The 57,547-nt window shown below is 66.2% G+C and carries 49 protein-coding genes, 1 tRNA gene and 4 pseudogenes (2 of these 54 cut by a window edge); 39 read left to right on the top strand and 15 right to left on the bottom strand.

Annotated elements, in window-relative coordinates:
• Positions 1-370 carry the start of a DeoR/GlpR family DNA-binding transcription regulator gene (locus M3M28_RS07985; protein WP_249385960.1) on the bottom strand. It extends 401 nt beyond the left edge of the window, so only the first 370 of its 771 coding nucleotides appear in the window; its start codon is at positions 368-370; its stop codon lies off the left edge, out of view.
• 131 nt (positions 371-501) lie between these two features.
• On the opposite strand from M3M28_RS07985, the gene M3M28_RS07980 reads away from it, so the two are divergent.
• A tRNA-Pro gene (locus M3M28_RS07980) sits at positions 502-575 on the top strand.
• Positions 576-1,117: 542 nt separating this feature from the next.
• Here the strand turns inward: M3M28_RS07980 and M3M28_RS07975 are convergent.
• Entirely contained in the window at positions 1,118-1,348 is a 231-nt protein-coding gene (locus tag M3M28_RS07975; protein WP_131491329.1) for a hypothetical protein, read from the bottom strand.
• A 64-nt stretch (positions 1,349-1,412) separates the two neighbouring features.
• On the opposite strand from M3M28_RS07975, the gene M3M28_RS07970 reads away from it, so the two are divergent.
• The 3 genes from M3M28_RS07970 to M3M28_RS07960 all read left to right on the top strand — a co-directional run bounded on the left by M3M28_RS07970 (position 1,413) and on the right by M3M28_RS07960 (position 4,760).
• Entirely contained in the window at positions 1,413-2,468 is a 1,056-nt protein-coding gene (locus M3M28_RS07970) for a tyrosine-type recombinase/integrase (RefSeq protein WP_249385959.1), read from the top strand.
• Positions 2,458-2,793 (top strand): helix-turn-helix domain-containing protein, encoded by a 336-nt coding sequence (locus tag M3M28_RS07965; RefSeq protein WP_026936353.1) that lies wholly within the window; start codon positions 2,458-2,460, stop codon positions 2,791-2,793. Before M3M28_RS07970 ends, M3M28_RS07965 begins: the two co-directional genes overlap by 11 nt.
• A 683-nt stretch (positions 2,794-3,476) precedes the next feature.
• Complete coding sequence (locus M3M28_RS07960; RefSeq protein WP_249385958.1) at positions 3,477-4,760, top strand: hypothetical protein; 1,284 nt, start codon at positions 3,477-3,479, stop codon at positions 4,758-4,760.
• A 7-nt stretch (positions 4,761-4,767) separates the two neighbouring features.
• On the opposite strand, the gene M3M28_RS07955 is transcribed toward M3M28_RS07960, so the two are convergent.
• The 5 genes from M3M28_RS07955 to cmtR are packed head-to-tail and all read right to left on the bottom strand — an operon-like array spanning position 4,768 to position 8,491.
• Complete coding sequence (locus M3M28_RS07955) at positions 4,768-5,079, bottom strand: thioredoxin domain-containing protein (protein WP_026936351.1); 312 nt, start codon at positions 5,077-5,079, stop codon at positions 4,768-4,770.
• A gap of 10 nt (positions 5,080-5,089) precedes the next feature.
• Positions 5,090-5,614: a signal peptidase II gene (locus M3M28_RS07950; protein ID WP_026936350.1), complete on the bottom strand. Its 525-nt coding sequence runs from the start codon at positions 5,612-5,614 to the stop codon at positions 5,090-5,092.
• Positions 5,611-6,219: a cadmium resistance transporter gene (locus M3M28_RS07945; protein WP_125107299.1), complete on the bottom strand. Its 609-nt coding sequence runs from the start codon at positions 6,217-6,219 to the stop codon at positions 5,611-5,613. Before M3M28_RS07945 ends, M3M28_RS07950 begins: the two co-directional genes overlap by 4 nt.
• Positions 6,219-8,135, bottom strand: coding sequence for a heavy metal translocating P-type ATPase (locus M3M28_RS07940; RefSeq protein ID WP_249385957.1), 1,917 nt, complete (start codon positions 8,133-8,135; stop codon positions 6,219-6,221). The genes M3M28_RS07945 and M3M28_RS07940 overlap by 1 nt, the downstream gene beginning before the upstream one ends.
• Positions 8,132-8,491: a Cd(II)/Pb(II)-sensing metalloregulatory transcriptional regulator CmtR gene (gene cmtR / locus M3M28_RS07935; protein ID WP_026936347.1), complete on the bottom strand. Its 360-nt coding sequence runs from the start codon at positions 8,489-8,491 to the stop codon at positions 8,132-8,134. The genes M3M28_RS07940 and cmtR overlap by 4 nt, the downstream gene beginning before the upstream one ends.
• 492 nt (positions 8,492-8,983) lie before the next feature.
• Here cmtR and M3M28_RS07930 point away from each other — a divergent pair, with 492 nt between their 5' ends.
• Together M3M28_RS07930 and M3M28_RS07925 are read left to right on the top strand one after the other, a co-directional pair.
• Positions 8,984-9,241 (top strand): helix-turn-helix domain-containing protein, encoded by a 258-nt coding sequence (locus M3M28_RS07930; protein WP_249385956.1) that lies wholly within the window; start codon positions 8,984-8,986, stop codon positions 9,239-9,241.
• Between the two features lie 4 nt (positions 9,242-9,245).
• Positions 9,246-9,419, top strand: a complete 174-nt coding sequence (locus tag M3M28_RS07925) for a hypothetical protein (protein ID WP_249385955.1) — start codon at positions 9,246-9,248, stop codon at positions 9,417-9,419.
• Here the strand turns inward: M3M28_RS07925 and M3M28_RS07920 are convergent.
• A pseudogene (locus M3M28_RS07920) lies at positions 9,420-10,611 on the bottom strand (IS3 family transposase).
• Between the two features lie 43 nt (positions 10,612-10,654).
• On the opposite strand from M3M28_RS07920, the gene M3M28_RS07915 reads away from it, so the two are divergent.
• The 11 genes from M3M28_RS07915 to M3M28_RS07865 all read left to right on the top strand — a co-directional run bounded on the left by M3M28_RS07915 (position 10,655) and on the right by M3M28_RS07865 (position 18,429).
• Positions 10,655-10,795, top strand: a complete 141-nt coding sequence (locus tag M3M28_RS07915; RefSeq protein WP_249385954.1) for a hypothetical protein — start codon at positions 10,655-10,657, stop codon at positions 10,793-10,795.
• 3 nt (positions 10,796-10,798) lie between these two features.
• On the top strand, positions 10,799-11,104 hold the full coding sequence (locus M3M28_RS07910; RefSeq protein ID WP_249385953.1) for a helix-turn-helix domain-containing protein: 306 nt from the start codon (positions 10,799-10,801) through the stop codon (positions 11,102-11,104).
• Positions 11,105-11,265: 161 nt separating this feature from the next.
• On the top strand, positions 11,266-11,943 hold the full coding sequence (locus M3M28_RS07905; RefSeq protein ID WP_249385952.1) for a hypothetical protein: 678 nt from the start codon (positions 11,266-11,268) through the stop codon (positions 11,941-11,943).
• Positions 11,858-12,886 carry a hypothetical protein gene (locus M3M28_RS07900; protein WP_249385951.1) on the top strand — a complete coding sequence of 343 codons (1,029 nt, stop codon included), beginning with the start codon at positions 11,858-11,860 and terminating at the stop codon, positions 12,884-12,886. The genes M3M28_RS07905 and M3M28_RS07900 overlap by 86 nt, the downstream gene beginning before the upstream one ends.
• Before the next feature lie 73 nt (positions 12,887-12,959).
• Positions 12,960-13,928, top strand: coding sequence for a thioredoxin-disulfide reductase (gene trxB, locus M3M28_RS07895; RefSeq protein ID WP_249385950.1), 969 nt, complete (start codon positions 12,960-12,962; stop codon positions 13,926-13,928).
• Entirely contained in the window at positions 13,925-14,251 is a 327-nt protein-coding gene (trxA, locus tag M3M28_RS07890; protein WP_054683694.1) for a thioredoxin, read from the top strand. The genes trxB and trxA overlap by 4 nt, the downstream gene beginning before the upstream one ends.
• Positions 14,248-15,351 carry an ACR3 family arsenite efflux transporter gene (arsB, locus tag M3M28_RS07885; RefSeq protein ID WP_249385949.1) on the top strand — a complete coding sequence of 368 codons (1,104 nt, stop codon included), beginning with the start codon at positions 14,248-14,250 and terminating at the stop codon, positions 15,349-15,351. Before trxA ends, arsB begins: the two co-directional genes overlap by 4 nt.
• On the top strand, positions 15,348-16,352 hold the full coding sequence (locus tag M3M28_RS07880; RefSeq protein ID WP_249385948.1) for a metalloregulator ArsR/SmtB family transcription factor: 1,005 nt from the start codon (positions 15,348-15,350) through the stop codon (positions 16,350-16,352). The genes arsB and M3M28_RS07880 overlap by 4 nt, the downstream gene beginning before the upstream one ends.
• On the top strand, positions 16,349-17,563 hold the full coding sequence (gene chrA / locus M3M28_RS07875; protein ID WP_249385947.1) for a chromate efflux transporter: 1,215 nt from the start codon (positions 16,349-16,351) through the stop codon (positions 17,561-17,563). Before M3M28_RS07880 ends, chrA begins: the two co-directional genes overlap by 4 nt.
• A gap of 27 nt (positions 17,564-17,590) precedes the next feature.
• Positions 17,591-18,013 carry an arsenate reductase ArsC gene (locus tag M3M28_RS07870; RefSeq protein ID WP_249385946.1) on the top strand — a complete coding sequence of 141 codons (423 nt, stop codon included), beginning with the start codon at positions 17,591-17,593 and terminating at the stop codon, positions 18,011-18,013.
• The gene (locus M3M28_RS07865) at positions 18,010-18,429 is read left to right on the top strand and encodes an arsenate-mycothiol transferase ArsC (RefSeq protein WP_249385945.1); all 420 of its coding nucleotides are present in this window, start codon (positions 18,010-18,012) and stop codon (positions 18,427-18,429) included. Before M3M28_RS07870 ends, M3M28_RS07865 begins: the two co-directional genes overlap by 4 nt.
• A gap of 92 nt (positions 18,430-18,521) precedes the next feature.
• Here M3M28_RS07865 and M3M28_RS07860 read toward each other — a convergent pair whose 3' ends face one another.
• Positions 18,522-20,027, bottom strand: a complete 1,506-nt coding sequence (locus M3M28_RS07860) for a SulP family inorganic anion transporter (RefSeq protein ID WP_249385944.1) — start codon at positions 20,025-20,027, stop codon at positions 18,522-18,524.
• A gap of 118 nt (positions 20,028-20,145) precedes the next feature.
• On the opposite strand from M3M28_RS07860, the gene M3M28_RS07855 reads away from it, so the two are divergent.
• The 5 genes from M3M28_RS07855 to M3M28_RS07835 all read left to right on the top strand — a co-directional run bounded on the left by M3M28_RS07855 (position 20,146) and on the right by M3M28_RS07835 (position 23,708).
• Entirely contained in the window at positions 20,146-20,511 is a 366-nt protein-coding gene (locus M3M28_RS07855; RefSeq protein ID WP_054687050.1) for a helix-turn-helix domain-containing protein, read from the top strand.
• Positions 20,512-20,539: 28 nt separating this feature from the next.
• Positions 20,540-21,637 carry an FAD-dependent oxidoreductase gene (locus M3M28_RS07850; RefSeq protein WP_249385943.1) on the top strand — a complete coding sequence of 366 codons (1,098 nt, stop codon included), beginning with the start codon at positions 20,540-20,542 and terminating at the stop codon, positions 21,635-21,637.
• A gap of 209 nt (positions 21,638-21,846) precedes the next feature.
• Positions 21,847-22,308: a DUF6153 family protein gene (locus M3M28_RS07845; RefSeq protein WP_249385942.1), complete on the top strand. Its 462-nt coding sequence runs from the start codon at positions 21,847-21,849 to the stop codon at positions 22,306-22,308.
• Between the two features lie 113 nt (positions 22,309-22,421).
• Positions 22,422-23,012 (top strand): DUF305 domain-containing protein, encoded by a 591-nt coding sequence (locus tag M3M28_RS07840; protein ID WP_249385941.1) that lies wholly within the window; start codon positions 22,422-22,424, stop codon positions 23,010-23,012.
• Positions 23,013-23,087: 75 nt separating this feature from the next.
• Positions 23,088-23,708, top strand: coding sequence for a CueP family metal-binding protein (locus M3M28_RS07835; protein ID WP_249385940.1), 621 nt, complete (start codon positions 23,088-23,090; stop codon positions 23,706-23,708).
• 76 nt (positions 23,709-23,784) lie between these two features.
• Here M3M28_RS07835 and M3M28_RS07830 read toward each other — a convergent pair.
• Positions 23,785-24,872 (bottom strand): annotated as a pseudogene (locus M3M28_RS07830) (IS3 family transposase); the annotation flags it as partial.
• A 72-nt stretch (positions 24,873-24,944) separates the two neighbouring features.
• Here M3M28_RS07830 and M3M28_RS07825 point away from each other — a divergent pair.
• Positions 24,945-25,340: pseudogene (locus tag M3M28_RS07825) on the top strand (transposase); the annotation flags it as partial.
• Positions 25,341-25,365: 25 nt separating this feature from the next.
• Complete coding sequence (locus M3M28_RS07820; protein ID WP_349305350.1) at positions 25,366-26,484, top strand: NAD(P)/FAD-dependent oxidoreductase; 1,119 nt, start codon at positions 25,366-25,368, stop codon at positions 26,482-26,484.
• Positions 26,485-26,490: 6 nt separating this feature from the next.
• On the opposite strand, the pseudogene M3M28_RS12790 reads toward M3M28_RS07820, so the two are convergent.
• The 3 genes and pseudogenes from M3M28_RS12790 to M3M28_RS07810 all read right to left on the bottom strand — a co-directional run.
• Positions 26,491-26,751, bottom strand: a pseudogene (locus tag M3M28_RS12790) (asparaginase domain-containing protein); the annotation flags it as partial.
• Positions 26,752-26,811: 60 nt separating this feature from the next.
• Positions 26,812-27,063: a hypothetical protein gene (locus tag M3M28_RS07815; RefSeq protein WP_249385939.1), complete on the bottom strand. Its 252-nt coding sequence runs from the start codon at positions 27,061-27,063 to the stop codon at positions 26,812-26,814.
• Positions 27,064-27,069: 6 nt separating this feature from the next.
• On the bottom strand, positions 27,070-27,423 hold the full coding sequence (locus M3M28_RS07810) for an RNA-binding S4 domain-containing protein (RefSeq protein WP_125107312.1): 354 nt from the start codon (positions 27,421-27,423) through the stop codon (positions 27,070-27,072).
• 158 nt (positions 27,424-27,581) lie between these two features.
• Here M3M28_RS07810 and M3M28_RS07805 point away from each other — a divergent pair, with 158 nt between their 5' ends.
• The 5 genes from M3M28_RS07805 to M3M28_RS07785 all read left to right on the top strand — a co-directional run bounded on the left by M3M28_RS07805 (position 27,582) and on the right by M3M28_RS07785 (position 33,161).
• Positions 27,582-27,848: a GlsB/YeaQ/YmgE family stress response membrane protein gene (locus M3M28_RS07805; protein ID WP_249385938.1), complete on the top strand. Its 267-nt coding sequence runs from the start codon at positions 27,582-27,584 to the stop codon at positions 27,846-27,848.
• A 109-nt stretch (positions 27,849-27,957) separates the two neighbouring features.
• The gene (locus tag M3M28_RS07800; protein WP_249385937.1) at positions 27,958-29,322 is read left to right on the top strand and encodes a hemolysin family protein; all 1,365 of its coding nucleotides are present in this window, start codon (positions 27,958-27,960) and stop codon (positions 29,320-29,322) included.
• The gene (locus tag M3M28_RS07795; protein ID WP_249385936.1) at positions 29,319-30,359 is read left to right on the top strand and encodes a hemolysin family protein; all 1,041 of its coding nucleotides are present in this window, start codon (positions 29,319-29,321) and stop codon (positions 30,357-30,359) included. Before M3M28_RS07800 ends, M3M28_RS07795 begins: the two co-directional genes overlap by 4 nt.
• 28 nt (positions 30,360-30,387) lie before the next feature.
• Complete coding sequence (locus M3M28_RS07790) at positions 30,388-31,773, top strand: lipase maturation factor family protein (RefSeq protein ID WP_249385935.1); 1,386 nt, start codon at positions 30,388-30,390, stop codon at positions 31,771-31,773.
• A gap of 95 nt (positions 31,774-31,868) precedes the next feature.
• Positions 31,869-33,161, top strand: coding sequence for an amidase (locus tag M3M28_RS07785; RefSeq protein WP_249385934.1), 1,293 nt, complete (start codon positions 31,869-31,871; stop codon positions 33,159-33,161).
• Here M3M28_RS07785 and M3M28_RS07780 read toward each other — a convergent pair.
• A complete protein-coding gene (locus M3M28_RS07780) occupies positions 33,142-33,957 on the bottom strand; it encodes a hypothetical protein (RefSeq protein WP_249385933.1) in 816 nt (271 codons plus the stop codon). The two genes, M3M28_RS07785 and M3M28_RS07780, sit on opposite strands and share 20 nt — an antisense overlap.
• 762 nt (positions 33,958-34,719) lie before the next feature.
• On the opposite strand from M3M28_RS07780, the gene M3M28_RS07775 reads away from it, so the two are divergent.
• From M3M28_RS07775 to M3M28_RS07765, 3 genes are read left to right on the top strand one after another with little or no spacing between them, the layout of a single operon-like run.
• Positions 34,720-34,947: a type II toxin-antitoxin system RelE/ParE family toxin gene (locus tag M3M28_RS07775; protein WP_249385932.1), complete on the top strand. Its 228-nt coding sequence runs from the start codon at positions 34,720-34,722 to the stop codon at positions 34,945-34,947.
• 12 nt (positions 34,948-34,959) lie between these two features.
• Complete coding sequence (locus tag M3M28_RS07770) at positions 34,960-35,256, top strand: HigA family addiction module antitoxin (protein WP_249385931.1); 297 nt, start codon at positions 34,960-34,962, stop codon at positions 35,254-35,256.
• A gap of 17 nt (positions 35,257-35,273) precedes the next feature.
• On the top strand, positions 35,274-36,170 hold the full coding sequence (locus M3M28_RS07765; protein ID WP_249385930.1) for a hypothetical protein: 897 nt from the start codon (positions 35,274-35,276) through the stop codon (positions 36,168-36,170).
• A 49-nt stretch (positions 36,171-36,219) separates the two neighbouring features.
• Here M3M28_RS07765 and M3M28_RS07760 read toward each other — a convergent pair whose 3' ends face one another.
• The gene (locus M3M28_RS07760) at positions 36,220-37,077 is read right to left on the bottom strand and encodes a hypothetical protein (RefSeq protein ID WP_249385929.1); all 858 of its coding nucleotides are present in this window, start codon (positions 37,075-37,077) and stop codon (positions 36,220-36,222) included.
• A gap of 138 nt (positions 37,078-37,215) precedes the next feature.
• Here M3M28_RS07760 and M3M28_RS07755 point away from each other — a divergent pair, with 138 nt between their 5' ends.
• The 7 genes in view from M3M28_RS07755 to M3M28_RS07725 are tightly spaced (at most 1 nt apart) and all read left to right on the top strand, a layout consistent with a single transcriptional unit that may run on beyond the window.
• Complete coding sequence (locus tag M3M28_RS07755; protein WP_249385928.1) at positions 37,216-40,146, top strand: helicase-related protein; 2,931 nt, start codon at positions 37,216-37,218, stop codon at positions 40,144-40,146.
• A 1-nt stretch (position 40,147) separates the two neighbouring features.
• Positions 40,148-44,857, top strand: coding sequence for a DNA methyltransferase (locus M3M28_RS07750; RefSeq protein WP_249385927.1), 4,710 nt, complete (start codon positions 40,148-40,150; stop codon positions 44,855-44,857).
• Positions 44,857-51,294, top strand: a complete 6,438-nt coding sequence (locus M3M28_RS07745; RefSeq protein WP_249385926.1) for a DEAD/DEAH box helicase — start codon at positions 44,857-44,859, stop codon at positions 51,292-51,294. Before M3M28_RS07750 ends, M3M28_RS07745 begins: the two co-directional genes overlap by 1 nt.
• Positions 51,294-53,729, top strand: a complete 2,436-nt coding sequence (locus M3M28_RS07740) for a 3'-5' exonuclease (protein WP_249385925.1) — start codon at positions 51,294-51,296, stop codon at positions 53,727-53,729. Before M3M28_RS07745 ends, M3M28_RS07740 begins: the two co-directional genes overlap by 1 nt.
• Positions 53,704-54,918: a DUF6361 family protein gene (locus M3M28_RS07735; protein WP_249385924.1), complete on the top strand. Its 1,215-nt coding sequence runs from the start codon at positions 53,704-53,706 to the stop codon at positions 54,916-54,918. The genes M3M28_RS07740 and M3M28_RS07735 overlap by 26 nt, the downstream gene beginning before the upstream one ends.
• A complete protein-coding gene (locus M3M28_RS07730) occupies positions 54,911-56,689 on the top strand; it encodes a phospholipase D family protein (protein ID WP_249385923.1) in 1,779 nt (592 codons plus the stop codon). The genes M3M28_RS07735 and M3M28_RS07730 overlap by 8 nt, the downstream gene beginning before the upstream one ends.
• Positions 56,646-57,547 carry the start of a helicase-related protein gene (locus M3M28_RS07725; RefSeq protein WP_249385922.1) on the top strand. The gene runs 2,215 nt beyond the window's last position, so only the first 902 of its 3,117 coding nucleotides appear in the window; its start codon is at positions 56,646-56,648; its stop codon lies beyond the right edge, outside the window. The genes M3M28_RS07730 and M3M28_RS07725 overlap by 44 nt, the downstream gene beginning before the upstream one ends.

Genomic DNA, 57,547 nt, shown 5'->3' with positions numbered 1-57,547 from the left:
CGTAGGCCGTGAAGTTCGCCGAGTGGGGGAGTTGCTGCACGAGCCGGTGCGTCGTGGTGCCTGCGTCGAAGAGCGCCGCCCCGCCGTTTGGGATGTACTCGAGCGCCTTGTGTGCGATGCGCTGCTTCTCGGCCGAAAACTCGATACGCGCCTCGAGCGTCGGCTCGTACAGGTGCGAGTCGGCCGGCACTGCGCCGCCGTGCACTCGCCGCAGTAGGCCCGTGTTTTCGAGCGCGATGAGGTCCTTGCGCACTGTCTCAGAAGTCACGCCAAACTCGGCTGCGACCGTGGCCGCGTCGATTCGGCCCGCCGATGCGAGGATGCGCAGCAGCTCCGACCGACGCTCTTCTGCGTACTTTGCCTCGGCCATCCTTGCTCCCGAACCTCGTGTTGCTGTCGATTGTGTTCGCAAGAATACCCAAGTCGCCACCGCGCGCCAGCTCGGTTTCATTCGCGGCGCCGGATGCGCTAAGCTATTCGAGTTGTCACCACGGTGAACAACGGGCTGTGGCGCAGTTTGGTAGCGCACTTGACTGGGGGTCAAGGGGTCGCAGGTTCAAATCCTGTCAGCCCGACCGAAAAGCCCTGATGAGAAGCAATTTTCATCAGGGCTTTGTCGTGTGAACAGTGGGTCAAAATGGCCAATGTACCCGCAAATGTACCCGCAAGGTTTTTTGCGAACTATCCCGACACTCCAAGCCTGTACGTGGCGCGCTCGCAAGGCAGGTGAGACGAAGACCCTCGTGATTCTGGGGTTTATCTGCTCGCTGTAGTACTGGATTGCCCGGCGACTGGCCTATCGAATGACGTCTAACGACGGCGCAGAACCTCAGGTTTACATCCAATCGCTAGGCATGACGGTCCTTGTCAGGTGGGCATAGCCCACCTCGAGTGAATACTTGTCATACTGCCTAGGCAGCGCGCGTCCGACACGTAGTCGTATCCCGAGAGATCCCGTCAGATCCTGAATGATCCCGACCGACGTCCTGCGAAGCCCTGCGCGATCCCGAGAGATCCCGACGTATCTTGATCTCCATCCGGACCCTCGATGTGGTCCGCTCCATGAACCTGAGCCTAGAGCGAGGACGAGCTTTGTAGTGGCGACCGTAGCAGGGGGTTAAGCGATGCGCAGCTTCCAGCGATCTCTGGGCTGTCCACCCTGCTGCAGCTTGATGACGCCGGCGAGCTTCAGCCGGTCTACAACGGCTCTCAAGGACTGCGTATTGCCAACCTCGAACGCCTGACCCGCAGCCCCTGCGAATCCGGCGAAGTCGCCGGACATCGAACCGAGGATCCCCATGACCGTCTGCACGCTGATCGAACCAGCCTGCTCCTTCAGTTGCCACACGACATCCTCGTGGTTGCTGACAGCAGCGGCGCTTCGGCTGCTCACGTCAGCGTCGAACGTCGCATTGGCGAACCCGGAGGAACAGGTCTTCGACGCGATGATCGAGGGCTGGCGGAACCAGCAGTTGTCACGCGGGCTCCGCGAGCAAACGATTCGAAATCGGACGGCGACGGTGTCGCGGTTCCGTGATTTCGTGGACAAGCCCCCGTGGAGGTGGACGGTCGCCGATGTGGATGAGTTCACCGCGGAATCGGGCGGACGCACTCGCACGCTGTCGACGATGCGCGCCAATCACGGGTCCATCCGGGGATTCTGCGACTACCTCACGAACCCGTTGTACGACTGGATGGAGATCTGCGACCGGGAGTTCGGTGAGGTCCCGTCCCAGGTGTGTCTGCCGTGGAACACGGTCGCGCACCGGTTTGAGTTCGAGGGGGACGGGAAACGCCGCCCGTTCACGTACGACGAGATCGAGCGCCTGTTCGACACCGCCGACGCTCGCGTCGAGCTGCTCGTGGCGTCGGGCCGGAAGGGCGCTCTCGGGGCGTTGCGTGACGCACAACTGCTGAAGACGGTCTACGCGTTCGGGTTGCGCCGCACGGAGGCGGTGATGCTCGACACCGTCGACCTGCACCACAACGCAAAGATGCGCCAGTGGGGGCGTTACGGCGCGATACACGTGCGGTGGGCGAAGGCTGCAGGAGGTGGTGCGCCGCGGCGGCGGACGGTGCTGCTGGTGCCGGAGTTCGACTGGTGGGTGCCGGGCATGCAGCAATGGCTCGAGCAGGCCCGGGAACGCTTCGCGCCCGGAGTTGACCTTGACGCGCTCTGGGTGACCGAGCGTCGCACGCGTCTGTCCGCCGGGTATCTCGACCGGAGGTTCGCGGAGCTGCGGGACGAGGCTGGCCTGTCGAAGGATCTGACGCTGCACAGCCTCCGGCATTCCTACGTCACGCATTTGCTGGAGTTCGGCTATGCCGATCGATTCGTCCAGGAGCAGGTCGGGCACATGCACGCCTCGACGACCTCGATCTACGCCTCCGTCAGTTCGGACTACAAGAACCGGGTGCTCGCGGAAGCACTGAAGGCCCTCATCGAAGGAGAAGCTGATGACCGTTGAGCTCGACACCGGATGGAATCTCCGCAGAGTGATGGCTTCGCGCGGGATCTTCCAGACCTCCAAGCTGAAGCCACTGCTCGAGGAACGCGGGATCGACCTGTCCAGGGAGCAGGTGTATCGGCTGGTGACGCAACCGCCTCAGCGGGTGCGTCTCGACGTGTTGGCGGCGTTGTGCGATGCGCTGGAGTGCTCACTCGACGATCTCGTGACAATCGCTCGCCGAGAGGCATCGACCCCGGTGGCCGTGGGCGAGGAAGCGACGCGCGGGTCGATCGGTGATCTCCGTCCTGTCCGCGCAACCATCCGCCGTCCGCGTACGAAGTAGCCACGGTGGCCAAGCCTCCGCAGCAGCCGAGAGTCACGGAAGTTATCGACCTCGTGCGTCCCCTCGTTCCCGAGATCTTGCCCGAGCGTCTCGCTGAGATCGTGCATTCGGTTGCGCCAGTGCCCCTCACGCAGCGGCTTCTTGAGCTCGCGCTGATCAAGCAGCCTGGGGTCCTCGAGGGGCGGCATGCGAATGTGCCGGTGACCGTCCAGGATCTGGCCCGCGCGCTGGTAGAAGAAGGAGCAGACCGGGTAGTGCTGCCGACGTGCGAGTCCTGCGGCCGCTCGGTGAGAATGCCCCACAAGACGCCGAGCGGTGGTCGGCACTGCTCTCGTTGCGAGCGGAACGCCAGGTCCGTCTCCTGCGCTTCCTGTGGCCGGGTCCGACCCGTGCAGCGCACGATCGACGGACAGCGCTTCTGCCGCGAATGCTGGCGAGCCGACCCTCGATCGTTCGGTGACTGCTCGCGGTGCAGGCAGCACGCGACCATCATCGTCCGCCGCCCGGAACTCGTCTGCCTGGCCTGTTATACCGCACCGATCAAGACCTGCGGTCTCTGCGGAGAACCTGGCCGGGTCGCCTCCCACCTTGACGGGCGACGGGTATGCGCACGCTGCTATTACGCGATGCGTAGACCGCAGCCCTGTCCCGAGTGCGGGCGCAGGGTGTTCTTGACCGGTTTCATGAACGGTCAGAAGGTCTGCGCCGACTGCGCGGGCGCTCCGGTGACGATGGCCTGCCCTGGGTGTGGCTCGATCGAGGAGATCCGCAAGCATCATCTCTGCGTCGAGTGCCGCCGGCCCGTCGCGATCCAGCAGTTGCTCGCCGACGACGCGGGAGAGATCCGCGCGGACCTCCACCCCCTTGCGGACTATCTGCTCACGCACCACAGCAAAGCCGCATCGTTCGAACGCTGGATGCACAAGAGCAAGTGCGCGATGGTGCTCCGCGAGATCGCGGACGGAACCCTGCCACTCACCGCCGAGGCGATCATCACCCGAGCCCGGTCGCGACAGTCGGTAGCGTTCCTCCTCTCGCTTCTGGTCCGCTCAGGAGTGCTTCCGGAGATCGATGTCGAAGGCACGCGCTTCGACCACTGGCTCGATGGATGGTTGGCGGGCATCGAACATGCCGAGGACCGGCTGGTCCTGCGCCGGTACTGCACCTGGGAGCTCCTCCGGTCCACCCGGGCTTTCCGAGCGGTACCCCGCAGTACATCGAGTCCAGCCGCTGGCTTCCAAAGGCAACGGGCCGCGCTGAAGTACTGCGCCGCGCTTCTTCGAGAGATTCGGTCACAGCAAGAGACGCTGGCAACCTACCCGCAGCGCCGGCTCGACGCATATCTGACTGATTCACCGAGCCAGCGTGACGCGCTGGCACCATTCACTCGCTGGCTACGACGGCACCGGATGAGCACCCTCCGAGTCGAGTTCCGAGCCCATCGCCTCGAAGGGCGAAGCTACGCCTCCGACCACCGATGGCAGATGGCTCGCAAGTTCCTGTCGGATGCCGGCATGGACCCGAAGACCCGGGCAGCCGGGCTCCTCGTACTGCTCTACGGCATCCAGCTGACCCGCATCGTCACGATCACCCGGACACAGATCGATACGAGCTCGCGGCCCGTCACGCTGACAGTCGGGGCCGAGCCGATCGGGCTCCCCGAGATCCTTGGCGACGCCATCAGCGATCTCGCCGACCCCGCGAAGCACCATCCTGAAGGATGGCTGTTCCCCGGCCGGAACCCAGGCAATCACCTCACCCCGGGCCCGCTGAGCCGTCGTCTTCGCGCCGAAGGCCTGCTCGCGGGAAGCGCACGCACCACAGCGCTCATCGAGCTCACCCGGCAAATGCATCCCCTGATCGTCTCGGATCTCCTCGGCATCACGACCTCGTCCGCCGCCGCATGGTCGCGTCTCGCCGGCGGTGACTGGTCCGACTATCCGGCACTCCGTTCCGACCACGCCTGAACGAGCATCACACGTCAGCGCCCGGGCCGGAAATCGCTTCGCGCAACTGCTCGACGGTCGGCGACCCGGCGATCCCAGCTGGCGTGCGGAACATCCGGCAGGCGAGCCCGACGTGGGTACGCTCGTCGGCGAACGGGTCGATGCCGTCGACGAGCACGGTTGGGGAGCCGTGGAACCCGAGGCGCACGGCGTCCTCGGGGGTCTCGACCAGCTGACGTATGACCCTGACATCGGATCGGTCGTTGACTACTTCAGCGAGCCGCTGGTCGAGCACCTCCCAGTTGGGGCAGCCGTTGAAATACTGCAGGATGATCTCCATGATGGTCCTCTCAGTTCTCGTTGCCGCGGATCATCAGAAGCGCTCCGGCGATCGCGGCGGTGACGATCACGACGTCGGCGACGTTCCCGATGAACCAGTTCCCGTAGGCGAGGAAGTCCACGACGTGCCCCTGGGCGAACCCTGGAGCACGGAAAAGCCTGTCGCCGGCGTGGGAGGCGGCGGCCCCGCCAAGCGCGCCGATCACGATCGCCCACCCGGGGTGTCGGACACGGAACGCGAACACGATCGCGGTGACGGTGGCCGCGACGGCCACCAGCGCGAACACCCAGGTGGAACCCTCACCGAAGGAGAACGCCGCGCCGGGGTTGTAAGCGAGTTGCAGGCCCAGCAGGTCGCCGATCAGCGGGAGGCGCTCACTTACTGTGAGCGTGGCCTCCGCCCATGCCTTCGTCCCCTGATCGATCAGGAGGACGAGCCCGCCGAGCGCGAGTGCCCCCGCCGTGAGCCGCCAACGCCCCCTCTGCTGCCGCTCTCCCGACGTCAGCTCAGCATCGGCAGCCGCGTCCGGGGTCATGCGAGGACCTCGACGAGGCGGACGATGACGCCGGAATCGATCAGGATGAACAGGCCCAGGCCGATGAACACGACGGGTACGAGCCAGTGCTCGACGCGTTCAAGCGTTTCGGTGACGGCCTTGTGGGTTCCGATCAGGCGTCCAGCAGCGCACCAGACGGCGACGAGGACGAGGAACACCGCGATCATGACGACGACGTCGCCGGGCGAACTGGTGCGGAAGATCGGCGTGTAGAGGGAGATGTTGTCGGCCCCGTTGGCGATCGTGATCCCGGCGACGCCCCACAGCCCGACCGCGGTGATCTTCTCGTCGTCGTCATCGTCGTCACCGTTGCGTCGCAGGCCCCGCACGAGGGTCCAGATGCCGATGCCGAGCGGGATCAGGCCGAGGAAGCCCACCCATTCGTCGGGGACGATGGTCAGGCCGTGCGCGGCGATCACGCTGATCACGACGAGGGTGATGAACCCGAGGTACTGGCCTGCGACGATCTGCCACGGTCGCGGCTTCCCTCGGCTGGAGGCCAGGAACAGCACGGTCAGCACGACGATGTCATCGATGTTGGTCGCAGCAAACAAGCCGATCGCTGAGCCGATGGTCGCAAGCATCAGCTCTCCAGCCGTGGGGTACGCGTGCGGGCGGCGCGGAGTCCGTTGAGGATCACGACGACCTCGGCGATCTCGTGGACCAGCACCACAGCGGCGAGTCCGAGGACGCCGAACAGCGCGAGCGGCAGCAGCGCGGTGATGATCAGCAGCGACAGGACGATGTTCTGGTTGATGATGCGGCGTCCGCGGCGGGCGTGGTCGAACGCGCGCGGGATGAGGCGGAGGTCGTGGCCGGTGAACGCGACGTCGGCGGACTCGATCGCCGCGTCCGAGCCGGTCGCGCCCATCGCGATGCCGATGTCCGCGGCGGCCAGAGCGGGGGCGTCGTTGATGCCGTCGCCGATCATTGCAACCGACCCCGCCTTTGACAGCTCCCCGATCGCGGTCGCTTTGTCTTCGGGACGCAGTTCCGCGCGCACGTCGCTGATACCGGCCTGCGCTGCCAGCGCCCGTGCCGTGCGGGCGTTGTCGCCGGTGAGCATCGTCACCCCGACGCCCTGCGCCGCGAGAGTCCGCACCACTTCGGGGACCTCGGGACGCAGCTCGTCGCGGACGCCGATCGCGGCGACAGGGGCCCCGTCGCGGTGCACGATCACAACGGTACTGCCCTGCTCCTCCAGGCCCGCGACCTGGTCGCCGAGCACCCCGGCGTCGAGCCAGCGGGGGCTGCCGACGGTGATCCGAGTCCCGTCGATCTTGCCCTCGATGCCGTGCCCGGCCTGCTCGGTCACGCCCTCCGCAGCCTGGGCTCCGGGGGCTGCGGCGGTGATCGCCGCGGCCAGCGGGTGCGTGCTGTGCTGCTCCAGCGCAGCCGCCCAGGCCAGCGCCTGGGCGTCGGTCACGCCGTCCGCGGCGAGGACCGCGGTGACGGCGGGCTCGTTGCGGGTGAGGGTGCCGGTCTTGTCGACGGCGACGTGGCGGACCGTGCCGAAGCGCTCGAACACCGCGCCGGACTTGATGATCACGCCGAACTTGCTCGCCGCGCCGATCGCCGCGACCACCGTCAGCGGCACCGAGATCGCCAGCGCGCACGGGGAGGCGGCGACGAGGACAACGAGGGCTCGGGTGATCCACAGCTCCGGGTCCCCGAACAGCGAGCCGACCAGGGCGACCAGGGCCGCGAGGACCAGCACGCCCGGGACCAGCGGGCGCGCGATCCGGTCCGCGAGGCGCGCTCGCTCGCCCTTCTCCGCCTGCGCCTGCTCCACCAGCTCCACGATGGTCGTGAGCGAGTTGTCGGTGCCCGCCGCCGTCGTCTCGACCTCCAGCGCACCGGCGCTGTTGATCGCGCCGGCCGACACGGCGTCGCCGGGCTCGACCTCGACCGGGATCGACTCGCCCGTGATCGCCGAGGTGTCCAGGCTGGAGCGCCCCGTACGGACGACTCCGTCGGTCGCGATCCGCTCGCCGGGACGAACCACCATGACCTGCCCGACCGCGAGGTCCTTCGCCGCAATCTCCACCGAAGCGCCGTCGCGGCGCACGGTCGCGGTGTCGGGGACCAGCTTCAGCAGCGCTCGCAGCCCGCCGCGGGCGCGGTCCATCGCCTTGTCCTCCAGCGCCTCTGCGATCGAGTAGAGGAACGCCAGCGCCGCAGCCTCTTCGACGTAGCCGAGGACGACTGCGCCGACCGCGCTGATCGTCATCAGCAGCCCGATGCCCAGCTTGCCCTTGAACAGCTTCCGGATCGCGCCCGGCGTGAACGTCGACGCGCCCAGCAGCAAGCCGACCCAGAACAGCACCAGTGCCGGGATCTCCATGCCGGACCACTCAAGGATCAGACCAGCGAGGAACGCGACACCGGAGAAGACCGGCACCATGATCCCGCGGTCCCTCCACCAGGGCCGCTCCTTCTCCTCGCTCTCATCGACTGCCGTGGTCGTCGGCTCGTGCTCGCAGCCGCATGCCGCGCTCACGCGTCTGCTCCCGCTCCGCAGCAACCCGGAACGGTGCACGACGAGTCCACGCACGGAGCGTGCTCGTCGACAGCCAGAGTCACATCCACCAGCGCGATGAGAGCGGCCGCGAGGTGCGGATCAGCGATCTCATACCTAGTCTGGCGACCCTCCGGCTCAGCGACCACGATGCCGCAGTCGCGCAGGCAGGTGAGGTGGTTCGACACGTTCGAGCGAGTCAGCTCCAGCTCACGCGAGAGCACCGCCGGGTAGCTCGGTCCCTCGAGCAGGGTCATCAGGATCCGGGAACGCGTCGGATCCGCCATGGCCCGGCCGAGCCGGTTCATGACGTCGAGTCGAGAAGCAATAGTCAGCATGCACTGAACTATACAGCACAGGCTGATCAATCGCCGGATGCATCAGCCTCCGCCACAAGGCGAAACAGCAGTCGACATCTGATGAATACGCGACTCAGCAACAATCGGTGCTACCAGTACGTGCCAGCTCCTTGTGGAGCGCTCAAGCCCAAAATCCATGTACCCGCAAATGTACCCGCAAGCTCCGGGCTTTTGCCGGTTTTGACGGGATCTGACGGGTTGTGGGATCTCCCGACTTGCCTACTCCCGCAAGGGATCTACGGCTATCAAGCGTGACGGAGGGAGAACCCTTCTTCGACTCAAGGGGTCGCAGGTTCAAATCCTGTCAGCCCGACCAAAAAATCGCGGAAACTCAAGGGTTCCCGCGATTTTTTCGTAGGTGAGATTTGATCCGGTCAACACAAACCCATCTTTTTGACACGCCGAAAGGGCACTCGGGCATCATTCACCCGGCAGTGCCCCGACCGCTCCGGTTGTGTACGGTCAGCTGCGATGCGCGCCGTGCACCTGTTCGACATGGACACCGAAGCACAACCCACCCCGTGGGGCCTGGAGCCCCTGATCGATGTCGGCGAGTTGGCCACCTATTTGGGCATCCCCGTCTCGACGATCTACGACTGGCGCACCCGCGGCCTCGGCCCGCCCGCGTACCGCTTCGGCAAACACCTGAAGTTCGCCGTCTCCGATGTACGTGTCTGGATCGAGCAGCAACGCGACGGCGCCGAGACCTTCCCGCTCGACGGGAGGTGACGCGATGAGCCGCCCACGCCTCACCATCGGCACGTTCGGCACGATCGGGTTCCAGACCGCGTCGAACGGTCGCGTGACCGCCCGCGCGAGGTATCGCGACTGGGATGGAAAGTCACGGCTCGTGCAAGCCACCGGCGACACGAAGGGGACTGCTGCACGAGTAGGTGACAGGTTGTAGTCAGGCCGCCAGTGCGGCGGTCGTGTTCATGATGGTCTCGAATTCGATGGGCGTCAAACGGCCCAGCCGGTGCTGACGGCGTCGCCGGTGGTAGGTCCGCTCGATCCAGGTGACCATCGCGATGCGCAGTTGCTCGCGGGTGGTCCAGGAACGGCGGTCGAGGACGTTCTTCTGCAGCAGCGCGAAGAAGCTCTCCATGGCGGCGTCGTCTCCGCTCGACCCGACTCTTCCCATGCTCCCGACCATCCGGTGAGGCTAAGAGCTCGGAGCATCTTCCGGCTGCGGAATTGAGATCCCCTGTCCGAATGCATGATGCAGCCGGCGACGTCGCCACGCATCGCGACAGCGTTCTCGAGCGCCTGGACCGCCAGCCGCGACTTCATCCTCGAGTCGATCGAGTACCCCACGATCCGGGCACTGAACACGTCCTTGACCGCGCAGAGGTAGATCTTGCCCTCCGCGGTCCGGTGCTCCGTAATGTCCGTCAACCAGAGTTCGTTCGGCGCCTCGGCGGTGAACACGTGCCGTACCCGGCCATCCTCGTCGACGACGGCGCAGAGGTCGTCATGGACGGGCGGGCCGGGCCGGGCTCCCTTGCCCCGCCGGGGCTTCCCGAACGCACTGAACCAGCCGTTGCTCGACGCGATCCGCCACGCGGTGCGATCCGACATCGCCTCGCCGTTGTCGCGGGCCTCGTCGGCGAGGAGACGATGACCGAACTCCGGGTCGTCGCGGTGCGCGTCGAACAGCGCGTTCGTCCGATACGCCTCCACCACCTCACTATTGGTGATGGGATTCGCCAGCCACCGGTAGTAGGGCTGGCGGGAGAGCTTGAGAACCCGGCACGTCACCGCGACGGGAACTCCGTCGGCAGCGAGCTCTGTCACGAGCGGGTAGAGCCTTTTCCCGGCAGGTTCGCCTGCGACAGATACGCCGCCGCCCGCCGCAGGACCTCGTTCTCCTGCTCGAGCAGCCGGTTCCGCTTCTTCAACTCGCGGATCTCGACCGACTCGGTCCGCGACAGGCCGGGCTTGGCGCCTGCGTCGATATCAGCGCGACGCATCCACTTCTGCAGCGTCATCGGGTGAACCCCGAAGTCGTTCGCGATCTGCTCGATCGTCACTCCGGGCTCACGGTTTCGGGCGACGCGCACGACGTCGTCACGGAACTCGGTGGGGTAGGGCTTGGGCACGATGCCATCCTTCCAGGCCGCCCTTCCGGGCAAGCCAGATCAAATGTCACCTACTCGTGCAGCAGTCCCGCATCAGTGGCTCTCGACGACGACGCAGTACATCCACGTCTCGAGCCAGCACATCGAGGATGCGTGGGCGCACGCGAACAAGAGCGTTGAGGAACGATTCGAAGGGATGGCGTGACTGATGAAGTGGAACCTGAGAGTCCAGCCCGCTGAGCGCGGCATCTGGAAGTCTGCGGAGTTGCAGCGCATGCTCGCCGCCGCTGGGTTGGAGGTGAGCCAGGGCAAGATGTCGGGGCTGTGGACGGGCACTCCGACGACGATCCGCCTCGATGATCTCGACGTGATCTGCCACGTCCTGGACTGCCAGCCGTCAGACCTCCTCGTGCCCGAACCGGAAAAGGTCAGCGCGCACGCGAAGGCCCGAGCAGCACAGCGAGGCCAACGGTTCGACACCGCGAGTGACGCCACGGTTGGGCGCGAAGGATGACCGGCCCGCCCCGCCGCTATGAGTCCGGCACGCGGTCCGAACGGGCCGCTGAGCCCGCCGCTGCCCTGCAAGGGGTGCGGCGTGAAACCGGCCGCGTGGCTCCAGCCTCGCGTCGACTACTGCTACGACTGCATCCCCGGCGGCGCCTTCGCTCCGCCGCTATGCCGCAGATGCGGATCGAGCGAGTATACAGCCAAGGATTGTGCGCGCATTGCCATCCGGGAAGTCCCGGCTTCATGGGGTCCTGCCGTGATTGCCTGGCCTGGGGCGTCTACCGGAATCGCAACTGGCGGTGCCCGAAGTGCCGCTGGTGGTTCAAGCACTACCCGCAAGGCGAATGCGTCTCGTGCCATCGCGACGTCACCATCGGTGAGCAGGGCTACTGCCGCCTCTGCCTGGAGACCGCCCGGATGCTGCAAGTACTCGGCGAACCGCTCGACCTCGACGCACCGCGAAAGTTCGGGGCGCAACTGTTCTTCGCCGTGATGAACGATCCCCGCAGGCCTGCCGAGAAGCACCGGCCGATGGCGATGAGCCTGCGCCAAGCGATCCGGCTCGTCGCCGCGCCGCCGCCGGTCGCCGAGAGCACCCAGCCGGTGCTGTTCGATCTGGATCCCGACCCGGAACGGGTGCGGCAGCGCTCGAACGAGATCCGGCTGCGCGACATCACCTCCCGCACCGATCACTTCCTGTACGCCCCGCGCCGCCGAGTATGCGTGGAGCAAACGGCAGACGAACCAGGTGCGGCGCACGTTGGAGATTCTCCAGCTCGTGTTCCCCGGCGCGAATCTGCACTTCCGTGCTTCCGACATTCTCGCGATGCGCCGCTACGACGATGACGGCAACATCCGCTCCACGATCGAAGTCCTGGGCGACGCCGACCTCCTCATCGACGACCGAGTGCCGACGTTCGAGCAGCTCTTCGCCCGTAAGACCAGGCATCTGCCCGAGCCGATGCGCTCCCAGCTCGAACTCTGGCGCGACATCATGGCCGACGGGTCGAAGACCACGCCGCGCCGTCAACCCCGCGACACGATGACCGTGAAAGGGCAGATGTACGGCATCCTCCCCGCGATCACCCGCTGGGTCGAGGAAGGCCGCACCAGCCTGACCGGGATCAGCACTGAAGACATCCTCGACGCGCTCCCGGATGATCCGAGCCGCCAGCACACGATGATGCTCGGCTTCCGCACGCTGTTCACGATCCTGCGCGGCCGCAAGATCGTCTTCGCCGACCCGACGAAACCGATTCCGCTGCGCGGCCCCAAACGCACGATCCCGCTCCCGATGGAGAAGTCCGCGATCCGTGACGCGCTCACCAGCCCTGACCCCGCAATCGCTCTGGCCGTCGCCCTCGTCGCTTTCCACGCCCTCACCACGCAACAGGTGCAGCACGTCCAGCTCACCGATATCATCGACGGCAGACTCCGCATGCCCGACGGCCGTACGATCCCGCTCGCCGAACCCGTGCGGGTGCGCCTGGCCGCCTGGCTCGACCATCGCGCCACGCGTTGGCCCGAGACGAAGAACCCGTACCTGCTCGTCACGATCCAGACCGCGCCGCGCCTGTCGCCGCCGGGCCGGAACTTCCCCTGGAAGAAGGCCGGAGTCACCGCGCAGGCGCTGCGCACTGACCGCATCCTCTACGAGGTCGAACACACCGGCGGCGATGTGCGACGCATCTGCGACCTGTTCGGCATCGGCATCGACACCGCCCTCCGCTATGCGCATCCCGCCCGAGTCGACCGTCCTGTAGATGACGGCGGCGACTCCGCCGGGTGAACACTCGGCGAACAACCTCCCGAACGCACCTACCCGACTTGCCGCTTGGTTCGATGAATGTCAATATAGAGACATGTCGATGCAACAGATGGTGATCGTCGGGTCTGGTCCGGCGGGGTATACGGCCGCGGTCTACGCGGCCAGGGCGGGGCTTTCTCCCGTCGTGGTCGCTGGCTCGGTGACCGCCGGCGGTTCGCTCATGACGACCACCGAGGTCGAGAACTTCCCGGGCTTCACCGACGGGGTGCAGGGCCCGGACCTGATGGACGCGATGCGTGCGCAGGCCGAGCGCTTCGGGGCGCGTATCGTCTACGACGACGCGACCCGGCTCGACCTCGCAGGCGAGGTCAAGACGATCGAGACCGGCTCGGGCGAAACGTTCGAGGCGCGTAGCGTGATCCTCACCACCGGTTCCGCTTACCGCAAGCTCGGCCTCGCCGAGGAAGCTCGGCTCTCCGGTCACGGCCTGTCATGGTGCGCGACCTGCGACGGCTTCTTCTTCCGCGAGAAGGAGATCGCCGTCGTCGGCGGCGGGGACTCCGCGATGGAAGAGGCACTGTTCCTCACGCGCTTCGCGTCGAAGGTCACGATCGTGCACCGGCGTGATGACTTCCGGGCGTCGAAGATCATGGCCGAGCGGGTGCTGACCGATCCGAAGATCGAGGTCGCCTGGAACAGTGAAGTCGCCGAGCTCGTCGGTGAGAACGCCGTCGAAGCGCTCCGCCTGCGCGACACCGTCACCGGTGACGAGCGTGCCCTTCCGATCTCTGGCGTGTTCGTTGCGATCGGGCACGACCCGCGCTCGGAGCTGCTGACCGGGCAGGTCGATCTCGACGACGACGGCTACGTGCTCGTCGACCATCCGTCGACCGCGACGAACCTGCCTGGCGTGTTCGCCGCGGGTGATCTCGTCGACCGCCGTTACCGGCAGGCGATCACGGCATCGGGCACGGGCTGTGCCGCGGCCCTTGACGCGCAGCATTTCCTCGCCGGCCTGCCTGCCGACGAGACCGAGACCGAACTTCTGGAGGTGTCCGCATGAGCGCGACCATCACCGTCACCGACGCCACGTTCGAGGCCGAGGTGCTGCAGTCCGATATCCCCGTCGTGGTCGACATCTGGGCGACCTGGTGCGGGCCGTGCAAGGCGATCGCACCGATCCTCGACGATCTCGCCGGCGAGTACGACGGCCGCGTGAAGATCGTGAAGCTCGACGCGGACGCCAACCCGCAGACCGCGATGGCTGCTGATGTCACGTCGATCCCGACTCTCGGGTTCTACCGGGGCGGTGAGCGCGTCGACGTGCTCATCGGCGCACACCCGAAGCCGATCATCGCGGGCAAGATTGACGAACTGATCGTATGAGCACCGCAACCCAGACCCGCGCGATGCCGGCGAAGCTGTCCACCCTTGACCGGTGGCTGCCGCTGTGGATCGGGCTCGCCATGGTCGCGGGCCTCCTCCTCGGCCGCTTCATCCCCGCGTTGTCCGACCTGCTCGCGCATATGGAGGTCGGTGGTATCTCGGTGCCGATCGGTCTCGGACTGCTGGTGATGATGTATCCGGTGCTGGCGAAGGTCCGCTACGACAAGGTCGCCGCTGTCACGGGAGACAAAAAGCTCCTCGTCTCATCGCTGATCCTGAACTGGATCGCAGGGCCTGCCGTGATGTTCGCCCTCGCGTGGCTCTTCCTGCCCGATCTGCCCGAGTACCGCACCGGTCTCATCATCGTGGGGCTCGCGCGTTGCATCGCGATGGTGGTGATCTGGAACGACCTCGCTTGCGGCGACCGTGAAGCGACCGCGGTGCTGGTGTTCATCAACTCCGTGTTCCAGGTCGTCGCGTTCTCGCTGCTCGGCTGGTTCTACCTCACCGTGCTGCCGGGCTGGCTCGGCCTCGACTCCCAAGGCCTGGATGTCTCGATCGGGCAGATCGCGATGAACGTGCTCGTATTCCTTGGCGTCCCGCTCGCGGCTGGGTTCCTCACTCGCTTCTTCGGTGAGAAGGCGAAGGGCCGCGACTGGTACGAGGCGAAGTTCATCCCCTTTATCGGCCCGTTCGCGCTCTACGGCCTCCTGTTCACGATCGTGCTGCTATTCGCGCTGCAGGGTGAGGCGATCACGTCGCAGCCGTGGGACGTCGCCCGGATCGCGCTGCCGCTGTTGGCGTACTTCGCGATCATGTGGTTCGCAGGCCTCCTGCTCGGGAAGGGCATCGGCCTCAACTACGCCCGCTCGACGACCCTCGCGTTCACGGCGGCAGGCAACAACTTCGAGCTCGCCATCGCCGTCGCGATCGGCACCTTCGGCGCGACCAGCGGCCAGGCCCTCGCAGGCGTCGTCGGCCCGCTCATTGAGGTGCCCGTGCTCGTGGGTCTGGTCTATGTCTCGCTCTGGGCCGCCCGCACGTGGTTCCACACCGACCCGTACGCGGTTCCCGCCGTCGCCAAATCGAGGGCATCATGACCACCACCGAGCTCTGCACACCGACCCCGACGCACGTCATCGGCGAAGACGCCGCCGATGCTGTCGCTTCAACGCTCAAGGCGCTGGCCGATCCGTTCCGGCTGCGGATGCTGTCGGCGATCGCGACGGACCCGCGCGGCGAGGCCTGCGTGTGCGACCTCGCCGAGCTCGCCGACGTCTCCCAGCCCACCGTCTCGCATCACTTGAAGAAGCTCAAGGACACCGGGCTGCTGGCCTCCGAGCGACGCGGCACCTGGGTGTACTACAGCATCCTGCCGGCGCGGAAGCAGGCCGTGACCGCGCTGCTGGACGCGTTCGCGCCCGCCGCGATCGCCGACGCGCAGGCCGAGCAGGAAGACCGCGCGACGGCACTGGCCGCCCTCGACGCGAAGGTCGAGCACCTCGCCGCCGAGCTCGCCGACGAGATGACGCACCTGAACCGCAACCTCGTCGTCACGATCGTGCGCGAGTCGTTCGCGGGTCTCGTCCGCTCGGCGAAGCTCACCCAGCATATGATCCCGCTCACCGAACGTTTCGCCCGTCAGCGTCTCGCCGACCTCACACAGGATCGCGAAACGGGGATGCCGCAGGTGCTGTTCGTATGCGTCGCAAACGCGGGCCGTTCTCAGCTCGCCGCCGCCCTCGTCAATCAGCTCTCCGGCGGTGCGGTTGTTGCCCGGTCGGCCGGGTCGACGCCAGCGGCCGAGGTGCACCCGCACGTGCGCTCGATCCTCGCCGACATCGAAGGCGAGCAGGACGCCGCGGCCGCGTTCCCGAAGCCGCTCACCGACGACGCCGTCCGCGCCGCGGACGTCGTGGTCACGATGGGCTGCGGGGACGTGTGCCCGATCATCCCCGGCGTCCGCTACGAAGATTGGGCTGTCGGTGACCCCGCCCTCGCCTCCGAAGACGGCGTTGCGGCGATCGCCGCTGACATCGAGGCCCGCGTCCGTGGCCTGCTCGCCGAGCTGTGCGTTCCCGTCGACGGTGACGTCGCATGACAAGCGAGACGCGACGTACGCCGGTGCGCGGGTCGGCGTGGGAAGTGTTCCGGGTATTCCTGCGCCTCGGGGTGACCTCGTTCGGCGGGCCGATCGCGCACCTGGGCTACTTCCGCACCGAGATCGTGGAACGCCGACGCTGGATGGACGACCGCGCCTACGCCGACCTGGTCGCGCTGTGCCAGTTCCTTCCCGGCCCGGCCTCGAGCCAGGTCGGGTTCGGCATCGGCCTGCACCGCGCCGGATACCGGGGCGCGCTGGCCGCATTCATCGCCTTCACGCTCCCGTCCGCGGCCCTCATGCTCGCCTTCGCCTCCGGCGCCGCCCTGTTCACCGGCACCATCGGGGAAGGCATCCTCGCCGGGCTGAAGATCGTGGCGGTCGCGATCGTCGCGCAGGCCGTCCTCGGCATGGCGAAGACACTCACCCCGGACCGGCAGCGCGCCGCGATCGCAGCCGTCGCAGCCCTCGCCGTGCTGCTGCTGGCCGGATCGCTCGGCCAAATCATGGCGATCGTCCTCGGCGGGATCGCCGGATACTTCGTCTGCCGCGCACCCGCCGCGAACACGGCGACAGCGGTGCGGTTCCCGGTGACCCGGGCCGCGGGGATCGCCGCGCTCACCCTGTTCGTCGCAATCCTGGCCGGGATGCCGATCCTCGCCGCCGTCACCGGCAACGACAGCATCGCCCTGTTCGATGCGTTCGCGCGGGCCGGAGCGCTCGTATTCGGCGGCGGGCACGTCGTGCTCCCGCTCCTGCAATCCGGCGTCGTCGATCCCGGCTGGGTCACGAACGCGGACTTCCTCGCCGGATACGGTGCAGCCCAGGCCGTGCCCGGCCCGCTGTTCACCCTCGCCGCTTTCCTCGGCGGCGCCGCTGACGTCGGCCCGGGCGGGGCGGCGGGGGCGGGCATCGCGCTGGCCGGGATCTTCCTGCCCGGCTTCCTCCTCCTCATCGGCGTGCTGCCGTTCTGGAACCGCCTGCAGCACCACGAGCGGGTGCAGGCCATCATGCGGGGCGCGAACGCGGCCGTCGTCGGCATCCTCGCCGCCGCCCTCTACACACCCGTGTTCACCACCGCGATCCTCACCCCGCCCGCCTTCGCACTCGCGCTGGTCTGCTTCGTGCTGCTCGTCGCGTGGAAGCTCCCGCCCTGGATCGTCGTGATCATCGGAGCCGCAGGCGGCATCCTCGCCACCACCCTCACCTGACCGACCCAATCGGAAACGAGAACCCTCATGTCTACTCCCACCGTCCTGTTCGTCTGCGTCCACAACGCCGGCCGTTCCCAGATGGCCGCAGGCTACCTCCGCCACCTCACGGGCGACCGCATCGAGGTCCGTTCGGCAGGCTCGATCCCCGCGGACCAAATCAATCCCGTCGCCGTCGAGGCGATGCTCGAAGAGGGCATCGACATCCGCGGCGAGGCCCCGAAGATCCTCACCACCGACGCCGTGCAGGACTCCGATGTCGTCATCACGATGGGCTGCGGCGACGCCTGCCCGTTCTTCCCCGGCAAGCGCTACGAGGATTGGAAGCTCGATGACCCCGCGGGCCAGGGCATCGACGCTGTCCGTCCGATCCGCGACGACATCAAACGCCGCATCCAGGAACTCATCGCCTCCCTCGAGCCCGCGAGCACCGAGGCGGCCAGCGCATGAGCGCGTCGGTGCTGTTCGTCTGCAAGAAGAACGGCGACAAATCGCAGATGGCCGCCGCGCTCATGCGGCAGCACGCCGGCGACGCCATCACCGTCTATTCGGCCGGTACTGCGCCGGGCGATACGCTTAGTGCCCTCGCCGAGGAAGCGATCGTCGAGGTCGGTGCGTCGATGGAGGGCGAGTATCCGAAGCCCATCGATCCCGAGATCCTCCGCAGCGTGGATCGGGTCATCGTGCTCGGCGACGAGGCGAAGGTCGCCCCGGTCGACGGCATGGCCGGAACGATCGAGACCTGGACCTTCGAAGACCAGGCTGCATCCGACGTCGGCGGCGGCGACCGCACGCGGGCGATCCGGGATCAGATCGCCGAACGCGTCCTGCGCGTCGCCAGCGAGCTCAGCGCCGCGATGTCGTAACTCTGAACGGGAGGGCAGGAGTAGTCGCTGGCCCTCCCGTCCAGCGCGGCGGACGGCCGATGAGCCTTGCATGAGCCGAGCACGCAGTCGGGTCAGTGTGAGGGCAGGTTCCCGCTCAATCGTGCGTGGAAGGTTCCGCTCGCCTCATTCAAGCCGATGATCTCGACCTCGATGTCGTGTTCGCGGTACTTCTGCTCGATTCCATCGAGCGCTGCGACGGTCGAGGCGTCCCACACGTGCGACTTCGACATGTCGATCACGACACGCTTCGGGTCGTCGGCGTACTCGAACTGGGTGGTCAGGTCGTTCGAGGACGCGAAGAACAGCTCGCCATCGACCTCATAGTGCGCCGTGTCTTCGTTAGCGCTGAAGGTGCGGGTGACGGTGGTGAAGTGGGCGACGCGGCGCACGAACAGGATCGCGGCGACGAACACGCCGATGATGACCCCGACGGAGAGGTTGTGGGTGATGAGCACCGGGATGACGGTGACGAGCATCACGATCGTCTCGCTCTTGGGCATCCGCTTCAGCGTGGAGGGTGCGATGGAGTGCCAGTCGAAGGTGAGGAACGCGACCATGAACATGATCGCCACCAGCGCCCCGATGGGGATCAGGTTCATTATCGGGCCGAGGAACCACACCAGGATCAGGAGGAACACGCCGGCGGCGAACGTGGAGACGCGGGTGCGGGCGCCGGAGGCGCGCACGTTGATCATGGTCTGCCCGATCATCGCGCAGCCACCCATGCCACCGAAGAGGCCAGAGAGGATGTTCGCGCCGCCTTGCCCCATCGCCTCGCGGGTCTTGTTCGAGTGCGTGTCGGTGATGTCGTCCACGAGCTTCGCGGTCATCAGTGACTCCATGAGCCCCACCGCGGCCATGCCGAGGGCATACGGGGCAATGATTTGCAGTGTCTCGAAGGTGAGCGGTACATCGGGGAAGAACGGCATCGGCGGGCCGCCGGGCAGTTCGCCGAGACCGCCGACGGTCTTCACATCGAGGTTCAGCAGCCACACCGCGAGGGTCATCACGATCACGACCACCAGAGGCGCGGGCACAGCCTTCGTGAGCTTCGGGAAGAGCCATAGGATCAGGATGCTGACGATGATCATCGGGTACATCAGCCAGGCCGCGCCGGTGAAATGCTCCAATTGGGCGACAGCGATGAGGATCGCGAGGGCGTTGACGAACCCGACCATCACGCTGCGCGGGATGAACCGCATGAGCTTGCCGACACCGAGCAGGCCGAGAACGATCTGGAAGATGCCGCCGAGGATCACGGTCGCGATGAGGTAGTCGAGGCCGTACTCGTCGGCGACCGGCCGGATGACGAGCGCGATCGCTGCGGTCGCCGCGGTAATCATCGCGGGCCGCCCACCGAGGAACGCGATCGAGATTGCCATCACGATCGAGGAGAACAAGCCCACCTCGGCCGGCACGCCTGCGGCGATCGCGAACGCGATGGCCTCCGGGATGAGCGCGAGGCCGACCACCATACCCGCGAGGACTTCCTTCGTCAACAGCTTCGGCGAACGGAACACATCCATCACGGTCGGCCGAGGCCAGTAGCGTTCCTTGTCGCGTGCGGGCGCGCTCATTCTGCCTCCCAGAGAGGTGCGGGAAAATAGGGCGACGGCGGTCGAGGTCGGAGCCCGCCAAACCCAACTCTACCGTTGCGTGAGGGTTGGGTGCCAAATCGAGGCAGAGGAGTACCCGATGGCAGGAACGATCCATATCGGCGAGGTCGCTGAGCGCACCAGCCTGTCGCTGCGCACCCTCCGCCACTACGACGAGATCGGGCTCGTCTCGCCGAGCGACCGCACCAGTGGCGGGTTCCGCCTCTACACCGACGCCGACGTCGAGCGGCTCCTCCTGATCCGCCGGATGAAGCCGCTCGGGTTCTCCCTCGACCAGATGGGCGAAGTCCTCGCCGCTGCTGACGCACTGGCGGATGATCCGTCAGACAGCGCCGCGCGCGCAGCGCTGGATACGTTCGTGACCGACGCAGAGGAGCGTCGCGAGAAACTCGCGAAACAACTGGACGCCGCCGACGAACTCATCGCGCGCCTCCGCGACGTATAAGCCTGCGGCAGATGCAGGCCCGGCCCAAGTGTTGGGAACCTCCGCCGCGAAGACCCTCCACACCTCCGATGTCGACATCGAGGTCGAACTCTTTGCCCGTAGCGGCGGGCGACCGCACAACCGGATGCTGGTCAACAAGGGCGTGGCCATCGGGCTGCTCGAACCCGACCAGACCGCACTGCCGGCGACCGGCGTCCAGACGTGTGCCGATACCGTCCGCGGCATCGACCCGCGAACCCGGGAAGTCCGCCTCGACTCCGGCGATACCAGAGCCTATGACGCGCTCATCATCGCCACGGGCAGTCGTCCGCGCGCCCTCGATGAGACGATTGTCGGAAGGGACCAGGCCGTCAGCGCGGGCCGACTGACAACCCTGCACTCGATCCAGGGTGCCGTCCGTGTGCGTCATCTGTTCGCAACGACGGGTCCAGCACGGGTGCTGATGCTCGGCGGTGGACTCGTCGCCTTGATCACCCGCTCGCTCGTGCCCGGCGCCAACGCCATCGGTGAGGACGCCGCGCGGCGCCTGCTCGACCTCCACCAGCCACAGCACGCCGCCTACCTGGGACGCACGCCGCGCGTGATCCGCACCCACGCCAATCGCATCACCGTCGTCCTCGACGACGGCACCCGGGTAAAAGGCGACCTGGCGATCCTCGCCCACGGCACTCTGCCCGCCGCTCCCGCTCCCTGGACCGGGCCAGAGAGCATTCCCGTCGACGGTCATTTGCGCGCCTTACACGCCCCGCGCCAGCGCATCTACGCCGCTGGCGGCGTCGCCGTGCACCATTATCCCGGTCACAGCTCTTATCGGATCGACCACTGGGACGACTCCACCGCCCAGGGTGCCCACGCCGCGAGGGCGCTGCTGCACGACCTCGGCTTGGCCGATGACCCCGGTCGCTACCTGCCGGCCTCACCGTTCTCCGTACGCATCCACGGACATACCCTCACCGGCGCCGGTCACCCCGCGCTCGGCACCAGCACCCGGATCGTCTCCGCCGACCCGCTGCTCACCGTCCATCACCTCGGCGATACCCCTGTTGCGCTCACCGGGATCGACACCGTCCGCCTCGTCCACGACTGGATACCGAACCTGCATCAGCAGACATCGGTCCGCCGCTGATCAATGAGGTGGATCGCGAGGACACCTTCCGGGCACGTCACGACGGAGCGACGATACGGCCTGTCGCGTCGCCCGTGGGTGTCCGCATCGGGCTGAATTGCGGGCTCTGATCCAGTTCTGCACCGCCGTCCAGTGATGCTCGTGCGCGTGACATTGGGCTTCTGGGGCGACTCGCGATCGCTCAAAGGAGCCGCTGGTAGACTGCGCCTATGATGTCCGTGCCTGTGACGCGATCGGGGAGAGGCCCAAAGGGCATCCTCCGGCGCGTCCTGTTGGGCGGTCTGCTCGCGGTCGGGATCATTGTCGGCCTGGTGACCATGCATACGCTGAACCTGCATGGCACTCCGGCCGCCCAAGCGCCCGTAGCCATCTCGGTTTCCGCCCCTGATACCGGGGAGACCCATCACGGTGCAGCAGTGGGCCAGCATGTTTCCGGTGACACGGCCAAAGATCACGAGGGTACGTGCGCGGACTGCGGCGCGGGTGACCATATGGGGATGGCGATGGCGTGTGTGCTTGCGCTGTTGCTCGTGCTGCTCGTCCTGGTGCCGCCTCGCCTCCTGCCCGGATGGATGCACATCCAGCCACGAGCAGAACCCCCGGTTCGACTCACCGACCGGGTGCTACTCAGGGCACCGTCCTTGCACTTTCTCTGCATCAGTCGCACGTGATGGGCCGGTGAACCCGGCGCGTTCCAGCGCGCACGGGTTCCCCCACCAGCACTCACGCGATGCCATCAAGGTGCGCGTGCCATTGAAGCGACTCTTGATACCGGAGAACACTGATGAATATTCGTACTGCGGCGACCGCTGCGCTCGCCCTGTCCGCTGCCCTGATACTGGCTGGCTGCTCCGCCGGGACCGAGGACGACTCGATGCCAGGCATGGACCACGGCTCATCCGAGCAAGCAGCAGACGTCAACGACGCGGACGTGACGTTCGCATCAATGATGATCGTCCACCACGAGCAGGCCATCGAGATGAGCGACATCGTCCTCGCCAAGGACGACGTCGACCCGGAGGTGATGGCGCTGGCCGAGGCGATCAAGACGGCCCAGGGTCCCGAGATGGAACAGCTCCAAGGCTGGCTCGATGACTGGGGTGTCAGCCCCGACGAACACGAGATGGACGGGATGGACCACGGCGACGGAATGATGAGTGAGGAGGATCTGGCCGCCCTCGAAGCGGCCGGCGGGGCGGAGGCATCGCGGCTGTTCTTGGAGCAGATGATCGTCCATCACGAAGGCGCTGTCGAGATGGCACAGACCCAGGTCGATGAGGGAAGCGACCCGGATGCGGTTGAACTCGCACAAACGATCATCGACGCCCAGACCGCAGAAATCCAGGAGATGGAAGACCTCCTGGCGTCCCTCTAACCCATCATCAGCGTCGGTGCCGGAACACTCGCGTTCCGGCACCGACCCTGACCTAACGTCTCGAAGGATCACACCATGACCCATCCCACCAAGCCGCGACGACGGAACCTGATCACCGTGACCGCCGCGGTGCTTCTCTCTGGGCTCGTGCTGACCAGTTGTGCAGATTCCGTCCCCGAGTCAGCGTCGCCATCGTCCAGCAACCCAGTTTCAGACAGCGAGTTCCTATCGGCGCACGACCTGGCCGGACTCGACGCCGCGCAGGTCATCGAGCGGCTAGACACGATGCCCGTTGCCGATCGCCCAACTAATCTGCTCGCATCCGTGCAACCTGACGCTCTCGTGCTCACGGATGACCAGGAACGCGGGACACAACTGCCGATGCCCGAGGACGAGGTATACGTCTCGGTTGCGCCCTACCGGGAGCAGACGCACGACTGCTACTTCCACAGCCTGACCACCTGTATCGGTGAACTTGGCAATGCGGACGTTCAGGTCAAGCTCACCAACACCGACGGCAAAGTGCTCGTCAACGAGACGCGTGAAACCTTCGATAACGGCTTCGTCGGATTGTGGGTGCCCCGGGGGGTCGAGGCAACCTTGACGATCGAGCACGAAGGGCAAACAGGGACAGCGACAATCACGACGCTGAACGAGGATGATCCGACGTGTATCACCACCCTGCGGCTTACCTGACCGTCGGATAGCACTTCCACCGAGAACCGTCTCGGTGCTCCGCAGCCGGATCGAGTGAAGGACCTCGCTCCAGTCCTCTGAAATAGATGCCCTCGATCCATCTCACGATCGCGAGGCGGAGCTCGTGTCGGGTGCCCCACGGGTGCCGGTCGAGAACGTTCTTCTGCAGCAGCGAGAAGAAGCTCTCCATCGCCGCATTGTCCCCGCACGCCCCGACGCGGCCCATCGATCCGCGCAGGCCGTGACGCTTGAGCGCCTTGACGAAGCGGCGGGATCGGAATTGACTGCCTCGGTCCGAGTGGACGATCACGTCGGTCGGGTTCCCTCGGTGCGCGACCGCCATCTCCAGCGCCTTCACCGCGAGCCGCGCCTTCATCCTGGAGTCGATCGCGTACCCGACGATCCGGTTGGAGTGGACGTCCTTGATCGCGCAGAGGTACAGCTTGCCCTCACCGGTCCAGTGCTCGGTGATGTCTGTCAGCCACAGCTGGTTCGGGCCCTCGGCGGTGAAGTCGCGCTGCACGAGATCGTCGTGCACGGGCGGGCCAGCCTTCTTGTAACGGCGTTTGCGGGTTGTGATCGTCGAGCGGATCCCCGCGACCCGGCACAGCCGCCACACGCGGCGTTCGGAAAGCTGGTAGCCGAGGTCGGCGAGGTCGTCGGCGAGCACCCGATACCCGCCCTCGGGGTCTTCCGCGTGCAGCCGGCGTAGCATACCGATGAGGTGCTGCTCTTCCGTCTCGCGAGCAGAGACCGGGTTACGCAGCCACTGGTAGTACGCCTGCTCGGAGAATCCGAGCACCCGGCACGCCACCGCGACCGGCACCCTGACAGGGGCGCCGGCCGCGGCCATCTCGCGGACGAGCGGGTAGATCATTTTGGGGGTGTGATATGCACCTGCGACAGATACGCCGCGGCTCGCCGGAGCACCTCGTTCTCCATCTCCAGCTCGCGAATCCGCTTGATCGCGGCCGCCATCTCGCGGCGCTCATCAGGATCAGCGGGCGGGGTCAGCCCATGGGACTGGAACTTCGCATCACGCACCCAGGTCTGCAGCGCGGTCTTCGAGATCCCGAGATCCTTGCACACCACCTTCTGCGCGATGCCGGACTCCACAAGCGCGACAGCATCCCGCTTGAACTCGTCCGTGTACTTGATCGGCATGACTGCCATCCTTCCAGCGCAACCCTCTCAGGATTACGCGGTCAAGGACTCAACCAAACCTTCAGCAGACCCGACCGGCAAAGGACCCGACTGGAGGTGCTGTTCGCCGCCGACGAGCACGTCGAGGTCGAAGCGACCTGGGGCATCTACCAGCGCATGATCGCCGCGTATCGCGAACCCGACAAGGACCTCGGCAAACAGATGATGCAGGCCGTGATCGAATCGGTCAGCACGGGCGTTCCCGCCGCGCTGGTCGAAATCCGTCGGCTCGGCCGCACCTTGAAGCAGCGCGCCGCTGACATTCTCGCGTTCTTCGACCGGCCCGGAACCAGCAACGGACCCACCGAGGCCATCAACGGCAGGCTCGAGCACCTCCGCGGCTCCGCCCTAGGATTCCGGAACCTGCCGCACTACATCACGCGCTCGCTACTCGAGGCCGGAGGGTTCAGACCCGCACTACACCCTCGTTTGCGACGAGCACTTCGGTCGACCCATTTCGTCGTACCCGCCCCGGGAAGCCCTGTGGGACTACATCGCCGGCCGGCTCAAGAACAGCGATGTCCGTCGATACATCCGTTTCGAAACCGTCGTGCGCTGGGTCACCTTCGACGAAGAGGCCAAGACCTTTGCTGTTGCGTCGGAAAACCTGGTGACCGGCGAAACCACCGTCGAAACCTTTGACCATGTCGTCGTCGCGAGCGGCCACTTTTCCTCCCCGAACTTCCCGGAGTTCGAGGGCATCGAAACCTTCCCCGGACACGTCAGCCACGCCCACGACTTCCGCGGCGCCGAGGAGTTCAAAGATCAGGACGTGCTCGTCATCGGTGCCAGCTACTCGGCCGAGGACATCGGAAGCCAGGCATACAAGATGGGCGCACGTTCGGTTACGGCAAGCTACCGCTCAGAGCCGATGGGGTACGACTGGCCTGAGGGCTTTGAAGAACGTCCCCTTGTGACGCGTTTCGAGGGCAACACCGTGCACTTCCGAGATGGAAGTAGCAAGCATGTCGATGCGGTGATCGTGTGCACTGGCTACGCGCACAAGTACCAGTTCTTGCCGCAGAACCTCGCACTGCGCTCGCGAAACAACGTGTATCCCGACGGCCTCTACCGTGGCGTCGTGTGGCAACAGAACCCAGCGCTCATGTATATCGGTGCGCAGGATCAGTGGCTCACGTTCAATATGTTCGACGCGCAGGCATGGTACGCACGCGACCTCATCATGGGGCGTCTTGACCTGCCGGATGAGGCCGAGCGTGCACAATCTATCCGTGAGTGGCGGGCACGATTTGAGGCCATTGAGGATGCGCAGGACGAGATCGTTTTCCAGTGTGAGTACGTGCGAGACCTGCTCGGCATGACCGACTATCCGACATTCGATATCGACCGGGTGCGGGAAATCCTGATCGCGTGGAAGAACGACAAGAAGGTCGACATCATGGGCTATCGCGACCGCACGTATCGCTCGGTGATGACCGGCACGCTCGCGGCGAAGCACCACTCCCGCTGGGTCGACGAGCTCGACGACAGCCTCGAGCGCTACCTCGATATCGATGCGGAAGCGGCGGAGCCCACCAAGCTGCTCGCTGAATTGCAGCGCGTCGGTCGCTGAAGCCGCGACTCGCGACACGTACGCGGCCTCGACCGTGAGGTCGCCGCCGTCGGCCACGCCCGCTTCGGCGAGGGTCGAGCCGACCGCGTAGCGGCCGATATTGACGCTGCCGTCGCTGCCCTGGGGTAGCTGGGTGCCGGTAAAGATCACCGGCACTGTGAGATCGGCGGTGGCGAAGGCAGCGAACGCTGCGGTGTACGCCATCGTGTCGGTGCCGTGGATCACCAGCACGGCCCGCGAGCTGTCACGCGGCGCAAGCGAGCGAATCTGATCGGCGAGCTCGCGGCCTGTCGCATGCCGAAGGTGCCCCGGAGTACAGCACAGACGTCACTTTTCCTCGACCTTCACTTCGTCGGCAATACCGATCGTCGAGGCCAGCGCAGTCGGGTCGATGCGACCGCGAACTCGGTACCCGCAGATCACCATGAGCACGATCACCAGCACTAGGAAGACGGTGATCGAGCTCCACACTGCCACCATGCCGAGGCCAGCGAGGTTGAGCACAATTTCGAACACCTGCCCTGGCACGATGAGGTTGAGGAACACTCCGGCGACGCCGAGCGCACTCGCCGCGCGCATCCGTAACTAGTAGCCGCGCAGCCGCTCGATCTCGCGGCGTTCGCGCTTTGTCGGGCGGCCCGCGCCGCGGTCGCGCACCGCGATCTTCGCGACGGGCTCGCGCTCGGGCGTGAGATCCTCGTAGGCCTCCGCAGCAACCGCCGCGCCGACGCGCTTCACGAGCGTGCGACGCACGGTGAGGATGCGGTCGAAGCCGTGTTGCCGTACGCGCACTTCGTCGCCCGGGCCGACCTTGAGCGCCGCCTTCGCGCGGTCGCCGTTGACCCGAACGTGGCCGGCGCGGCACGCGGTTGTCGCGGCCGATCGGGTCTTGTACACCCGCACCGCCCACAGCCAACTGTCCACGCGCACCTGCTCCATCCGCCCATCCTACGGTCGGCGAATCAGGGGAGAAGTCTTGGGGAGAAATGCATTGCATCGCGGTTACATTTGCGCGTGTTCACAGGAATGTGGCCCAGAGCTGGCCATAATTGGGCCTACACGCGCAACATGCGTGCACTAAGAAAGGAGAGCTCAAAATGGGCTTTTTCAGTTTCCTACTTCTCGGCCTCATCGCCGGAGCCATCGCAAAACTGATCCTTCCCGGTAAGCAGGGCGGCGGCTGGCTCGTCACGCTGCTGCTCGGCGTCGTCGGCGCCTTCGTCGGCGGCTGGCTCGGCGGCATCCTGTTCAACGCCAACCTCGAGGAGTTCTTCTCTCTGCAGACCTGGGCGCTCGCGATCGGTGGTTCGATCATCGTGCTGCTCATCTACGGCCTGATCGTTGGGCGCGGCGAAAAGAAGTAAGCACGCCGTAGCCAGAATGCCCCTAGAATTTGGCTATGGAAGATTCTCCTGGTCATAGTCCGAAGCTCATCCCAGCGCCCAAATATGCGGGCCACGAGCGGGGTGAGCGATGAACTTCGAACTCTGGGGCATTCTTGCCGGCGTCCTTCTGACGTTCGGCACCGGCGTCTTCGTGGCGTCGGAATTCGCCCTCGTTAACCTCGATCGACCTGACCTTGAGCGGCGCCGTGACCGTGGTGAGAAACGTCTCGGCCCCACGATCAGCGCCCTCAAGGTCACGTCAACCCACCTCTCCAGCGCGCAGCTCGGCATTACGCTCACGACGCTGCTTGCTGGCTACACTTTTGAACCCGCGATCTCGTCGCTGCTGCGCGAGCCGCTCGCGGGCTTCGGCCTCAGCGACGCCGCGATCACCGCATCCGGGGCCATCATCGCCATCGTCATCGCGACCCTGTTCTCGATGATCTTCGGCGAACTCGTGCCCAAGAACTTCGCGCTCGCCGTGCCGCTCGCGACGTCAAAGATCGTCGTGCCGCTGCAGATCGCCTTCACCTGGCTCTTCAAGCCGGTCGTGCTGCTGCTCAACGGCACCGCAAACTCGCTGATTCGCGCCATGGGCATCGAACCGAAAGAAGAGCTTTCGGGCGCCCGCAGCGCAGAAGAGCTGAGCTTTCTCATTCGCCGGTCGGCGCTCGAGGGCTCGCTCGACCACGATGATGCAGCGATGCTGCACCGAACCCTCACGTTTTCGGAGCGCACCGCCGACTCGGTGATGACCCCGCGGGTGCGGATGCACACGCTCGCGAACGATGTCACGGCCGCGGATGTGGTGGCCGAGGCCGAGCGCACGGGCCACTCGCGGTTTCCGATCATGGGGCGCGACGCCGACAACATCGTGGGCATCGTCCACGTGAAGAGCGCGTACGGCGTGAACTTCGAGGACCGCGCGACGACCCCCGTGACCGAGATCATGTCGAAGCCACTGCTCGTTCCCGAAAGCGCGGGCGTCGGCTCGCTGCTCGGCACGCTCCGCGGCCGCGGCTACCAGATCGCCGTCGTCGTCGACGAGCACGGCGGCACCGCCGGCATCGTCACGCTCGAAGACGTCGTCGAGGAGCTCGTCGGCGACCTCCACGACGAGCACGATCAGGCGCAGCACCGCATCCACGTCGGCGAGAGCTCGGTGACGCTCGCCGCCTCGCTGCGCCCCGATGAGCTGTGGGATCTCGCCGCCGTGCGCGTGCCCGAGAGCGACGACTACGAGACCGTCGCGGGCTTTGTGCTCGAGACGCTGGGGCGCATCCCGGCCGTCGGCGACGAGGTCGAGACCCCGCACGGGCGCCTGCGCGTCGAGCGCATGGTCGGCCCGCGCATCGATCGGCTGCGCTACCTGCCGACCGACATCACCAAGGACACCGCGTTCGCCGACACCCGCGAACGCATGATGGAGCAGTTTGAGGAGGGACAGCGATGAGCGAATACCTTCCCGGCCTCATCTGGCTTGTTGTACTGCTGGTGGTGAACGCGTTCTTCGTGGGTGCCGAGTTCGCCGTGATTTCGGCCCGCCGGTCGCAGATTGAGCCGAAGGCGGCCGCAGGCCACCGCGCCGCGAAGACGACCCTGTGGGCGATGGAACACGCCACGCTCATGCTCGCCACGAGCCAGCTCGGCATCACCGTCTGCTCGCTCGTGATTCTCAACGTGTCGGAACCGGCGATTCACCACCTGCTCGAGTACCCGCTCGCGTGGACCGGTCTCTCTGCCGAGGGCGTGACGCTGACCGCGTTCATCGTCGCCCTCGTGCTGGTGACCTTCCTCCACGTCGTGTTTGGCGAGATGGTGCCGAAGAACATCGCGTTCTCGGTGCCCGACCGCGCCGCGCTCATCCTTGCCCCGCCGCTCGTGTTGGTGAGCCGCGTCGTGAGCCCGATCATCCGTTCGCTCAACTGGATCGCCAACGGCATCTTGCGCCTGTTCCGCGTGCAGCCGAAAGACGAAGCCACGAGCGCCTACACGATAGACCAGGTCGCGACGATCGTTGAGGAGTCGCAGCGCGAGGGCACCCTAGTCGACGATTCGGGCACCGTGAGCGCCGCGATCGAGTTCACCGAGAAGCGGGTCGCTGATGTCGAGGTGCCGCTCGGTTCGCTCGTGCTGCTGCCGCACACCGCGACGCCGCGCGACGTACAACGCACGGTCGCCGAGCACGGCTACTCGCGCTATGTGCTGACGGATGAGCAGGGCACGCCGAGCGCGTATGTGCACCTCAAGGATCTGCTCGACCTGAGCACCCCCGAGGTGGTCGACGCGCCGATTCCGGCCGACCGCATCCGACCGCTCGTGACTCTCGACGCGCAGATGGAGCTCGAGGATGCGCTCGCGACGATTCGCGCGCGCGAGACGCACATTGCGCGCGTCGCCGACGCGACCGGCGTGACGACGGGTGCGCTGTTCCTCGAGGACATCGTCGAGGAGCTCATCGGCGAGGTGCAGGACGCGACCCGGCGGTAGGCGGGTGGCTTCGGCGTAGTCTGGCGGCATGGACGGGTTCGCGGCCGTCGACTACGGCCTTGCTCGAGAGGTGTTGCAGCGCGGCATCGCGGCGCTGTTCGTGGTGGCTTTCGTGTCGACGCTGCGGCAGTTCCCCGTGCTCCTCGGGGAGCGCGGGCTGCAGCGTCGACCGAAGCAGCCCGTGCGCTTCACGATTTTTCGCTGGTGGCGCTACACCGACCGGCGGCTGCGGATGCTCTGCTCGGGTGGCATTGTCGTCGCGGCGCTGATCGTGGTCGGGCTGCCGCAGCTCGGGCCACCGTGGCTGCCGATGCTCGCGTTTCTATTGCTTTGGGTCGGCTACATGTCGGTGACGAGCCTTGGCGCGGTGTTCTACAGCTTCGGCTGGGAGATGCTGCTGCTCGAACTCGGCTTTCTCGCCGCGTTTCTCGGCTCGCGCTCGCAGGCGCCGTCGATCGTCGTCATCGTGCTGTTCTGGTGGCTGCTGTTCCGGCTCGAATTCGGAGCGGGCATGATCAAGATTCGCGGCGGCCGCGAGTGGCGCGACTTCACCGCGCTCACCTATCACCACGAAACGCAGCCGATGCCCGGGCCGCTGAGCCGGCAGGCGCACCTGCTGCCGCGCTGGTTTCACCGGCTCGAGGTCGCGGGCAACCACTTCGCGCAGCTCGTCGTGCCGTGGTTCCTGTTCGTGCCGGGCGTGGTCGGCACCGTCGCCGCGGGCATCGTGGTAGCGACGCAACTCTGGCTCGTGCTCACCGGCAACTTCGCCTGGCTCAACTGGGCAACGATCGTCATCGCGGCGTCGGCCGTGGCGGTGCCCGGCGCCCCGATCGGTTCGGCCGAGCTGCCGGCCTACTGGGTGGTCATCACCTGGGCCATCGGTGCGCTCTACCTCTGGCTGAGCTGGCCCGCGTTCCACAACCTCTTCTTCGCGAAACGGCAGGTGATGAACGGCGCGTTCAACCGGCTGCAGCTCGCGAACGCCTACGGCGCGTTCGGCAGCGTGACGAAGGTACGCGTCGAATACGTCGTCGAGGGCACCCGCGACGCGAACCCGCGCGACGCGACGTGGCACGAGTACGAGTTCTACGGCAAACCCGGCGACGCTCGGCGGCGGCCGCGCCAGTTCGCGCCGTACCACCTGCGGCTCGACTGGCTCATGTGGTTTCTGCCGCTCGGCCGCGGCCTCGACGGCTGGTTCCGCACGTTCCTTGGCAGGCTGCTCGAGGCGGATGCGCCGACGCTGCGGCTCGTGCGGCACGACCCGTTCGCGGGGGAGCGGCCCGCGTGGGTGCGGGTGGTCGCGTACCGCTACCGCTTCGCTACTCGGGCCCAACATCGCGAGACTGGCGCGGTCTGGGTGCGCGACCAGCGGCGGCTGTTGAAGAGCCCGATGCGCCTGCGAAACTGAGGTTTCGCGCCGCTCGCGCTTGTCTCCGCGAACGCAGTCGGAGGCGCGTAGCTAACGCAATGGTCGCCCTCTCGTTCCGGGCTACGCTGGCGTGCGTGGCGAACAATGACGTGCATCCGACCCTGACCCAACTCGCGGCGCAGCTTGCCGCCGGCGAAACGACCTCCGTCGAGCTGACTCGACGGGCGCTCGAAGCGGCCCGCGCATCCGACAATCTCTTCATCACGGTGGACGACGCCGGGGCGCTCCGGGCAGCGGAGGAATCGGATGCGCGTCGGGCCGCGGGGGAGTCGCGCGGGGCGCTCGACGGCATCCCGACCGCGGTGAAGGACGTCATCGACACGGCGGGGGTGCGCACGACGATGGCCTCGGAGTTCTTCCGCGACAACGTGCCCGAGCACGACGCGTTCATCGTCGCGCGGTTGCGTGCGGTGGGCGCCGTGGTCGTCGGCAAGACGAACGCGCAGGAGTTTTCGTACGGCATTCGCGGTGACGTCGGGGCGTTCGGCGTCGTACGGAATCCCTTCGACGCCGAGCGGGTGCCCGGCGGCTCGAGCTCGGGCTCGGCCGCGGCGGTCGCGACTGGCGTCGTGTCATACGCGGTCGGGTCAGACACGGCCGGCTCGATCCGCCTGCCCGCGGCGCTCTGCGGCGTCGTCGGGCTCAAGCCGACGCTCGGGCTCATCGACACCGCGGGTGCGTTCCCCCTCTCCAACTCGTTCGATACGCTTGGCTTATTCGCGACCACGGCCGACGACATCGCTGTCGTGATGGAGGCGACCGGATTCCTTCGCGGTGCGGATGCGCAGGTCGCGAGATTCCTCGCCCTCGAGGATGTACGGGCCAAGGTCGTCGACGCGGCCGCCGGCGTTCCTCACGACCGCGTCGTGGCGCAGCTCGGCGCCGAGGCAGCTCGGCTGCCGCAGCTTGATGGCCACTACATCGACTATGCCGAGCTCTATCGCATCGTGCGCTCGAGGGAAGCATACGACTTGCACGCCGAGCGGGCACGCACGTCGCCCGAGAAGTTCCAGCCCAAGATTCTCGCGAACGTACTCGCTGGGCGCGACGTCACCGATGCTGAGGTCGCGGCCGCCGAGGCAGAGATCGACCGCGTGCGCGAGCTCTTCGAGGCGACCTTCGACGAACGCGAGGTACTCATCAGCCCGAGCTCGCCCATCCTCGCCCCGCGTTTCACCGACCCCGGTCCGAGTCGCGAGCTCGCCTCAATGACGAACATCTGGAACGTGCTCGGCTGGCCGGCGATTGCTCTGCCGATGTGGGTCGACGGATGCGCGCTGCCGCAGTCGGTGCAGCTCATCGCCCGCCCGGGGCAGGATGCGTTGCTGCTCGCCGCCGCGCGCGACCTCACTCTTGATGCGCGGTGAACTCGACCGTTCGCGTGTCGGTGTAGCGCTCGTCGGGGGTGTCCCAGCCTGGGGTGTCGAGCTGGCTTGGTTCGCCCTGCCACTCGTAGCTGGTCTCGGGGCGGTCGGGCTTCAGCACTCGGATGAGGCACTCCAGTAGGTGCTCCGCCCGCTTCACTTGCCCTCCCTCGAGCGCGTCGTAGGCGCGCTCCATCGCCCAATAGGGGCGGATCTTCGTGCGCAGTCGGACGGCCTTGCCATGCGGGATGAGCAGGAGTGCCGTGATGTACACGGTGCTGAAGTGGAACCCCGGGGTCGCGATGCCGCCAGCCAATTCATCATCTGGCAAACGGCCGTGTGGGTAGACGAGGCATCCTGTGGGAACGTCGAAGCTGAGCGTGCCGGGGCATTTCGAATCGTTCCACCACCGCAAGGTCATGCTCGTGACGTGGTGATGCGGCCGCCACATGTCGCGGCCATCCTTCAACTCGGCTCGCGCGAGAGCCCAGTCGTACCCCGTCTGGTCGGCCGCTGCCGCAAGTAGCGTGACGAGCTCCTTGTCGGTGTCGTCCACAAGGCCGTAGGCGAGGTCGCTCTTGGCGTGGTCCTTCGTGAGCGGCAGCACGAACGCGCCGTAGGTGTCGTGGATGTAGCTGTACGACGAATTGCCGACGCGCAGCACCTGGGCGATCGCGTCGATCGTGGGCTGTCGGCCGGGCGCCGCGTCATCGGCGTACACCTTCAACGTGACGATGGTGAGGCAGTCAGACTTGATTGGCGTGGTGGTCGGTGCGGCGGATGTGCGATATGCGACCACCAAGGGAGTGGTCGTGTGGCGGTGATTGTCCCCATCCGAACGCCTCGGTCGTGATCTCGACGCTCTTGCGGGCGACTCTCATGACGACGAAGAGATTGCCGATCGCACCGTCGGCCGAGCTGCGGGCCGGCGGGGTAGCCGATGGTCAGCGCAACGTCGGGCAGTGCCTGGTCGAGCAGCTTCGACCACCTGTCGCTCAGCGACACTCGGTCGGGCGCGAAGCGCACCGATCGCACCTCGGATGCGTCGCTTACGTCACCCACTTCCGCGTCGATGAGCGCCTGCGTGCGGACGCGAGACAGCGGCCACTTCAGTGGCTCGTTGTCGTCGATGGCGAGGTTGAGTCCGTTGCCGGACATGCGGAACTGGGTGCTTGCGGCGCGTTGCCGACGGCGGTGGCGAGCAGGTACTTGAGCTTGTCGTTGCTGGAGAGAGTCAAGGTGGCATCCTTCCGGAGGGAGGCTGCACGGCTGTCAAGCAGCGTAGGCAAGGCCGCCGACACGCGGCCGAGTTATCCACAGGGCTCGGTCTTGCTGTCGTCTTTCGACAAGGTGTGCTGCTACGACTTGTTCCCCTGGTGGAGATCGCAGGCTTCGCGGATGGTTTGCGGAGTTGCGGTTTTCGGTCGGGGTCGGGCCCGACGTTGCAGGGCCAGGAGGGGCGGTGGTGACGCTTGCCGATAGTATCGTTAGCCAATAGCATTCTCACGTGATCCGGTCGTTTCGAGACCGAGATTCTGAGCGTGCTTGGAATCGTGAGCGAGTGGCCTCGCTGCGGCCGGATCTGCAGCGCGCAGCGCAGAAGAAACTACGCCTGCTCAACGGTGCATCCACGCTCGGCAGCCTCAGAGTTCGGCCAGGTAACCGGCTCGAGAAGCTGAACGGCGACAGAGCTGGCCAATATTCAATCCGCGTCAACAGCCAGTACCGCATCTGTTTCGTTTGCGTGGATGGTGGGGCTGAAGACGTTGAGATCACGGACTATCTCTAAAGGAAAGAGCTGATGGCAAAGGCTCATGCACCGATAACGCCCGGTGAGATCTTGCGTACCGAGTTCCTCGAGCCGATGGGTATCTCGCAGTATCGCCTCGCGAAGGCGACCGGCCTCAGCCAGACCCGCATCAGCGAGATCATTCGAGGCAAGCGATCGATCACAATCGAGACCGCGCTGCGTCTGTCGAAGGCACTCGGGGTGGACGACCGATTTTGGATCAATCTCCAGGCCCGCTACGACTTGGAGGTCGAACGCGACCGCCACGGCGATGAGATTGATCGGATCGAGTCGCTGATTGCAGGCTGACCCCATATGGGTCGCGAATGGCCGCGACAATAGGCTCCATTGGTCTGAGTCCTGTTGTCCGCCAGCGCCTGTTCTCGGCGACTGTCGACTTGGTCGGTGACTCAACCGGCGCCCAATATGATGAGCGCATGAACGCCCTGCGGCCAATCGGTGAAGTCCTCACTTTCGAGTACCTTGAGGCGTCGAAGCGAGAACCGGTCGAGTCTGTCCGCCAGGGGGACAGCCTCAGCCTCGCCACGACGAAGATGCGGATTAACAATTTTTCGCAGTTGCCCGTTCTGTGCTCTGGCAAGTCGAAAAGACCATTTGGGGTTGTGTCTTGGGAGTCCATTGGGGAGCAGCTTTCGCTCAACCCCAACGCGGACCTCGAGGCCTGCACGGTGAAAGATCCGCCGAAACAAAAGCTGAGTGACGAGCTTCTACCCGCGATCTCGATCATCAATGCGAGAGGGTATGTGCTTGTCGTGAATGACCAAGACCACATCTCAGGGATTGTGACAACAGCTGATCTCGGCGAGGAACTTGCCAACATTGCACGTCCACTCATGCTCTTCAACAAGATCGAGACAGATCTTCGTCGCATCTTCAATTCGCTCCGTGCGTCCGGAAAATTGACGGACGAAACCTTGAACAAGGCGTTGGCTGGCTCGGCGGGGCGAGTAGCTATTGGGTCACGTGGCGAGGAGTACACGCTTGGGGACCTCGTCAAGGTTGTGACGTACGGCGATGTCTGGGACCTCATTCCGCAGCTCTATGACAGGGGCGAAATGACTCGTCAACTCAACGCCACGAGCGAATTGCGCAACAAGGTGATGCACTTTCGCGCGCTCAAAGACGAGCACCACCTAACGCTGTCGCGACTCGAGGGCATCGCTGTGGTCATGAACGACATCGCCAACAAGCTCACCGACTGACAGTCGCGTATCTGATCAAACTTTCAGACGGCTGAGTTGCGTCGAATGTCTAGTGGCCCTTCTCTTTGTCGATCCACTTCTTGCGCCGACGTATGGCCCTTCGTGAGAATCCTGGCAGCCATTCGCCGTGGGAGTTGGGTTCATAGCCGAGTGCTCTGAGGAGTTGCTCACTCGTTTTCTTGCTGACACCAAGTCGTCGCGACACGTCGTCGATGCGCCATGACGGCTTGAGCTCAAGAAACTCTCGCAGCTGAAACGGGTAGTAGATGTTGTGCGCTTCCCAGTCGGCAGCGACCCGTCGGGCCCTTCGATCTTGTCGGCTATTCCTGACTCGAGCCGACAACGCTGAGATTCCCCGGCGAATCGGCTCAACGACCAGATACCCAGTTCCTAGGTCAACACCGATGTCGAGTAGCCAGTTCGTGAAGTCAAAGAACTCATGGCCTCCGCCGCCGACTCCCCAAGGCAGGTGCAAATAGAGGTGGCTGGCTTCGCCCTCAATGAAACCTGCTTGAACGGTCGCCAGAAGGTCGCGAAGTGTTAAGTACCGATTCTTCTCTTCACGCATCATGGAGACGCGTCGGGCTCGGCCATCGCTCGCGTCAATTGCCCAGTACAAGGGGAACGTGACAGGTACTACCTTTGCGGGCGGAGCAGAGCCAAGGACCATCGGATCGACTAGGTGGAGGTTGTAGCTGCCGTTGAGTATTTGTCCCTTGGGACGAAGAGGAATGGTCCCATCGGACTCGACTGCCGAAGTGATGGCCTTGTGAATCGGCGTGTCGAGTTCGAGTTTGACTGATACTCGGCGCGTTAATTCAATGGTTTCAGGCGGGTGATCGAGAGCGTCGTCCATGATCACGTTGCTGAAGTACACCCAGATGCGCGGCGAATTGCTTGAACTCATGTGGTCAAGGTATTGCTACCCCGCGACATGAGCTCCGGATGGTCAGCGATTCCAAGCGCGCACGAGCGTGTCCACCGCACCTGTCGAACAGGCCTAAAGTAAACAGAACACTTCCACCATCGAGAAAGAGCCGATGACGTGACACAAACCGAGGTTGCCGACGACCTGCAGTTTGCTCCTGGTGAGGTGGTGATCGTTCGCGACGCAGAGTGGCTCGTGACGAACACCGAGCAGACCACATCTGGCACCCTCGTGCGCTGCATCGGCCTCAGCGAGCTGGTCCGCGACACCGCCGGCGCGTTCTACACCGACCTAGACACGATCACCCGCCTCGATACCCGAGAGGCCCGCGTCGTCGGCGACGGCTCACCGCAGTACCGCACGGCGCGGCTGTGGCTCGAGGCGACGCTCCGACGACAGCCGACCCCAACATCCGAGTCGAAGCTCACCGTGAGCACGCAGATGCTGGCCGATCCGCTCAACTATCAGCTCACCGCGGTGAAGCGCGCCTTCGATCAGGAGCAACTGCGCCCGCGCCTGCTCATCGCTGACGCGGTGGGCCTTGGCAAGACGATTGAGATCGGCATGATCCTCAGCGAGCTCGTTCGACGCGGCGAGGGTGAGCGCATTCTCATCGTCACGCCCCGCCACGTGCTCGAGCAGATGCAGCGTGAAATGTGGACCCGCTTCGCCCTCCCGTTCGTGCGCCTCGACTCGCTCGGCCTGCAACGCGTCAGACAGCAGCTCCCGGCAACAAGAAACCCCTTCAGTTACTTCAAGCGTGCGATCATCTCGATCGACACGCTCAAGCAAGACCAGTACCGCGCGCACCTGCAGCACTTCCGCTGGGATGCGGTGGTCATCGACGAGTCGCACAACATCACCGGCGCGACGCTGAACAACCGCCTCGCCCGCACCCTCGCGCCGAACACGCACGCGCTGATTCTCGCGTCGGCGACGCCGCACAACGGTAAGAAGGAGTCGTTCGCCGAGCTCATCCGCCTGCTCGAGCCGAGCGCGGTGCGCCCCGACGGCACGGTCGACCGCAAGGCCGTCAATCGCCTCGTGCTGCGCCGCCACCGCCACAGCCCCGAGGTGCAGCGCGAAGTCGGCGCCGACTGGGCCGAGCGCAAGCCGCCGCAGAACATCCGGATCGACGCGAAGCCCGCAGAGAACCGCCTCGCCGAGCACCTCGCATCAACCTGGCTCAAGCCGCAAACCGCGAGCCCCTACTCTGGCGAAAACAAGGGCTTGTTCCCGTGGACCCTCGCCAAGGCATTCCTCTCATCGCCGGTCGCCTTTCTCGAAACCGTGCGCGAACGCCGAAAGCGCCTCGGCGACTCCGCGGCAGAAATCCGCGAAGGCCACGCGCTCGACGAGCTCGAGACGCTGGCGCAGCGCTCGCTCGACGAAGGCTCGGCGAAGCTGGATGCGCTGCTCGGCTACCTGAAGAACATCGGCATCGGCCGGGGCAAGGATGTGCGCGCCGTCGTATTCTCGGAGCGTGTCGCAACCCTCGGCTGGTTGCGCGAGCAGGTCAAAAAGAACCTCAAGCTCGCCGACGAAGAGATTCGTATTCTGCACGGCGGCCTCAGCGACACCGAGCAGCAAGAGATCGTCGAAGAGTTCCGCAAGGCCTCGTCGAAGCTGCGCGTGCTCATCACGGGCGACGTCGCATCCGAGGGCGTGAACCTGCACTCGCAGTGCCACGAGCTCATCCACTTCGACATTCCGTGGAGCCTCATTCGCATCGAGCAGCGCAATGGCCGCATCGACCGCTACGGCCAGCGCACCGAACCGCAGATCACCACGCTGCTGCTCGACTTCGACAACGAACTCTTCGCCGGCGACGCGAACGTGCTCGCGCGCCTGGTCGAGCGCGAAGACGAGGCCCACCGCGCCCTCGGCGACACGGCCTCGCTCATGGGCAAGTACGACGCCAAGGCCGAAGAAGACGAGATTCGCAAGGTGCTCGCCGGCACCAAAACGCTCGACGACGTGGTCGCACCGCCCGAGCAGATTCTGCAGCAAGACACCGAAGATCCGTTCTTGCAGTACCTCATCGACGCCGCCCAGCAGGGAGATCCGCAGCAGGCGCCACCCGAGCAGACAACAGCACAGTCACAAAAGCCAACACACCAAACCCCCACCGACACCATCCCCGCCCCGGGCCTGTTTCCCGATGCCGGCACCTTCCTGAAGGCCGGTCTCTCGGCCGCCTTCAAATCGGGCCCGGCCAACTCGCTCGACCACAACGGCGTCGGCTTCAAGGCAAACGACACCGACTTCACGCTCTCGCTCACGCCGCCGCGCGACCTCAACCAGCGCCTGCGCGTGCTGCCGCAGTCGTATCTCGCCGAGCGCCGCGTCACCGAGCGCATCACCATGACCACTTCGAAGGACGCCGCGAAGCGCGCGCTCGCCGATGCGCAGAACTCGGTCACCTCGCCCTCGCTCTGGCCGAGCGAGCACTTTCTCGGCCCGCTGCATCCGGTGCTCGACTGGGTGGCCGACAAGACCTTGACGAGCCTCGGCCGCAATGAGGTGTTCGCGGTGCGCGGCCAGGTCGACGTGCCCACTGTCTATCTGCTCGCGACTATCAGCGACAAGCAGGCCCGCACGGTCGCATCCATGCACATCACGCAGTTCGGCCCGTCGCCGGGGATGCTGTTCAGCGAGACCCACGCGAACGCGAACGAGGCACTCACGAGGCTCGGGCTCACGGCCGAGCACCAGCTCGTGAACCCCGGCGCGGTCGACACCAGCGCGCTCGCGGGCTACATTCCCGCGGCGGTCGACAAGACGCAGCAGCACGCGCGCAATCAGCTCGACAACATCACTGAGGCGATCGAGCGCCGCGTGCGGCATTGGCTCGAGCGCGTCGCCGAGTGGGAGGCGGATGCGCGGCAGCTCGTGCAACGCCGCGAGCTGAAGACCCGCGCGAACGAGATTTCTGAGGAGGCGCAGCTCGCCGAGGCGCTGCGGCCGCACCACGTATCGGTGCGCCCGCTGCTCGTCGTCGTGCCGAACGACTCCGCAACATCCAACGACACCGAAGGAGCGCGCTGACATGGCCGACGACGCGTTGATCATTGGCGAGAGCTGGCTCAGCGAGCATTTCTTCACCACCGACAGCAAGTCAGAGTCGTTCCGCGCCGAGGTCGTCAAACGCCACAAGCTCTGGAAGGCCACTGAAGACGACGGCCACGAGTCGGCGCGCTCGCGCTTCAAGTCGCATCGCGCGGCGCTCGTCGACGCGTTCAGCAAGCTGGGGCAGGCACAGGCGGATGCGCGCGACGAGCCGGCGCGAACGCCGAGCCCCAGCACGGCGGCAGACCTCGACGCGCTGCTCTACGACACGCTCGCCGCGGCCATGGGCGCGAACACCGGATTCGTCGAGCAGCGCCGCGAAGGCCCCGTGCGCTGGCTGCACGACGAGGGCGTCGAGGCGCCGTTCCTCGCGATCGTCAAGGCGCTTCCCGCTGATTCGGTCGACGAGCTGCTTCGCAAGGGCAACGGCGCCGAGCAGCACCAGCTCGCCGAGCCGTTCGCGCCGCGCGACGACGAGAACCATCCCATTCACGCGGTGCCGAAGCTGCTCAGCCACATATTCCAGATCGAAGAGGTGCCGTACGCGATCGTGTTCGCGGGCGGCTGGCTGCTCGTCACCGATCGCGAGCGCTGGCCCGAGGGCCGCTACCTCGCCGTCGACCTGCAGCTCGTGATCGAGCGCAACGACACGAAGCAGGCGGGGGAGCTCGACCGCACGATCGCCGCGATCGCGGTCGAGAGCTTCGAGTCGGCGGGCCTCGAGAACTCGGGCACCCCGTGGTGGACCGAGGTGATCGAGGCATCGAAGAAGCACGCCGTCGGCGTCTCAGAAGACCTCCGCGAGGGCGTGCGCCTGTCGATCGAAGACATCGCGAACGAGGTCGTGCGCCGCCGCGCGGCCCAGGGCCTCGAGCCGCTGCCGAAGCAGCAGGCGCAGCCGCTCGCGGTGCAGTCGCTGCGCTACCTCTACCGCATTCTCTTCTTGCTTTACGCCGAGGCCTCGCCCGAGCTCGAGGTGCTGCCGGTGGGTTCGCCCGAGTACGGCGAGGGCTACAGCGTCGACCGCCTGCGCGATCTCGCGCTCGTCGAGCTCGAGTCGACGCGCGCCCGCGAGGCGACGCACATCTACGCGTCGCTCGGCATGCTGTTCCGCCTCATTGACACGGGCCACGGCGAGCGCAGTAACAAGAAAGACGAGCACCTCGTCGACGGCCTCAGCTTTCACAGCTTGCGCGCTGACTTGTTCCGCCCCGAGGCGATCGCGCTCATCGACGAGGTCGGCCTCGGCGACGGCGCGATGACGCGCATTCTCGCGCGACTGCTGCTCTCGAAGCAGCAGAAGGGGCAAGATCGCGGCTTCATCAGTTACGCCGATCTCGGCATCAACCAGCTCGGCGCCGTGTACGAGGGCCTCATGTCGTACACCGGCTTCTTCGCCGAAGATGATCTCTACGAGGTGGCGAAAAACGGCGACGCGAGCAAGGGCTCGTGGGTCGTGCCGGTCACCCGCGCGAGCCACCTCGACGACAACGACTTCGTCATGACCGAGAACGAGCTCACGGGCGTGCTCGAAAAGGTGGTGCACCGCCGCGGCACATTCGTGTACCGGCTCTCGGGCCGGGCACGGCAGCAGTCGGCGTCGTACTACACGCCCGAAGTGCTCACGAAGTTCACGGTGTCGCAGGCGCTCGCCGAGCTGCTCGACCAGAACGACACGGTCACCACGGCCGACGAGATTCTGAAGCTCACGGTGTGCGAGCCGGCGCTCGGCTCGGGAGCGTTCGCCATCGAGGCGACGCGGCAGCTCGCGGCCGAGTACCTCAAGCGCAAGCAGGCCGAGACTGGCATCACGATCGAGCCCGAGCAGTACCCGCAGGAGCTGCAGCGGGTGAAGGCGCACATCGCGCTGCACCAGGTGTATGGCGTCGACCTCAACGCGACCGCGGTCGAGCTCGCCGAGATTTCGCTCTGGCTCGACACGATGCTCAAGGGCCTGGATGCGCCGTGGTTCGGCCTGCACCTGCGCCGCGGTAACTCGCTCATCGGCGCGCGCCGCGCGATGTATGCGCCGGGCGATTTGAAGAAGCGCGCGTGGCTCAAGACCGAGCCCACCGAGATCTCGGCGACCTCGCTCGCCGATGACCTGCGCGATGAGCGCCTCGCCTCGCAGACGAGCGGCAAGATCTTCCACTTCTTGCTGCCCGCAGACGGATGGGCGGCCGCAGCCGAAAACGCCGAGGTGAAGAAGCTCACGCCCGACGGCGCGAAGGCGCTGCGCGACTGGCGCAAGACGGTGACGAAGCAGCCCGAGAAGAAGCAGGTCGACACACTGCTGAACCTCTCGATGCGCGTTGAGCGCATGTGGCAGTTCGTGGTGCGCCGCCTCGAGATCGCCGAGACCGAGGCCCGGCGCCACATCGAGCTGTTTGGGCAAGAATCGCGCGCTGAGAAGTCGGATGCGGTGAGCCGCGAAGAGATTCAGCGCAAGCTCGACGACCCGAACGGCGCCTACCAGCGCCTGCGGCTCGTGATGAACGCGTGGTGCGCGCTGTGGTTCTGGCCGGTGCCGATAGGCGAGCGCAACGACGTGCCGCCGAGCTTCGAGCAGTGGGTGGATGCGCTGCAGCAGATTCTCGGCGTTCACGCCGAAGTGCCGGCGAGGGCGCGGGCGCAGGGGCAGACCGGCCTGCACATCGGCACCGACTGGCACACGCTCGGGGAGTCGGAGCAGCTCGACCTCGACTTTGCGGGCGCGGTCGACATCAACGAGGTCGTGAAGGAGCACCCGTGGCTCAAGGTCGTGCGCGAGGTGTCGGATGCGCAGGGCTTCTTCCACTGGGATCTCGACTTCGCGTCGCTCATGGCGACCCACGGCGGCTTCGACCTGCAGGTCGGAAACCCACCCTGGGTGCGGCCCCGCACCGACATCGAAGCGCTCTACGCCGAGGCCGACCCCTGGTGGCAACTCAACCCGAAGGCGACGCAGCAGCAAAAGGCGATCAAGCGTGGCGAGGCGCTGGGGATGCTCGGCATGCCCGAGTTAGTTGCGGATGGTGTTGGTGACGTTATTTCCACTTCGACGTTTGTCGGCAGTCGTAATGAATATTCGCCTCTCGCTGGTCTTCAACCGGATTTATATCGCTGTTTCATGGTTTCGACGTGGCGGCATAGTTCGATGAAGGGCGCGGCGTCACTGGTTCATCCAGACAGCCACATGACAGACGTCAAAGCGGGAAAGTTTCGCGCGCAAACCTACTCAAGGCTGCGTCGACACTGGCACTTTGTAAATGAGCTCAAGCTGTTTACCGAAGTCGGCGACCTGATGACTTATGGCGTTCATACATATGCGACAAGTCGTAAAACGTCATTCTTGAACGCTGTGAGCCTTTATCACCCCGAGACCGTTGAAAGATCACTTTCCCATGACGGTTCAGGCGAAGAACCAGGACTCAAAGACCCCGAAGGGAACTGGGACCTTCGCCCCCATTCGGCTCGCATCACGACGGTTGACGAAAGCGTACTCCACACGTGGCGCGATGTATTGGGTGACGCTGAAGTGCCGATTTTAGAGTCTCCGATGGTGTACACGGTGACCTCTAGCCTGCAGACGGTGCTGGAGAAACTGGTTGATCAGCCTCGACTCGGCTCGCTGGGACTCGAATGGAGTGGCGGCTGGCATGAGACCATCGATCGCCGCAAAGGACGGTTCGATGTGGAGTGGGGGCCCGCCAAGTCATGGGATGACGTGATTTTGCAGGGGGTCCACCTTCACGTTGCGAACCCATTCTTTAAATGGCCCAACGAAACGTTGAAGAGCAAGGCCGACTGGACGCGGGTAGACCTTGAGATGCTGGGCATTGATTCGTTGCCAGTGACGTCGTACAAGCCGATCCGAGACGCAAGCTACGACGCCCAATACACACACTGGGATGGGCAGAATGCCCGCAACTTCTTCCGCTTCGCCTGGCGCAATATGGCTGCAAACACTGGCGAGCGGACGCTGATTGGTGCAATTGTGCCCCCTGGCGTGGCGCATGTGAACGCCGTCACCACAGTCGGGGCAACGCAAGGAGAAAGTCTGTCAAAGCTATACATGGCTGGCGTCTTCGCTGTCTCGATACTTTCTGACTTTCAGGTAAGGCTTGTTCCCAAAGGAAACATCTGGACCTCGGTCTTTAACCGAATTACTTTCAGCGACATAGAAATATTGCGGACTGAACTATTCTGGAGATTTGGCCGACTCGTGAGTGTTACTTCCGCGTATGAGGATTTCTGGCAGGCGAACGCAGGACCAGCTAACTGGGCGATACAGCCGTGGTGGCACGACGCTGCTTCTCTTGAAAATGCGTCCATTAGTCGATGGAATACAGGCGTGCCGCTTCGTCTCGACGCGGAACGCCGACAAGCGCTCCTCGAGATCGACGCCATCGTGGCATTGAGTCTCGGCATCTCCGCTGACGAACTCTGCACGATCTACCGCACGCAGTTCCCCGTGCTCTATGGCTACGACAAGAACAAGTACGTCTACGACATGAACGGCCGCGAGGTTCCGGGCGAGCTCGTGCGCGAGTGGCGCAAGCGCGGCGACGATCTCAAGCAAGACGAGCTCTACGCACAGAACGTGGCGGGCAACTACGTGCAGTACGAGCTGCCATTCCGCACGCTCGACCGCGAGGCCGAAATGCGCGAGGCCTACGCCTACTTCGAGAAGAAACTGCAGGAGTCGTAGTGGCCGCGCTGCTGCCGTCGCTGCAGGTCGGCCAATTACAGGGATCGATCGGCGACTACATACGCACGACCTTCGGCCTCGCCGAGCGGCAGGTCGCCGAGAAGCTCGACGAGTTTCTCGGCGACTCGACGAACGGCATTTTTCGCGGACCGTACATCCGCACGCGCCTGCCCTTCAGGGCCGCCGAGCGCGAGGCCACCGAGGTGCTCGAGTGGTACGGGGCACCGTATCCGCCGCACGGCCACCAGCTCGCCGCCTTCGAACGGCTGAGCTCGGCGCGTCACACGGGCGGCGACGGCCCGCGGCCGACGATGGTCACCACCGGCACTGGCTCGGGCAAGACCGAGGCGTTCCTCTACCCGATTCTCGACCACGTGCTGCGAATGCAGCGCGCCGGGCAGACGGGCATGAAGGCGCTCATCCTTTACCCGATGAACGCGCTCGCGAACGACCAAGCGCGACGGCTCGCGCAGCTCATCTCGGCGCATCCGGAACTCTCGGGGGTCAGCGCGGGCCTGTTCGTCGGCGAGGCAGGCCCCAAACGCTCGAAGGTGAGCCGCGACGGGCTCATCACCGACCGCGGCACCATGCGGGCGAAGGCGCCCGACATTCTGCTCACCAACTACAAGATGCTCGACCAGCTGCTGCTGCGCCACGACGACCAGGGCATCTGGCAGCAGAGCGCCACGAGCCTGCAGTACCTCGTGCTCGACGAGTTCCACACCTACGACGGCGCGCAGGGCACCGACGTCGCCATGCTGCTGCGCCGCCTCGGCCTCGCGCTCAAGCGGCACTGGCCGCAGAACCCGGCTGCCCGCGCATCCCTCGGCATCGACGCCGCGGCCGAGGCGGCGCCGCTCGGCAAAATCACGCCCGTCGCCACCTCGGCGACGCTCGGCGGCGACGACCCGACGGTGATGCTCGACTTCGCGAACACCGTGTTCGGCGGCGGCTTCGACACCGGCAGCGTCGTGGGCGAGACGCGCTACACGGTGGCGCAGTGGGCGGCCGAGGCCATGCGCATCCCTGCCGGCCGGCCGCGGCTGCTCGGCGCCGAGGGCGTCGACGCGCCCGCGATCGACACCACCGCCGTTGCCGCCGCCGTGTCTGGCGCGGGCGACGAACCGCTCGACCTCGCGCGCCGCGTCGTCGCCGAGCTCTTCACCGATCCGGGGGAGTTCGTCGCGGCCGACGCCGAGGTGCTCCACGATGCGCTGCGCGCGCATCCGCTCGTGCTCGAGGTGCTTGAACGCACGGCCGCCCCGGTGGCGCTCGATGCGCTCGTCGCGGGCATCCTCAACGGCTCGGTCACGCGCGACGCCGATGCCGCCGCCGACACCGTGAACGCCGTGCTCGCGGCGCTGAGCCAGGTGCGCGCCGCCGTCGGCTTCCGCGCGCCCTCGGTCGACGTGAACGTGTGGATCCGCGAAGTCACCCGCCTCGACCGCATCGCCGGCCCGAGCGTCGGCTTCCGCTGGAAAGACGACGGCGAGACGTTCTTGCAAGAGAACCAAGACGCGCACTCTGACGCGGGGCGCGACGCCGTGCCCGCCGTGTACTGTCGCCACTGCGGCCGCAGCGGCTGGGGCATCGCGGTGAAGAGCACCGGCGAGCACCGCGCCCTCGCGCCCGCGAGCGTGAACCCGCGCGAAGAGTCGGTGCGCAAAACCGGCAACTTTCGGGCCCTCATCTACGCCGACCGCGAGGCCGACCAGCACTACGAGAAGAACGAGCCCGTGCCCGGCTTCGGGTGGTGGGACGTGCGCGAGCGCAGCGTGTTCGCGACGCATCCGGGGCTCGAGGGCGGCGACGTCGACACGAACATTCTCCCCGTTCGCTGGCTCGACGGCGAAGACGCCGAGCGCGACACCCGCAACGACGTGTGCCCGGCGTGCGGGCAGCGCGACGGCATTCGCTTCATGGGCGCCGCCGTCGCCACGCTGCTCTCGGTGGTGACCACCTCGCTGTTCGGCGACGGCGAGCTCGACGACGCCGAGAAGAAAGAGCTCGTCTTTACCGACAGCGTGCAAGACGCCGCGCACCGCGCCGGCTTCGTGCAGTCGCGCGCGCACACCTTCGGGCTGCGCAACGCGATTCGTCGGGCGCTCGGCACGCAGACGCGCACCCTCGCCGAACTTGCGACCGAGATGCTCGCGCGCGCGACGACTCAGGCCGACCGCTACCGGCTGCTCGGGCCCGACATCGTCGACCGCGAGAGCTTTCGCAGCTTCTGGCAGACCGCCGACGCGAACAACGTCGACCTGCCCACGCGCCGCCGCGTCGCAAAGCGCATGGCCTTCGACCTCAGCCTCGAATTCGGGCTGCAGTCGTCGTTCGCGCGCACGCTCGAGAAGACCGGTTCGGTGACGGCCGAGGTCGACACCGGCACCCCCGAGCTGCTCGAACGCCTCGCCCGCGAGGCCGTGAGCGGGTTTGAATTCAATGCCGAGCTCGGCAGCGACGGCGAGATCGCCGGGCCGACGCTCGTCGCCTGGGCGCGAGGCGTGCTCGAGCAGCTGCGTTCGCGCGGCGGCATCATGCACCCGTGGCTCAAGGCCTACATCAAAGACAGCGGGCTGCGGTACCGCGTCTGGGGTGGGCGGCCGCACCGCGAGGGCATGCCGGCGTTCCCGAAGGGTCGCTCAGCGCCCGCCTTCGCCCGCGTCGGCGCGAACCCGAAGCACGGCAAGGCCGAGTACCTGCTCGACGACCTCACCTCGCCGACCGGCTGGTACGCGCGCTGGACCTCGCGCATCCTCGATGTGCCGAAGGAGGCGAGCGGGCGGCTCGTGCGACGGCTGTTCGACGCGCTCGCGGAGGGCGAGCTCGTCGAAACCCACCACGTGGAGCGCGGTGGCACGAGCCCGGCGTTCGCGCTCGCGCCCGAGCGCATTCTCGTGCGCCCCGCATCCGACGCCGACCTCACCGCCGGCAACACGATGCTCGAGTGCGACAGCTGCGGCGCGCTCACCGCGGGCAGCCCCACGACCGTGGCGCAGCTCGACGGGGCTCGATGCCCGGTGCTGCAGTGCCACGACGGCATGCTGCGCCGCCACGCGCTGAAGCCCGACAACTACTACCGCACGCTCTACGCCGAGTCGAACATGCGCCGCGTGGTCGCCCGCGAGCACACGAGCCTGCTGCCCGACGACGTGCGCCTCGCCTACGAGCAGGCGTTCAAGGGTGCCGAGACGCAGCCCGATGCGCCGAACGTGCTCGTGGCGACGCCGACGCTCGAGATGGGTATCGACATCGGCGACCTCTCGACCGTCGTCCTCGCCTCGCTGCCGCGAACCGTCGCGAACTACGTGCAGCGCGTGGGCCGCGCCGGTCGCCTCAGTGGGAGCGCGCTCGCGCTCGCGTTCGTACCGGGGCGGCACGATCAGCTCGCCTGGTACCAGGAGCCGCTCGAGCTCATCAACGGCGAGGTGCCCGCGCCGGCGACGTACCTCGACGCGGTCGAGATTCTCAAGCGACAGTTTCTCGCGACGATCTTCGACGAGATCGCCGCGCGGGGCGGTCAGCAGGGCACACGGCGGGCGATCGACGTGCTCGCCTCGGCCGACGCCGACACCCCGCTCGGGCACGTGATCGACGAGATTCAGGAGTTCGGCGGCGAGCTGCTCGAGCGCTATCTCGCGTGCTTCGATACGGTGGATGCTGACGGCGCGCGGCGCTCGCTGCTGCGTGACGACAGCGTGGCCGAGCTACGCGCGTGGCTTCGGGCGGGGGATGACGGCGTGGTGCCGGTCGCCGCCGACCTGGCCGCCGCATCCCGCGCGTTTGCGCTCGAGGTCGACCGGCTCGACCGGCGCATTACCGAGACCTCGCGGCTCATTGAGGAGTTGGAGAAACGGGCGGAGGCGCCCGCCGCGACCGAAGAGGATGCTTCGGAGCTGCGCGCTGCCGTGTCGATCCATCGCATGCTGCGGCGCACGCGCGCCGAACTTGACAACGAGTTCTGGGTGGCGGCGCTCGAGCGCGTCGGCGTGCTGCCGAACTACACGCTGCTCGACGACGCCGTCGACCTCGACGTCGCCGTGAGCTGGATCGACGCCGATACGCAGGTGTTCGCGCAGGAGTCGTTCCGCTACACCCGCGACGCCTCGAACGCGATCCGCGACTTCGCACCCGGCGCGACGTTCTACGCGCAGGGCCTCGCGATCGAAGTCGACAGCGTCGAGACCGGCGCGAACGGCGAGGCCGTGCACACCTGGGTGTGCTGCCCGACCTGCGGGCACGTGCACGACCTCACGCTCGAGCAGGTCGCGGAGCTTGGCCCCTGCCCGCGCTGCGGCGAGGCCGCGTTCGCCGACACGGGGCAGCAGCTTTTGGCGATTGAGCTCGAGAAAGTGTCGGCGCAGGTGCGCCGCGACGAGCACCTCATTTCTGACGCGAGCGACGAACGCGTGCAGCACCACTTCACGATGCTCGACCTCGCCGACATCGACCCCGACGCCGTGCTCACGCAGTGGTTCGACGCGAAGACTGGCTTCGGCGTGAAGTACGCGCGCGCCGTGACGCTGCGCACCCTGAACCTCGGCACGCAACGCGACGGCTCGGGCAGCGCCGAGCGGCTGCTCGGCGGGGTCACGACCTCGGCGCCGCTGTTTCGCGTCTGCCGCGAATGCGGGCACCGCGACACCGAGCCCGGCGACAACTCGTGGCGCGAGCATCAGCCGTGGTGTTCGCACCGCAAGCTGCGCGATGAAGACCCGGTGCAGGTGGCGCTCGCCCGCACCCTCGAGACGCAGGGGCTGCTGCTGCGCCTGCCCGACGCGGTGCAGACCGACGAGTTCGTGTTGCCCTCGCTCGCGGCGGCGCTGCGGCTCGGGCTGCGCGAGGTGATCGGCGGCGACCCGCAACACCTCGACATCGCGCTCGTGCGCGACGTCTCGCACGCGGGCGCTGGCACCGCAACCTTCACGGGCCTGCTCGTGCACGACCGCGTGCCCGGCGGCACCGGCTATCTTGCCGACCACGCGACACCCGACGGGCTCGAGCGCATCCTCGTCTCGGCCCTCGAGGTGCTCGAGGCATGCGTGTGCCAGCACGAGCAGCGGGCGGCGTGCCACCGCTGCCTGCTGCCATTCGCGCCCGGCCGCGCCACGAAGAACGTGTGGCGCTCGACCGGCGTGCGCGTGCTGCGGCAACTACTCGGCGTGCCGCGCGACGATGTCGAATCGGCGCCGCGGCACCACTGGGAGGTGAAGGCCGAAGACCCGGGCAAGCGCGACTCGGGCTCGGCCCTCGAGCAGCAGTTCCGCACGGCGCTGCTCGGCGGGCTCGAGGTGATGGCCGCGACCGTGACCCAGCAGCCCACCACCTTCGGCAACTCGCTCACCGTGACGATGCCGCAGCGCTCGCTCATCACGGTGCAGCCCGAGCAGCACCTCGCCGGCGCTCGCCCCGACTTTCTCTTCGAGTCGAGTAATGCGGCCGACGGGCGGCTCGCCGTGTTCCTCGACGGCTACCAGTTTCATGCGACGCAGGCGATCGACCGCCTCGCCGACGATGCCGCGAAGCGTGCGGCGATTCGCGAGACCGGCACCACCGTGATTTCGCTGACGTGGGAAGACGTCGACGAGTTCCTTCGTGGGGTTCCCGCTGAGCTGCCCTCCTGGGCCCGCGAGAGCCGCACCTACGACGGGCTCGGCACGCAGCTCGGGCTTAACGCCGGCGACATCGAGCGCATCTTCGCGAACCCGATGTCGCGCATCCTCGACTGGATGCGCGACCCGCAGCTCGCAATGTCGGCCTGGCAGCGAATCCTGGCCGCCCTGCCCATGCTGATGATCGGCACCGGCCAGACCGCCGAGCTCGGCGAGCGCAGCGTGGCGGCGGCGGCGCTCGAATGCCTCGACGCACCGCTTCCCCCTGGCGCTCCGACCGCGGCACAGCGGCGTGACGGCAGCTTTGTCGCCGTGACGCAGTACCAGCCGGGCGGCAGCGGACCGACGTTTACGAGTGCGCTCGTGCTCGACGACGGCGCCGATGCGCTCGCCGATGCAGGCTTCCGGGCGCAGTGGCGCGAATACCTGCACTGGTCGAATGTGCTCGGGCACGATGCCGCGAACACCGTCGTGTCGACGCGCTCGCTGCTTGCCGGGGCTTCTGACGTCGCTGCAACGCCCGCCGTGCCGGGTGGAACGCCCGACTACGCCTTCGGCTCGCAGTGGCAGCTCGCGCTCGAGTACGCGCTGCCCGACGAGGTCGAGGCGCTCGCGCCGCTGCAGCAGGCGGGCGTCGTGCCCGCGCCCGAGGTCGGCGAAGAGCTCGAGACGGGCGTGCTCGTGCTCGCGAGCTGGCCAGATGCGCGGCTCGCCTTCGCCCCCGGGCTCGGCGAGTCGGAGCTCGCGCTCGTGCGTGACGCCGGCTTCGAGGCGCGCGACGCGGCGGGCATCATCAACTACTTCACCGAACGAGGGGGAGCGTAATGCCACAGGTGATCTGGGCACAGCAGAAGTCGAACTCGGTCGACGGCAACCTCAAGTCGAAGGTGTTCAGCTTTCTTAGCAAGCTGCACGACGACGACACGACGCCGGGCCTGCACATCGAGCCGATGACGCACGCCGCCGACCCGCGTGCCCGCACCGGCCGGGTCGACGAGTTCTGGCGCGCCGTTCTGTTTCGGCTCGACCCGCCGCGCGGCGAGGTCACCTACGTGTACACCGGCGTGTGGCCGCATGACGAGGCGATCGAGGTGGCGCGCACGCGCGTGCTGCGTGTGAACCCCGTCAACGGGGTGAACGAGATTCTCGAGGTCGACGCCGAGGCGGTTGCGAGCGGCGTCGACGAGGTCGTCGAACGCGCCCGGCAGATCGCCGATGCGCAAGAGAAGGCGGCCGCCGCGACCGCGCAGGGGCTCGTGGTGACGCCCGTGCTCGAGCGCAAGGGCTACACGCTTCGGGGGCTCGTTGAGGAGCTCGGCTTCAACGTCGCCGACGCCGAAGAACTCATGGCAGCGCCCGACGACGCGGCGCTCACCGCCTTCGTCGACCGGTTTACCAACGGCTGGCAGGAGCTCGCCGTGATCGCGCTGCTCGAGGGCAAGCCGATCGACGGGATTCTTGCCGAGATACACGGTGAGATGGCCGACCCCGAGGCGCTCGAGGTTGTTGGGGAGGATGTTGAGGTCGAGGCCGGGGACGCCGTAGCTGCCGCCGCGACCTCCGACGCATCCGAGCCCGTCGATGATACTGCTGCCGACGAGCCAGGCGACACGGTTGGGGCGGCTGATGTTGCGGCAGACACGCCAGTCGCGCAACCCGAGCCTTTCGAGAACGAAGACGAGCGCATCCTGCGTGGCTTCGAGCATCCGGCCGCCCGCCGCCAGTTCAAGTATGTCGACGGTCAGGATGAGCTGCGGCGCGTGATCGAGGCCGAGGACTTCGGCGCGTGGACGGTCTTCTTGCACCCCGATCAGCAGCACTACGTCGAGCGCAACTACGCCGGCACGTTCCGTCTCACGGGTGGCGCCGGCACCGGCAAGACGGTGATCCTGCTGCACCGCGCGCGGCGGCTCGCGCTCGACAACCCGCAGGCGCGCATCGTGCTTACGACCTACACGCGCACGCTCGCGACGATGCTGAGCCGCGACCTGCAGCGGCTCGACCCGAAGCTGCCGCTTGCCGCTGAGCTCGGCGACGCCGGCATCTATGTCGCGGGCGTCGACCAGCTCGTTGCCGAGGTGCGGCGGCGCTGGCCGCGCGAGTTCAATGCGGCGAGCGAGCGGGTGCTCGGCTCGTCGGCCGATGGGCGCCGGCCGAGCGGGGCGAGCACCGAGCAGTGGGAGGCGACCGCGCGGCGCTTCGAATCGGAGCTCGGGGAGCGGCTCGCCTCGGCGGCGTTTCTCGAAGAGGAGTACCTCGACATTGTATTGCGCGAGCGCATCGCCTCGCGCGAGGAGTACCTGCGGGCGTCGCGGCTCGGCAGCGGCACGCGGCTCGGCCGCCGGCAGCGCGTGGCGGTGTGGGACGCGATTGAGCAGTTTCGCCTGAGCCAGAAGATCGACCGGCAGGTGGCGTTCGCCGAACTCGCGGCCATCGCGGCGGCGACGCTTGAAGGTCTCGGGGGCATGGCCGACCACGTGCTTGTCGATGAGGGGCAAGACCTGATCGCGCCGCAGTGGCAGTTTCTGCGGGCGCTCGCGGTGCCCGGTCCGAACGATCTGTTTATTGCCGAGGACGCGCACCAGCGTATCTACGGGCGGCCCGTGCGCATGGCTCGCGTCGGCATCGATCTGCGGGGGCGCTCGCGGCGGCTCAAGCTCAATTACCGCACGACGCAAGAGACCCTCGACTTCGCGCTGCGGGCGCTCGAGGGCGAAGAATGGGTGACGGGCGAGGGCTCGCGCGAAGACGTGTCGGGGTATCTCTCGGCGCGCCGCGGCCCCGAGCCGCGGCTGGTCGAGGCGGCTGGCGCGCAGGTGGATACGGTGCTGCGCGTCGTGCGCGAATGGATCGACGAGGGCGTCGCGCCGTCGACCGTCGCGGTGCTCGCGCGCTCGCGGCGGGATGCGCAGAACATCGCGACGATGCTTGGCGACCAGGGCATCGCAGCGCGATTCGTCACGCCAGCTGACGAGCCGCAGGCTGGTGCCCTGACGACCATGACGATGCACCAGTCGAAGGGCCACGAGTTCTCGCGGGTGCTGCTCTACGACATCTCTGAAGGTCGGTTCCCCGTGCCGCTGCGCCGCGACGCGACCGAGGCGATCGCGCAGGAACATCGGATGCACGAGGCCGCGCTGCTCTATGTCGCCGCGACGCGTGCGCGCGATGAGCTTGTGGTGACGTTCGAAGGTGGGGTTTCGGGAGTGCTGGGAGTTCGAAGGAACAGTAGCGATGCCAGAACTCATCGCGTGGCTTGACGCATCCGCCGCAGAGCAGCAGCGGATGCGCGACATCGTGAGCCTGTTCACCGACCGCGACAGCCGTGACGAGCTCGGCTTCGGGCAAATCCGCGATGCCCTCGGCGACGCGCTATTTCCTGGCAGCTCGACCCTGCACACCCGCGCGAAGTACCTGCTGTTCGTGCCGTGGATCTATCAACTCGCATCCGCTGACAAAACCGACCCCGCGGCGCAGGCGAAACGCCTCGAGCGCAAGCTCATACCGGCGCTTGCAGCCAGCCGCGATAGCGCCGGCCTCATTGGCGGCCAAGCCGGCGGCGCGGTCAAGATGCTGCCGTCATCGATCTACTGGAGCGCACTCGGCCGCTACGGCATTCGCAGTGACGCTGCCGCAAGCCGCAGCGACACCGCGAATTCGCCACAGCACACCATCGCCGGCGACGAGGAAATGACTTCGCAGCACCGAGCCTGGTCGGCCGAGATTCCGCCCGCACCGCAGGGCTTCCCCGGCCAAGTGCCCGGAGGATTCGCGCTCACGCACCATGAAGCATCCTGGCTGCGTGACCGCATCGTCATGGAAACCGACGGCACGCTGCTCGCGCACTTTCTGCACGTTCGCCCCGACGACGACAGCCGGTTTCCCTGGAAAACCAACGCAGCGCAGACCGCGACGGGCGATGCGAAGGCGCTCCTCAACCACGCGCAGACGTTCTCGGCAGTAATTCACGGCGTGCAGCTGCTCTACAATCTGCTCATCGCCGAAAGCTACGAGGCCGCTGGGCTCGACCGGGTGGCGAACCCGGTCGAGGACTATCGCGGCCGCTTCGCCGAATGGGCGCGCCAGCTCGATAGTGAGGTCGACCGCTTTGCCTGGCCGATAGAGGACTTCTTTGCCCGGCTCGAGCTCACTCGGGGCATGCCGATCAAACCCGGGACCGTCGCGTTTGTGCGCAACTGGCTCGAGCTCACCCGCGAACATCCGCTCGCCAGCCTGGCCGAGCATGACGACGCCCGCCGACTCGTTCGTCGTCGAGAACGCACCAATAAGCCCACGCTGTATCGCATCGACGCCAGCCGCAAACGCTTGAGTATGTGGGGCGGCGGCTCGCAATCGGGGCGCATCGGCTATCGCTGGGCATACGTCCGCAGAATTCTGGCCGACATTCACAACGGGCTCGACCAAGCGATCGAGGTCACCGATGCTTGAGCCGCAACAGCGCGCGACGTTCACCGAACAGCTCCAGCCGCCGACGGGCTTCCGGCTCGTCCAGGCCATCGGCACGACCTTCACCCTCGACCTCATCTCGGCGCTCGCCGTACCACTGTCGTTCAGCGCGAGTCGGCTGCACGACGCCGACGACCCGGTGTCGACCTTCGCCGCCATCAGCCAGGCTGCCGATGCGATCGACATCTTCGCGCAGGCGGGCGAGATCACTCTCGGCAAGCACAGCGATCTCGTTACTTATCTCGAAGAGCCGATCCACGCGGTAGCGACACCCGGTGGCATCTTCCACCCAAAGGTATGGATGCTCGAATTCGCGCGCGGGGGCGAACACCGTTTCCGGCTCATCTCGTCGAGTCGAAACCTCACGGGCGACCGCAGCTGGGACATCGTGGTGCGACTCGACGGCAACCCAAGTCTCGACGGCGGTAGCCAAGAACAGAACGAACCCATTCAGCGACTCGTGCGCGGTCTGCCCGAGCTCTGCATCCAACCGCTCGACGTTGCGCGCAAGCAGCGCATTCTCGACTTCGCCGAACGGCTTGGCAGCGTCGAGTGGGAGACCTCGGATGACATCCGCGAGCTTGCGTTCCACACACTTGGCATCGGCGAGGCGACGCCACCGAAGGTGAGCGGCAACCGTGCGCTCGTGATCTCGCCGTTCGTCACCGACGACCGGATGCGCGAGCTGCGGGCGAGTATCCGCGGCGAAACCCACCTGTTGTCGCGCGGTACGAGCCTCGATCGGCTCGCGCCGGAGTGCTTTGACGAGCAGCTGCATGTCTACGACTTTGACCAGGCCGCCAATCTTGAGGCCGAAGACGACCACCAACTCACCGGACTGCATGCCAAGGCGATCATCGTCGACCAGTCGCGTCGCAGCCGAATCTGGCTCGGTTCCGCGAACGCGACTCGCGCGGCCTGGCACGACAACGTCGAGTTCATGGTCGAATTCGCCGCATCAACCCCGAGCTACGGCGTCGCAACGACGATGGCCGCCCTCGGTGAGTTGAAGGTGCTCTACGACACTGCGGGCGGCGAGGCCGAACCGGCCGACGAAGCTGCGCGATATGCCGTCGACACCGCGCTGCGCCGACTCGCGACGCTGGCGGTGATTTCTCGCGTGGTCGCGGGTGCGCCGCATACGCAGCTGGTCTGGGTGGGAGAGGGGCTCGAGGATGCGCTGCGGCCGGCCCGCGCCAACGGCATCGAAATCGAGTGGCGGCTGCTTACCGACCTCGGCTCGACCACCACTCGGCTCGGTGAGCACGAGGCCGACGCCACGCGATTCGAGGGGCTCGACCTCACCGAAATCACCGCGTTCCTTGTCGCAAGCGCCACGCATCCGTTGTTGCCCGGTGAGCAGCAGTCGACCATCATCCCCATGCGCCTGCTCGACGACATTGCCGACCGCAAAGAGGCGACCATCGCGCGGCACCTCGCCGACCCCGCCGCGTTTATTCGTCTGCTCACGATGCTGCTGCAGCTTTCAGGGCTTGCGGCTGCGACGGACGCGGCGGGTAGCGGCGCGTGGCGCGAATTTGGTGGCGGCACTGCCAGCAGCACTGGGCTATTTGAGGCACTGGTGCGGGCGCTCGCGCGAGGTGCGCAGGGGCTTGACGATGCGCAACGAATCATCAATTTTCTGCGGCGCGAACCTGAATCGACCGCGTTGCCCGTCGGGTTCGAACCACTTTGGAACGCGGTATGGGATGCGCATCAGCAGCTTCGAGGGAGGGCGAGCGATGACGAGTAGCGTTGACGTCGACGCCGTGCTCGCCTCGCTCAAGGGCTTTCAACGCGACACCGTGCAGCACGTGTTCGAGCAGTTCTACGAGCGACCCGACGGCTCCGGTCGATTTCTCGTTGCCGACGAGACGGGGCTTGGCAAGAGCGTCGTCGCCAAGGGAGTTGTTGCGCGGGCGATTGCGCACCTCGAAACCGACGACTCGGTTGACCGGATCGACATCATCTACGTCTGCAGCAATCAAGATCTCGCGGCACAGAACCTTCGCCGACTTAATGTGACCGGTGAACGGGAGCTCGGCTTCACCTCGCGGCTGACCATGCTCGCGAAGGAATCGGCCCGGCTGCAAGCTCCCGCGCGCCACGGCGGCAAGAAGGTGAATCTCGTCTCGTTTACCCCGGGCACCTCTTTCGCCGAGGGCGGTCAGCGCACAGGCGCGGCCAATGAGCGGGCGATGCTCACCGTAATTCTCGATCAACTGTTCAACCGCAGCGTCAGCGATCGTCGGGTGACTCGGCTGCTGCTCCAGGGCGGCGTTGCAACGCCCGAGCGGTTTGACAGCCATTATGTTCGACCGCTGCTGGCAGAAACTGGCGAACTTGACCCCGATATCGTCACCAAGTTCGGCGAGCTGCTCAAGAATCACGGCATCGATCAGAAGTTTCTTGAGCTGCGCGAGCATTCTCGGCGGCTGCGCAAGCTGGGCGACCACGAACGGGCGCGCGCCGCTCGGCTCATTGCGGCGATGCGGCAGCAGCTGGCGAAAGCCAGTATCGAGTCGCTCGAGCCCGACCTCGTCATCCTCGACGAATTTCAACGGTTTCGGCAGCTGCTCGACCCGAATGGCGGCGATGCTGCCGAACTCGC

It is taken from the genome of Gulosibacter sediminis, from assembly GCF_023370115.1.
Classification (GTDB): domain Bacteria; phylum Actinomycetota; class Actinomycetes; order Actinomycetales; family Microbacteriaceae; genus Gulosibacter; species Gulosibacter sediminis_A.
This window is presented reverse-complemented; position numbering and strand designations above follow the sequence as displayed.

What these genes read in the sequence shown, in the direction of transcription:
- M3M28_RS07735 (WP_249385924.1), top strand. Translation starts at nt 53,704, where the DNA reads ATGCCAGAACTCATCGCGTGGCTTGACGCATCCGCCGCAGAGCAGCAG.
- M3M28_RS07845 (WP_249385942.1), top strand. Translation starts at nt 21,847, where the DNA reads ATGATGTCCGTGCCTGTGACGCGATCGGGGAGAGGCCCAAAGGGCATC.
- M3M28_RS07870 (WP_249385946.1), top strand. Translation starts at nt 17,591, where the DNA reads ATGTCTACTCCCACCGTCCTGTTCGTCTGCGTCCACAACGCCGGCCGT.
- M3M28_RS07950 (WP_026936350.1), bottom strand. Translation starts at nt 5,614, where the DNA reads ATGACCCCGGACGCGGCTGCCGATGCTGAGCTGACGTCGGGAGAGCGG.
- M3M28_RS07880 (WP_249385948.1), top strand. Translation starts at nt 15,348, where the DNA reads ATGACCACCACCGAGCTCTGCACACCGACCCCGACGCACGTCATCGGC.
- M3M28_RS07860 (WP_249385944.1), bottom strand. Translation starts at nt 20,027, where the DNA reads ATGAGCGCGCCCGCACGCGACAAGGAACGCTACTGGCCTCGGCCGACC.
- trxB (WP_249385950.1), top strand. Translation starts at nt 12,960, where the DNA reads ATGTCGATGCAACAGATGGTGATCGTCGGGTCTGGTCCGGCGGGGTAT.
- M3M28_RS07800 (WP_249385937.1), top strand. Translation starts at nt 27,958, where the DNA reads ATGAACTTCGAACTCTGGGGCATTCTTGCCGGCGTCCTTCTGACGTTC.
- M3M28_RS07930 (WP_249385956.1), top strand. Translation starts at nt 8,984, where the DNA reads ATGCGCGCCGTGCACCTGTTCGACATGGACACCGAAGCACAACCCACC.
- cmtR (WP_026936347.1), bottom strand. Translation starts at nt 8,491, where the DNA reads ATGCTGACTATTGCTTCTCGACTCGACGTCATGAACCGGCTCGGCCGG.
- M3M28_RS07945 (WP_125107299.1), bottom strand. Translation starts at nt 6,219, where the DNA reads ATGCTTGCGACCATCGGCTCAGCGATCGGCTTGTTTGCTGCGACCAAC.
- M3M28_RS07955 (WP_026936351.1), bottom strand. Translation starts at nt 5,079, where the DNA reads ATGGAGATCATCCTGCAGTATTTCAACGGCTGCCCCAACTGGGAGGTG.
- M3M28_RS07805 (WP_249385938.1), top strand. Translation starts at nt 27,582, where the DNA reads ATGGGCTTTTTCAGTTTCCTACTTCTCGGCCTCATCGCCGGAGCCATC.
- M3M28_RS07835 (WP_249385940.1), top strand. Translation starts at nt 23,088, where the DNA reads ATGACCCATCCCACCAAGCCGCGACGACGGAACCTGATCACCGTGACC.
- M3M28_RS07915 (WP_249385954.1), top strand. Translation starts at nt 10,655, where the DNA reads ATGTCACCTACTCGTGCAGCAGTCCCGCATCAGTGGCTCTCGACGACG.
- trxA (WP_054683694.1), top strand. Translation starts at nt 13,925, where the DNA reads ATGAGCGCGACCATCACCGTCACCGACGCCACGTTCGAGGCCGAGGTG.
- M3M28_RS07960 (WP_249385958.1), top strand. Translation starts at nt 3,477, where the DNA reads ATGAACGGTCAGAAGGTCTGCGCCGACTGCGCGGGCGCTCCGGTGACG.
- chrA (WP_249385947.1), top strand. Translation starts at nt 16,349, where the DNA reads ATGACAAGCGAGACGCGACGTACGCCGGTGCGCGGGTCGGCGTGGGAA.
- M3M28_RS07910 (WP_249385953.1), top strand. Translation starts at nt 10,799, where the DNA reads ATGAAGTGGAACCTGAGAGTCCAGCCCGCTGAGCGCGGCATCTGGAAG.
- M3M28_RS07810 (WP_125107312.1), bottom strand. Translation starts at nt 27,423, where the DNA reads ATGGAGCAGGTGCGCGTGGACAGTTGGCTGTGGGCGGTGCGGGTGTAC.
- M3M28_RS07965 (WP_026936353.1), top strand. Translation starts at nt 2,458, where the DNA reads ATGACCGTTGAGCTCGACACCGGATGGAATCTCCGCAGAGTGATGGCT.
- arsB (WP_249385949.1), top strand. Translation starts at nt 14,248, where the DNA reads ATGAGCACCGCAACCCAGACCCGCGCGATGCCGGCGAAGCTGTCCACC.
- M3M28_RS07770 (WP_249385931.1), top strand. Translation starts at nt 34,960, where the DNA reads ATGGCAAAGGCTCATGCACCGATAACGCCCGGTGAGATCTTGCGTACC.
- M3M28_RS07750 (WP_249385927.1), top strand. Translation starts at nt 40,148, where the DNA reads ATGGCCGACGACGCGTTGATCATTGGCGAGAGCTGGCTCAGCGAGCAT.
- M3M28_RS07865 (WP_249385945.1), top strand. Translation starts at nt 18,010, where the DNA reads ATGAGCGCGTCGGTGCTGTTCGTCTGCAAGAAGAACGGCGACAAATCG.
- M3M28_RS07855 (WP_054687050.1), top strand. Translation starts at nt 20,146, where the DNA reads ATGGCAGGAACGATCCATATCGGCGAGGTCGCTGAGCGCACCAGCCTG.
- M3M28_RS07925 (WP_249385955.1), top strand. Translation starts at nt 9,246, where the DNA reads ATGAGCCGCCCACGCCTCACCATCGGCACGTTCGGCACGATCGGGTTC.
- M3M28_RS07730 (WP_249385923.1), top strand. Translation starts at nt 54,911, where the DNA reads ATGCTTGAGCCGCAACAGCGCGCGACGTTCACCGAACAGCTCCAGCCG.
- M3M28_RS07815 (WP_249385939.1), bottom strand. Translation starts at nt 27,063, where the DNA reads ATGCGCGCGGCGAGTGCGCTCGGCGTCGCCGGAGTGTTCCTCAACCTC.
- M3M28_RS07765 (WP_249385930.1), top strand. Translation starts at nt 35,274, where the DNA reads ATGGCCGCGACAATAGGCTCCATTGGTCTGAGTCCTGTTGTCCGCCAG.
- M3M28_RS07795 (WP_249385936.1), top strand. Translation starts at nt 29,319, where the DNA reads ATGAGCGAATACCTTCCCGGCCTCATCTGGCTTGTTGTACTGCTGGTG.
- M3M28_RS07740 (WP_249385925.1), top strand. Translation starts at nt 51,294, where the DNA reads ATGCCACAGGTGATCTGGGCACAGCAGAAGTCGAACTCGGTCGACGGC.
- M3M28_RS07760 (WP_249385929.1), bottom strand. Translation starts at nt 37,077, where the DNA reads ATGAGTTCAAGCAATTCGCCGCGCATCTGGGTGTACTTCAGCAACGTG.
- M3M28_RS07840 (WP_249385941.1), top strand. Translation starts at nt 22,422, where the DNA reads ATGAATATTCGTACTGCGGCGACCGCTGCGCTCGCCCTGTCCGCTGCC.
- M3M28_RS07790 (WP_249385935.1), top strand. Translation starts at nt 30,388, where the DNA reads ATGGACGGGTTCGCGGCCGTCGACTACGGCCTTGCTCGAGAGGTGTTG.
- M3M28_RS07905 (WP_249385952.1), top strand. Translation starts at nt 11,266, where the DNA reads ATGCCGCAGATGCGGATCGAGCGAGTATACAGCCAAGGATTGTGCGCG.